Annotated in this window: 55 protein-coding genes and 1 pseudogene (2 of these 56 cut by a window edge); 9 read left to right on the plus strand and 47 right to left on the minus strand. The window is 44.6% G+C overall.

The window, feature by feature from the left end; translation table 11 throughout:
* The 26 genes from atpB to rpoE all read right to left on the minus strand — a co-directional run.
* Positions 1-337: the start of a F0F1 ATP synthase subunit A gene (gene atpB / locus G6R08_RS07605; protein WP_163527431.1), read on the minus strand. 386 nt of this gene lie to the left of the window's left edge; the window shows 337 of its 723 coding nt (coding positions 1-337); its start codon is at positions 335-337; its stop codon lies off the left edge, out of view.
* Positions 338-361: 24 nt separating this feature from the next.
* Positions 362-733, minus strand: coding sequence for an ATP synthase subunit I (locus G6R08_RS07610; protein WP_205439462.1), 372 nt, complete (start codon positions 731-733; stop codon positions 362-364).
* A gap of 517 nt (positions 734-1250) precedes the next feature.
* Positions 1251-3476 (minus strand): S8 family serine peptidase, encoded by a 2226-nt coding sequence (locus G6R08_RS07615; protein ID WP_163527432.1) that lies wholly within the window; start codon positions 3474-3476, stop codon positions 1251-1253.
* Between the two features lie 330 nt (positions 3477-3806).
* The gene (wecB, locus tag G6R08_RS07620; RefSeq protein WP_163527433.1) at positions 3807-4955 is read right to left on the minus strand and encodes a non-hydrolyzing UDP-N-acetylglucosamine 2-epimerase; all 1149 of its coding nucleotides are present in this window, start codon (positions 4953-4955) and stop codon (positions 3807-3809) included.
* A 12-nt stretch (positions 4956-4967) separates the two neighbouring features.
* Complete coding sequence (upp, locus tag G6R08_RS07625) at positions 4968-5600, minus strand: uracil phosphoribosyltransferase (RefSeq protein ID WP_163527434.1); 633 nt, start codon at positions 5598-5600, stop codon at positions 4968-4970.
* A gap of 256 nt (positions 5601-5856) precedes the next feature.
* Positions 5857-7110, minus strand: coding sequence for a serine hydroxymethyltransferase (locus G6R08_RS07630; RefSeq protein WP_163527435.1), 1254 nt, complete (start codon positions 7108-7110; stop codon positions 5857-5859).
* Between the two features lie 20 nt (positions 7111-7130).
* Positions 7131-7676: a TIGR01440 family protein gene (locus tag G6R08_RS07635; RefSeq protein ID WP_240339809.1), complete on the minus strand. Its 546-nt coding sequence runs from the start codon at positions 7674-7676 to the stop codon at positions 7131-7133.
* 188 nt (positions 7677-7864) lie between these two features.
* Positions 7865-8308, minus strand: coding sequence for a ribose 5-phosphate isomerase B (rpiB, locus tag G6R08_RS07640; RefSeq protein ID WP_079528286.1), 444 nt, complete (start codon positions 8306-8308; stop codon positions 7865-7867).
* A 99-nt stretch (positions 8309-8407) separates the two neighbouring features.
* Complete coding sequence (locus G6R08_RS07645; RefSeq protein WP_163527437.1) at positions 8408-9013, minus strand: low molecular weight protein arginine phosphatase; 606 nt, start codon at positions 9011-9013, stop codon at positions 8408-8410.
* Between the two features lie 65 nt (positions 9014-9078).
* On the minus strand, positions 9079-9618 hold the full coding sequence (locus G6R08_RS07650) for a manganese efflux pump MntP (protein ID WP_240339666.1): 540 nt from the start codon (positions 9616-9618) through the stop codon (positions 9079-9081).
* Positions 9619-9672: 54 nt separating this feature from the next.
* Entirely contained in the window at positions 9673-10710 is a 1038-nt protein-coding gene (locus tag G6R08_RS07655) for an L-threonylcarbamoyladenylate synthase (protein WP_163527438.1), read from the minus strand.
* Between the two features lie 286 nt (positions 10711-10996).
* Positions 10997-11323: a hypothetical protein gene (locus tag G6R08_RS07660; RefSeq protein ID WP_163527439.1), complete on the minus strand. Its 327-nt coding sequence runs from the start codon at positions 11321-11323 to the stop codon at positions 10997-10999.
* Positions 11324-11410: 87 nt separating this feature from the next.
* Positions 11411-12037 carry a stage II sporulation protein R gene (gene spoIIR, locus G6R08_RS07665; protein WP_163527440.1) on the minus strand — a complete coding sequence of 209 codons (627 nt, stop codon included), beginning with the start codon at positions 12035-12037 and terminating at the stop codon, positions 11411-11413.
* Between the two features lie 419 nt (positions 12038-12456).
* A complete protein-coding gene (gene prmC, locus G6R08_RS07670; RefSeq protein WP_163527441.1) occupies positions 12457-13317 on the minus strand; it encodes a peptide chain release factor N(5)-glutamine methyltransferase in 861 nt (286 codons plus the stop codon).
* Complete coding sequence (prfA, locus tag G6R08_RS07675) at positions 13310-14380, minus strand: peptide chain release factor 1 (RefSeq protein ID WP_163527442.1); 1071 nt, start codon at positions 14378-14380, stop codon at positions 13310-13312. The genes prmC and prfA overlap by 8 nt, the downstream gene beginning before the upstream one ends.
* Positions 14381-14604: 224 nt before the next feature.
* Positions 14605-15006: a hypothetical protein gene (locus G6R08_RS07680; RefSeq protein ID WP_163527443.1), complete on the minus strand. Its 402-nt coding sequence runs from the start codon at positions 15004-15006 to the stop codon at positions 14605-14607.
* Between the two features lie 143 nt (positions 15007-15149).
* Entirely contained in the window at positions 15150-15770 is a 621-nt protein-coding gene (locus tag G6R08_RS07685; RefSeq protein ID WP_163531194.1) for a thymidine kinase, read from the minus strand.
* A 209-nt stretch (positions 15771-15979) separates the two neighbouring features.
* On the minus strand, positions 15980-16225 hold the full coding sequence (locus G6R08_RS07690; RefSeq protein ID WP_079528299.1) for a type B 50S ribosomal protein L31: 246 nt from the start codon (positions 16223-16225) through the stop codon (positions 15980-15982).
* Between the two features lie 164 nt (positions 16226-16389).
* The gene (gene rho, locus G6R08_RS07695) at positions 16390-17679 is read right to left on the minus strand and encodes a transcription termination factor Rho (protein ID WP_163527444.1); all 1290 of its coding nucleotides are present in this window, start codon (positions 17677-17679) and stop codon (positions 16390-16392) included.
* 376 nt (positions 17680-18055) lie between these two features.
* Positions 18056-19021, minus strand: a complete 966-nt coding sequence (gene glpX, locus G6R08_RS07700) for a class II fructose-bisphosphatase (RefSeq protein ID WP_163527445.1) — start codon at positions 19019-19021, stop codon at positions 18056-18058.
* 292 nt (positions 19022-19313) lie between these two features.
* Positions 19314-20600, minus strand: coding sequence for a UDP-N-acetylglucosamine 1-carboxyvinyltransferase (locus G6R08_RS07705; RefSeq protein WP_163527446.1), 1287 nt, complete (start codon positions 20598-20600; stop codon positions 19314-19316).
* 69 nt (positions 20601-20669) lie between these two features.
* On the minus strand, positions 20670-21311 hold the full coding sequence (gene fsa / locus G6R08_RS07710) for a fructose-6-phosphate aldolase (protein WP_163527447.1): 642 nt from the start codon (positions 21309-21311) through the stop codon (positions 20670-20672).
* Between the two features lie 101 nt (positions 21312-21412).
* A complete protein-coding gene (fba, locus tag G6R08_RS07715) occupies positions 21413-22276 on the minus strand; it encodes a class II fructose-1,6-bisphosphate aldolase (protein ID WP_163527448.1) in 864 nt (287 codons plus the stop codon).
* A 787-nt stretch (positions 22277-23063) separates the two neighbouring features.
* On the minus strand, positions 23064-23432 hold the full coding sequence (locus G6R08_RS07720; protein ID WP_163527449.1) for a response regulator: 369 nt from the start codon (positions 23430-23432) through the stop codon (positions 23064-23066).
* Between the two features lie 260 nt (positions 23433-23692).
* Positions 23693-25303, minus strand: coding sequence for a CTP synthase (locus tag G6R08_RS07725; protein WP_163527450.1), 1611 nt, complete (start codon positions 25301-25303; stop codon positions 23693-23695).
* A gap of 155 nt (positions 25304-25458) precedes the next feature.
* Positions 25459-25998 (minus strand): DNA-directed RNA polymerase subunit delta, encoded by a 540-nt coding sequence (gene rpoE / locus G6R08_RS07730; RefSeq protein WP_163527451.1) that lies wholly within the window; start codon positions 25996-25998, stop codon positions 25459-25461.
* 286 nt (positions 25999-26284) lie between these two features.
* Between rpoE and G6R08_RS07735 the strand changes: the two genes are divergently transcribed.
* Positions 26285-26602, plus strand: a complete 318-nt coding sequence (locus G6R08_RS07735; RefSeq protein WP_163527452.1) for a hypothetical protein — start codon at positions 26285-26287, stop codon at positions 26600-26602.
* 285 nt (positions 26603-26887) lie between these two features.
* On the opposite strand, the gene icmF is transcribed toward G6R08_RS07735, so the two are convergent.
* The 8 genes and pseudogenes from icmF to G6R08_RS07775 form a co-directional block, all read right to left on the minus strand.
* Complete coding sequence (gene icmF / locus G6R08_RS07740; RefSeq protein WP_163527453.1) at positions 26888-30133, minus strand: fused isobutyryl-CoA mutase/GTPase IcmF; 3246 nt, start codon at positions 30131-30133, stop codon at positions 26888-26890.
* Between the two features lie 14 nt (positions 30134-30147).
* A complete protein-coding gene (locus G6R08_RS07745) occupies positions 30148-30777 on the minus strand; it encodes a TetR/AcrR family transcriptional regulator (protein WP_163527454.1) in 630 nt (209 codons plus the stop codon).
* 2 nt (positions 30778-30779) lie between these two features.
* The gene (meaB, locus tag G6R08_RS07750; RefSeq protein ID WP_163527455.1) at positions 30780-31712 is read right to left on the minus strand and encodes a methylmalonyl Co-A mutase-associated GTPase MeaB; all 933 of its coding nucleotides are present in this window, start codon (positions 31710-31712) and stop codon (positions 30780-30782) included.
* Positions 31713-31733: 21 nt separating this feature from the next.
* Positions 31734-32872: pseudogene (locus tag G6R08_RS07755) on the minus strand (acyl-CoA dehydrogenase).
* A 15-nt stretch (positions 32873-32887) separates the two neighbouring features.
* Positions 32888-34033, minus strand: a complete 1146-nt coding sequence (locus G6R08_RS07760) for an acyl-CoA dehydrogenase (RefSeq protein ID WP_163527456.1) — start codon at positions 34031-34033, stop codon at positions 32888-32890.
* A 21-nt stretch (positions 34034-34054) separates the two neighbouring features.
* Positions 34055-34906, minus strand: coding sequence for a 3-hydroxybutyryl-CoA dehydrogenase (locus G6R08_RS07765; RefSeq protein WP_163527457.1), 852 nt, complete (start codon positions 34904-34906; stop codon positions 34055-34057).
* Between the two features lie 12 nt (positions 34907-34918).
* Positions 34919-36106 (minus strand): acetyl-CoA C-acetyltransferase, encoded by a 1188-nt coding sequence (locus G6R08_RS07770; protein ID WP_163527458.1) that lies wholly within the window; start codon positions 36104-36106, stop codon positions 34919-34921.
* A 144-nt stretch (positions 36107-36250) separates the two neighbouring features.
* Positions 36251-38383 carry a heterodisulfide reductase-related iron-sulfur binding cluster gene (locus G6R08_RS07775; RefSeq protein WP_163527459.1) on the minus strand — a complete coding sequence of 711 codons (2133 nt, stop codon included), beginning with the start codon at positions 38381-38383 and terminating at the stop codon, positions 36251-36253.
* A gap of 203 nt (positions 38384-38586) precedes the next feature.
* Here G6R08_RS07775 and cls point away from each other — a divergent pair, with 203 nt between their 5' ends.
* Entirely contained in the window at positions 38587-39777 is a 1191-nt protein-coding gene (cls, locus tag G6R08_RS07780; protein WP_163527460.1) for a cardiolipin synthase, read from the plus strand.
* Here the strand turns inward: cls and G6R08_RS07785 are convergent, their stop codons facing one another.
* The 6 genes from G6R08_RS07785 to speE form a co-directional block, all read right to left on the minus strand.
* Entirely contained in the window at positions 39778-39957 is a 180-nt protein-coding gene (locus G6R08_RS07785; RefSeq protein ID WP_163527461.1) for a XapX domain-containing protein, read from the minus strand.
* Positions 39958-40136: 179 nt separating this feature from the next.
* The gene (gene argS, locus G6R08_RS07790; RefSeq protein WP_163527462.1) at positions 40137-41804 is read right to left on the minus strand and encodes an arginine--tRNA ligase; all 1668 of its coding nucleotides are present in this window, start codon (positions 41802-41804) and stop codon (positions 40137-40139) included.
* Positions 41801-42229, minus strand: coding sequence for a YwiB family protein (locus G6R08_RS07795; protein ID WP_163527463.1), 429 nt, complete (start codon positions 42227-42229; stop codon positions 41801-41803). Before G6R08_RS07795 ends, argS begins: the two co-directional genes overlap by 4 nt.
* 79 nt (positions 42230-42308) lie before the next feature.
* Positions 42309-42755: a hypothetical protein gene (locus G6R08_RS07800; protein WP_163527464.1), complete on the minus strand. Its 447-nt coding sequence runs from the start codon at positions 42753-42755 to the stop codon at positions 42309-42311.
* A 437-nt stretch (positions 42756-43192) separates the two neighbouring features.
* Entirely contained in the window at positions 43193-44065 is an 873-nt protein-coding gene (speB, locus tag G6R08_RS07805; RefSeq protein WP_163527465.1) for an agmatinase, read from the minus strand.
* A gap of 3 nt (positions 44066-44068) precedes the next feature.
* Entirely contained in the window at positions 44069-44902 is an 834-nt protein-coding gene (speE, locus tag G6R08_RS07810; protein WP_163527466.1) for a polyamine aminopropyltransferase, read from the minus strand.
* Between the two features lie 145 nt (positions 44903-45047).
* Here speE and G6R08_RS07815 point away from each other — a divergent pair, with 145 nt between their 5' ends.
* Positions 45048-47099, plus strand: coding sequence for a transglycosylase domain-containing protein (locus tag G6R08_RS07815; protein WP_163527467.1), 2052 nt, complete (start codon positions 45048-45050; stop codon positions 47097-47099).
* 413 nt (positions 47100-47512) lie between these two features.
* Here G6R08_RS07815 and G6R08_RS07820 read toward each other — a convergent pair whose 3' ends face one another.
* Positions 47513-48061, minus strand: coding sequence for a YwhD family protein (locus G6R08_RS07820; protein ID WP_163527468.1), 549 nt, complete (start codon positions 48059-48061; stop codon positions 47513-47515).
* Between the two features lie 173 nt (positions 48062-48234).
* Between G6R08_RS07820 and G6R08_RS07825 the strand changes: the two genes are divergently transcribed.
* Positions 48235-48417, plus strand: coding sequence for a 2-hydroxymuconate tautomerase (locus G6R08_RS07825; RefSeq protein ID WP_163527469.1), 183 nt, complete (start codon positions 48235-48237; stop codon positions 48415-48417).
* A 117-nt stretch (positions 48418-48534) separates the two neighbouring features.
* Positions 48535-48945, plus strand: coding sequence for a GlcG/HbpS family heme-binding protein (locus G6R08_RS07830; protein WP_079528353.1), 411 nt, complete (start codon positions 48535-48537; stop codon positions 48943-48945).
* Between the two features lie 239 nt (positions 48946-49184).
* Here the strand turns inward: G6R08_RS07830 and G6R08_RS07835 are convergent, their stop codons facing one another.
* The 6 genes from G6R08_RS07835 to G6R08_RS07860 form a co-directional block, all read right to left on the minus strand.
* Complete coding sequence (locus G6R08_RS07835; protein WP_163527470.1) at positions 49185-50003, minus strand: YitT family protein; 819 nt, start codon at positions 50001-50003, stop codon at positions 49185-49187.
* 237 nt (positions 50004-50240) lie between these two features.
* Positions 50241-50930 carry a SagB/ThcOx family dehydrogenase gene (locus tag G6R08_RS07840; protein ID WP_163527471.1) on the minus strand — a complete coding sequence of 230 codons (690 nt, stop codon included), beginning with the start codon at positions 50928-50930 and terminating at the stop codon, positions 50241-50243.
* Positions 50931-50980: 50 nt separating this feature from the next.
* Complete coding sequence (locus G6R08_RS07845) at positions 50981-51484, minus strand: DinB family protein (protein WP_163527472.1); 504 nt, start codon at positions 51482-51484, stop codon at positions 50981-50983.
* A gap of 146 nt (positions 51485-51630) precedes the next feature.
* On the minus strand, positions 51631-52293 hold the full coding sequence (locus G6R08_RS07850) for a hypothetical protein (RefSeq protein WP_240339667.1): 663 nt from the start codon (positions 52291-52293) through the stop codon (positions 51631-51633).
* 118 nt (positions 52294-52411) lie between these two features.
* The gene (locus G6R08_RS07855) at positions 52412-52873 is read right to left on the minus strand and encodes a hypothetical protein (RefSeq protein WP_163527473.1); all 462 of its coding nucleotides are present in this window, start codon (positions 52871-52873) and stop codon (positions 52412-52414) included.
* 28 nt (positions 52874-52901) lie between these two features.
* Entirely contained in the window at positions 52902-53696 is a 795-nt protein-coding gene (locus G6R08_RS07860) for an alpha/beta hydrolase (protein WP_163527474.1), read from the minus strand.
* Between the two features lie 104 nt (positions 53697-53800).
* Here G6R08_RS07860 and G6R08_RS07865 point away from each other — a divergent pair, with 104 nt between their 5' ends.
* From G6R08_RS07865 to G6R08_RS07880, 4 genes are all read left to right on the plus strand, one after another.
* Complete coding sequence (locus G6R08_RS07865) at positions 53801-54883, plus strand: mechanosensitive ion channel family protein (RefSeq protein ID WP_163527475.1); 1083 nt, start codon at positions 53801-53803, stop codon at positions 54881-54883.
* A gap of 503 nt (positions 54884-55386) precedes the next feature.
* Positions 55387-55929 carry a diaminobutyrate acetyltransferase gene (gene ectA, locus G6R08_RS07870; RefSeq protein ID WP_163527476.1) on the plus strand — a complete coding sequence of 181 codons (543 nt, stop codon included), beginning with the start codon at positions 55387-55389 and terminating at the stop codon, positions 55927-55929.
* 30 nt (positions 55930-55959) lie between these two features.
* Positions 55960-57240, plus strand: coding sequence for a diaminobutyrate--2-oxoglutarate transaminase (gene ectB / locus G6R08_RS07875; protein WP_163527477.1), 1281 nt, complete (start codon positions 55960-55962; stop codon positions 57238-57240).
* Between the two features lie 45 nt (positions 57241-57285).
* Positions 57286-57671: the 5' portion of an ectoine synthase gene (locus G6R08_RS07880; RefSeq protein ID WP_079528374.1), read on the plus strand. 13 nt of this gene lie beyond the right edge of the window; only the first 386 of its 399 coding nucleotides appear in the window; it begins with the start codon at positions 57286-57288; its stop codon lies off the right edge, out of view.

Here is a 57671-nt window from a genome sequence, read left to right on the forward strand (position 1 = left end):
GTGATTTCCACCACAGAGTATGATGCGGTGCCCACATGGTCACAACCCCTAACATATTGGAAACGAAGATGTATGTGAAGAGAGTTAATCCTAGTGGAAGGAACATTCTCCCTACTTGCCAATCCATGTTAGAACCTATAATGCCTTTAATAAAATCGATAAGCCACTCCATGAAGTTCTGAAACCCTTTAGGTCTGCGTTGTAAACCTCGTGTCGCTGCTACACATACAATGAACACTATTGTGGAAGCTATGACCATCATCAGAACGTTTGATAAGTTGAAGTCCAGCCATGAGATTCCAAAAGCGTCATTCCACATCGGTGCTTCGTGATTCAATCTGTTCACCTCTCTTCCATCATGCTATTCTGTTGACTTGTTAAACAGGTAATCTATAAAAATGACAAAGTAGGCTGTCATTAAGCCCAATACTACCGAAACTAAATGGAAATGTTCTTCAAATTGAAGGACGATGACTGCGGCTAAAGCGCCGGTCGCCAATCGCGTTAATGTGCCAATGCCTCTGGATGGCTTTTCACCTTTTGCAGATGTCTCACCAAGCTTGGTGATTTTCTTCTGCATCAGCCAGAGGTTGAAGAAACTTAGAATGCTTCCTAATAGAAGCCCGAGGAAAATTGGTTGCCAAGGTGTAAATCCCCACCCTAGAACAAGTAAAGCTAGAAGGTAGAACATCCATTTTCGCTGACGGGTTATCATGTGTTGAAATTCCAAAATGCATCGTCTCCCGTGTACCCTTGTACTAAAATGAATCGTTCGTATGTACCTGTACTCTAGCCATTGGCAGTGCGAACTAGATATAGTGGTACAATGGAAGATTGTTCCCTACCCTTTCCACGAACCACCAGCGATCTGATCCCAGCTAGCCAGAGAAAGCAGTAACATGGTCACCCCATGAATCTGCCCTATGTGAAAGGATTCATTGCGACAATTTTCGCCGTAAACACATAGCAAAAAATTCAATGATCCCATGGATGAAAACCTTATCATTCCACACTATGTAAGAATACAATAGGGGTTATATGATGTCAATGAGTTTGGGGGCAAAAGAACAATTATGTGACACGATTTGATCACATTCTTGTCACAATTTAAACAACACTATACCCTACACAAAAAAAACACCCTTTTCACAGGTGTTTTTTTGTGTCATGGGAAAATATCCTTTTATTTCCACCTCAGGTCATCCATTTTTTGGATGACCTGAGGTGGAATATAATGGGAACGCTAGTTGTTATTCTTTGTTTTCCAGGTAGACTGGGAAGGGGTAGCTGTAGGTTTGTTTGTCTTTTGTAACTGTGACGACTGCGATATATGGGCCGGACAGGGCTTCTTTCAAACCGCGATCGATCTCTCCTTCGATCATACCAGCTTCCGTTTCCTCTCGTGTAAATAATGTACCTCGGTGCAGCATCGTGCCCGCCCGGTACAAATCAACACTGATTTGATCGACAGTTTCCGTCAAGTAGAAACGATAGGACAAATCTCCCTGCGTCTGCCAGTCTTTGTACAACTCAAAACCTGACACTTTTTCATAATCCGCCCTCTCCATCATGAATAAATAAGGCAATTGATACGTGTGACTATCACTTTTCATCGTAATGTATCCCTGATGTACGCCTTTCCCTACGAAAGCCTTCGATACACTGAGCTCGATAGGGATTTCTGCCTTCTCACCAGGCGCCAATTCAATCGTCTCAGGCATCGACCAAGTTACCCCTGTGGGACTGTCGGGCAGTGGAACAGAAATCGTTTGAGTCTTCTCCCCTTTATTGTGCACCGTAATCTTCACTTTTTCCCGAAAGAACGAATCTTCTATCCGGCCAAAGTAAAGTCCCCCTGGTTCAATCCACAAGTCGGGCTGGATAGCCGCTTCGGTATCAATGACCCCCGTACCCTGTGCAGTGGGCGGGTACGGCTGACCGGGCTGCTCCGTCAACAAGTCAGCCGTCGTCATCATCGATCGCTTGATCTGTGCAGGACTCCAATCCGGATGAGCTTCAATCATAAGCGCTGCAACTCCCGCGACGTGTGGAGCGGCCATGCTCGTCCCTTGCAGCGGTTGATAGCCTCCTGGTACTGTACTGATAATATTGACACCAGGAGCAAGAATGTCTGGTTTGACAATCCAGTTCGTCGTCACCGGCCCTCGTGAGCTGAATGGAGCTATTCCATAGTCGACCTTCACCTTGGTGGTCTCAAGCCACTGATCTCCTTTTACACCGTGCTCCATCAGCCACTTTCCATCTTTTCCTGACACAGCTGCCACCGGAATCGGAACCTCACCAGTTAGCGCCCCTTGAAACATCCCCGGCTGATTGTTGTAAATGATCAAACCAACAGCACCCTGCTCATACGCCATTTGTGCCATTTCCGTAAACGGCACTACCCCACGCTCCATCACGACAATTTTTCCAGTAGCCTGGGGTACAGCCGTTTCTCCAGAACCTCCATCGATTAACGGATATTTTTTAGAAAAATTCCAGGGTACAGACCCCTGCATCAATTGGACATTAATCTTTCGATCGAGTCCCGGCAAAGTGAGGACAGGCCGGGTTGTCGGAAGCGAGGACGCTCCAACTGTAATCGCCTTTGAGGACGTACCCGGCGATCCTACCGTCCACGTATCAGGGCCAGCATTACCCGCCGCAACCACAACGGTCGTCCCCAGTTCCACCGCTTTATTGACCGCTTTCGTCGTCGGCCAGTCCGGTCCATTTACCGTGTTCCCGAGCGAGAGGTTAATTACATCCATCCCATCCTCTACCGCTTGTTCAATGGCAGCAATCACCTGCACCGATGACCCTGTCCCTCCAGGACCAAGCGCTCGATACGCATAAAGCTCTGCTTCTGGCGCAACACCTTTCATATCCCCATTAGCTGCAATGATGCCAGCCACGTGGGTTCCGTGCATCGTCGCCCCAAAACCTCCCATCGTTTCCATTGGGTCCTGATCAAAATCGACAACGTCAAATCCACCGCGGTAGCTTGCCGTTAAATCCGGGTGAGTATAATCGATTCCTGTATCAATGACGCCAACTTTCACCCCTTCTCCGGTGTAGGAAGTCTCCTCTCTGACCACTTCCGTTGTTAAAAGCGGCTGATCCTTCTTCGCCAATGATTCAATCTTTCCATTATTTACTGCGCTGTATGTCCGTACAGGATACTGATTGACAATAGAATCAAGGCGGGCAAGCTTCTCAAGTTCTTCTGCCTCTCCCTTGATAGCTACCCCTTGAAAAATAGTGTCATACGTTGCGACTACTTCAAGAAGCGGGAGCCTCGACTGTATCTGACTCGCAAATGCTTTCGGTGATTCTTCTAGTTCAACTATAATTGTGGTTTCCTCTGACGGTTCAGGCTGATCAAACAGGGCAGGCTGTGTAGGACGCTGACCTGGCTGACTGAATCCAGCCGTCACAAGTGCTGTGAGGAGTACGAGTGCAGAAATCTTACGCATGCAGAAGCTCCTTTTTCCATAGTTTGTGATGAATGGAAGCGGCTATGCATGCAGTTATTTTTTACAATTAGGTTTTTACCTGATTGGAAGCATCGTTCAAAAGGATTCTCCCCGAATGACCCGGAATTCTACCCTAACTCTTCCTTGTTCGGCCCAGTGAAGGAAAGGTTCGGCCCAAAACCCAACCGATTCGGCCTTTGACAGCCGGGGTTCTCCCCTTGAAAGCTGAAGTTCGCCCTTTAACAGCTCGGATTCTGACCTAACGCCATCCAACCAACCCACCTATAATAAAAGGGATCAAGTCCAGTGAACAGACTTGATCCCTCTAGTTTATTGTGTTTCAAATCGAGCAGGTTTATCTTCACGCTGCTTGAAAAAGTAGCGGATCGCTTCAGCAATGCGGGCGGACGCTTGCCCATCCCCATACGGATTTGAAGCTTGCGCCATCGCTTCATGCTTATTCGTATCTGACAGAAGTTCGTTGGCCAAATTAAAAATGTAATCCTCATCTGTACCTGCGAGCTTCAGTGTCCCCGCTTCAATGCCTTCCGGGCGCTCTGTTGTGTCGCGCAAAACGAGCACAGGCACACCAAGAGATGGTGCTTCCTCCTGCACCCCGCCGGAATCGGTCAAAATCAGATGAGCTCTTGAAGCAAAATTGTGAAAATCAATCACATCCAGCGGCTTGATCAGCTTAATGCGCTCATCATTGCCTAAAATGTGATCAGCGGTTTCCTGCACCACCGGATTGAGGTGCACAGGATAAACTACCTGTACATCGTCGTGGGTTTCCACTAATCTCTTAATCGCGCGGAACATTTGCTCCATGTTGCTACCAAGGTTTTCACGGCGATGGGCCGTCATCAGAACGAGTCGTTTGTCACCTAACTGATCGAGCACTTCGTGAGTATACTCATGATCCACTGTCGTATTCAATGCATCAATAGCCGTATTCCCCGTCACAAAAATATGATCTTCCGGCTTGTTCTCAGCCAGCAAATTGTCCCGGGATTTATCCGTCGGAGCAAAATGAAGATCTGCCATGACTCCGGTCAGCTGGCGGTTCATCTCTTCCGGAAATGGCGAATATTTATTCCACGTCCTCAAGCCTGCTTCCACATGCCCGACCGGAATTTGATTGTAATAAGCGGCAAGCGAGGCAGCAAACGTTGTCGTCGTATCGCCATGAACAAGCACAACATCCGGCTCCGTTTTCTTCATGACGTCGTCAAGCCCCTCAAGCGCTCGTGCTGTGACAGCTGTCAGCGTTTGACGATCCTTCATAATGTTTAAATCGTAATCGGGTTCAATGCTGAAAATATTCAACACTTGGTCAAGCATCTGTCTGTGCTGAGCTGTTACCGTGACGATAGGCTCAAATTGCTCTGACCTTTTTTTTAATTCTAAAACGAGCGGCGCCATTTTGATCGCTTCAGGGCGCGTCCCGAAAATCGTCATCACTTTAATGCGGTTAGACATCGAGGGGCCTCCTTACTTCGTGCCGAACAGGCGGTCGCCGGCGTCACCTAAGCCTGGTTCGATGTAGCCTTTTTCATTTAACCGTTCGTCCATCGCTGCCAGATAAATATCAACGTCAGGATGTGCTTCTTGCACCGCTTCTACGCCTTCAGGAGCGGCTACAAGACACATGAGGCGGATTTGACGGGCACCGCGTTTCTTCAGTGACTGGATCGCTTCATTGGCTGACCCGCCTGTAGCAAGCATCGGATCGATGACGATCAATTCACGTTCTTCGATATCACTTGGAAGTTTGACATAGTATTCCACGGGCTGCAGTGTTTCCGGATCGCGGTAAAGACCGACGTGTCCCACTTTCGCAGCTGGAATCAGTTTAATAATTCCATCAACCATGCCGAGACCGGCGCGCAGGATCGGTACTAGACCAATTTTTTTGCCTGTCAGCACTTGAGCTTTAGCGTTATTGACTACCGGGGTATCAATTTTTACATCCTCAAGCGGTAAATCACGAGTGATTTCAAATGCCATCAGCGCGGCGACTTCGTCCACTAATTGGCGAAAATCCTTCGTTCCTGTTTCATTTTTTCTTATGTACGTCAACTTGTGTTGAATTAATGGATGGTCCAATACGTATACATTTCCCATTGCCAGTCACTCCTTCTCATAGTTTGCATCTGTTAAATTGTACTGAAAATATATCGAACAAGCAAGCAGCGAAAAGCGGAGGTGCCCTGAATCACTAAATGAAGTTCGGTTAAGAACGGCCATCAGGGAAGTTCGGCTAAAACCGGGTAAAGCGGAAGTTCGGCTAAAACCGAAACGTCTTGTTTCAACGCCGAACTACCCCACGTCCTGTGGGGCAAAAAAAACCACCAGCCCCTCGGACTAGTGGTTTTCTCATTTAAGAAGTCGTAAGCAATGAAGGATAAAGCGGGAAGCGAGACGTCAGCTTCTGAACACTTTCAGCAACTTCCTTCAATTTCGCTTCATCCTCATGATGTTTCAGCGTTGTGGCAATCTGCTCAGCCACTTCTTCCATTTCTTTCTCTTTAAAGCCACGGCTTGTTACAGCGGCAGTACCGATACGGATTCCGCTCGTAACAAATGGGCTTTCCGGATCAAATGGAATGGTATTTTTATTAGTCGTAATGCCGACTTCATCAAGCGCCTTCTCGGCTACTTTTCCTGTCAATTCAAGGTTCTGCAAGTCAAGCAGCAATAGGTGATTATCTGTTCCGTCAGATACGAGACGAATACCATGCTTCTTAAGCGATTCGCCCAGCTGTTTAGCATTGGCGATAATTTGGCGGGAATATTGTTTGAATTCCGGTTGCAACGCTTCCTTAAAGGAGACAGCTTTGGATGCAATCACATGCATAAGCGGGCCGCCTTGCATACCCGGGAATACGGATTTATCAATTTTCTTTGCAAATTCTTCTTCACAAAAGATCATGCCGCCACGTGGACCGCGCAATGTCTTGTGAGTCGTTGTCGTAACAAATTGAGCGTGTGGAATTGGATTTGGATGCAATCCTGATGCAACTAATCCTGCGATGTGAGCCATATCAACGAGCAGATACGCCCCTACTTCATCAGCAATCTCACGGAATTTGGCAAAATCAATTTCACGCGGATAGGCACTTGCCCCGGCAACAATCAGCTTTGGCTTTACCTCTTTCGCTTTGGCCAAAACAGCATCGTAATCAATTTGTTCGTTATCCTGATCGACGCCATATTCTTCAAAATCATACAGTGTACCACTAAAGTTCACAGGGCTGCCGTGAGTCAAGTGACCGCCATGGTTCAAGTTCATGCCAAGCACTTTATCTCCAGGCTTAAGAACCGTAAAGTAAACGGCCATGTTCGCTTGAGCACCAGAATGCGGCTGAACATTCACATGATCCGCTCCAAATAGTTCTTTAGCGCGGTCTCTGGCTAGATTCTCGACCACGTCTACGTGCTCACAGCCGCCATAATAACGACGGCCTGGATAACCTTCTGCGTACTTGTTTGTTAACACCGAGCCCATGGCCTCCATAACGGCTTCTGAGACGAAGTTTTCTGAGGCAATCAGCTCAATATTGTTTTCCTGACGATCTTTTTCATCTTTAATTGCTGCGAATAGTTCTGCATCAGTTGATTTAACATGTTCCATGATCGAATTCCCCTCTCGAATTACTTTTCAAGTTCGTAAACCGCTCTGCAGCCGCCGATGAGTGGCGGACGTGTGCAGGCAACCGTGACATGTGCGTGTCCAATTGAATTCTGGTCAAGGCGAAGCGGTACAGCGACTCGCTTCAAATGCATGCCTATTAACGTGTCTCCGATGTCAACACCTGCATCGGCTTCAACCGCTTCTACTAAAACAGGATCGTTCATATGTTTGAAAGCATAGGACGCCATTGAACCGCCCGCTTCCGCAACAGGTACAGCGGAAACTTCCTGGCAGCGACGATCCTTCTGCACGGAACGTTCGATAACAAGTGAACGATTTAAATGTTCACAACATTGAAACGCTAGATCGATCCCTTTCTGTTCTGTGAGCTTATGCCATTCATTATACACCACTTCGGCAATGGCTTCACTACCGGAAGTCCCAATTCTTTCGCCAGCTATTTCACTTGTTGAGCAGCCAACGACGAGAAGACTACCTTTTTTTATGTGTCCGCTCTCGAGTAGTTGTCGGACAACGGTAGATACCTCTTGTTGAATCGTTTGAATTTCAGTCATAGGCTCATCTCCTTTAGTTAAGAAGCAATGGTTCATGTTATGAAAAAGAAAGATTGCCTCTTTTTCTGTACAGCCATTCTATCATACTTTTCAAAAATCTTCGGTGGGTATGTAGGCCTAAAAGGAGGGAGAAGCCTCTGAAAGAGCTCCCATGCGTTCAATTAGCCGAAAGGACGTTATTACGCTTTTCCTTCATATTCGGTAATTTTTCCTACACGATTATCGTGACGGCCGCCTTCATAATCCGTCTCAAGCCATGTGCGGGCAATTTCTTTCGCTAAACCCGGTCCAATGACACGCTCGCCCATGCAAAGCATGTTCGAATTATTATGTTCACGCGTAGCTTTTGCCGTAAACAGATCATGTACAAGGGCAGCACGTATTCCCTTCACTTTATTTGCAGAGATGGACATGCCGATGCCTGTCCCGCAAATCAAAATGCCTTTATCGAATTCACCGCTCGCTACTCGCTCTGCGGCTGGAATCGCATAATCGGGATAGTCTACGGATGTTTCACAATCGCAGCCCATATCCTCGAATTCAATATGTAATTCATCAAGTACGTCTGCTACTTCGCGGCGTAAGTTTACCCCGCCATGGTCGGATGCTAGAATCACTTTCATTTTGCTGCCACTCTCCTCATTACTTGTTTTGTTTCGTATAACCTTTAGGTTGCTCACAAGCTGCCAAACCCTCTCCAGTCAGGTTAAACAAACGTTTGATTAATGCTCTTTCAGCTTCTCCACCAGCAGATCAATGTGCCTGTTTAGCTCATCTCTGGTTTCTCTGTACACTTTGACATTTTTTCCAAAAGGATCGGTTATATTCAAGTTCGGAATATCACTTTCAAGCTGCTGAATCCTTTCGATTTCATCGGCCAGTTCTTCCCTCAGCTGGGTCTCTATTTCAGCTTCTGTCAAGTTGTCCTGCAGATTGCTTAGAATCCATGATCGTTTTTCCTCAAAAGTGGTGTAAAGTTCCTTCAGATCCTGCCATTGTGCCTCATCGATCAGGACATATTCCTTTAATGTGAAGAACTTCGTATGGTCTTCTGGATACTGAAGAGCTAAGGTCTGCTTATGTTTGTCTGTCATCGTTAACACAAGGTCAGACCAATCAATGATCTCCTGGGTGATTGGTGTTGAGGAATGGTTGAAGGATAATCCAACTTCACTGAGCACATGCTCTGACCCTTCCGACAACGGCTGCCCTGAACCTGCAAAAATACCAGCCGAGCGAACTTCCACATCATTGTATTTAAACCTTAAAAGAGCCTCAGCCATTGGACTGCGGCATGTGTTCCCTGTACATACAAATAATAGATTCATCGTGGTACACTCCTCACTTGAGGCTTTTTATCTATCATACCATATCTATTTCGCAAAAAAATAGTTTAGAAAATTGCATAAAGGCCAAGCGCGCACAATATGCTTCCCCCTAATAGTTCACTGTAGGTGCCAAGCAGACCGCTTGCCCTTCTTCCCAGCACAAAACCAGCCCATGTCATGACAGCGCTGACCACCCCAAAGGAAAGCACAGAAACGATGATCGCTGTCTGGTGAAGACCAAGGCTAAACCCGACAGGAAAGCTGTCTATGCTAACACTAATTGCAAAAATCCATAATCCGGCGCCAACGAGGGAATGGGCAGCAGAACGTTTTTCTGCAAATGATGCAAAAATAGTATAACAGCCAAGTCCGAATAACAAGAATCCTCCTGCCACAGCAGCCCACGTACTGGCATTGGATGATAACCAGGCACCCAAAATGATTCCAAGACCTGGCATAAACATATGAAATAACCCGACAACAATTCCAGCAAAAAAAGCATGCTTAAGCCTTACCGCCTGCATCCCCATTCCGAGAGATACAGAGAAAGCATCCATACCAAGCGCAAATGACAGCAATACTAATGAAGCAGCTTGTTCGATCATTTGAGAAAGCCCCCCTCCGGACATGCTATGCAGGGCTTTCAGCTTGTATGTCAGTTACTGGATAACTTTTTGGACAGCCGCTTTTGACAAACGATTCATGACAGCAGCGCCTACTCCATGGTCTGGAAAAACTTCACATAAGATAACATCAACGTCCGCTTTTTTAAATTGCCGCAGTGCACCATAAAGATTCCCGGCCACTTCGTCCAAGTTTTCTCTTGAGCCACAGCGTAGAATTTGTGAATGGTCCAGCTCGTCCGCCAATTCATGACTTGCCATCACACCAACGCGTTTATCCACAGCCTGCAGCTGGTTAATTTGATCTTGAAAAAATGAACCATCCCCTTCAACAAGCCAAAGCGGTGCCTCTGGAGCATAGTGGGTATATTTCATGCCGGGTGATTTCGGCTTAGACCCTTGAGCAGCTAAAGCCGGATCCACAATCACATCAGGGATCAATGGCTGCAAATCTTCTTTTGTTACCCCACCTGGCCGAAGAATCATCGGGATCTCAGCTGTGCAATCGAGCACTGTGGATTCAAGCCCGACTCCCGTTGGTCCCCCATCAACAATACCGGCGATTCGCCCGTCGAGGTCCTGTGCCACATGAACCGCTTCGGTTGGGCTCGGTCTTCCTGAACGATTGGCACTAGGGGCCGCTAAAGGAGTGCCGGCAGCTTTTAAAATACTTAACGCCACAGGGTGGTCAGGCATGCGGATGCCAACCGTCGGCAGTCCAGCCGTGACATTTTCAGCAGCTGCATCATTGCTCGGCAGGATCAATGTTAATGGACCCGGCCAAAACTGTTCGATCAACTGACGGGCAATAGGCGGAATTTCAGTAACAAGTTTTTCTACCTGTGATTGGTCGGCCACATGAACGATTAACGGATTATCGGCCGGGCGTCCTTTTGCATCAAAAATCCGTTGAACAGCGGTGGCATTCGTAGCATCTCCTCCGAGACCATACACCGTTTCGGTCGGGAAAGCCACAACCTGTTGCTGCTTGAGCAGCTCAGCAGCCTCTATAATGGCCTCATCATCTTCTGATACATGTGTGGATAGCTTCCAATGTTGTGTTGATTTATTCATGTCTGGTGCTCCTTTTATCCCTCTGGAAAAGTATAAGTTGTGTATAAATAGTTCGTGTTCAGCGTTTGCAGCCTGTTTCAGCTGGGTAATTATATACTAACATTATGAATAATTCAGTAGTTATTCGCAAATCCAGACACTACTAACAGGTTATCCTCAACTTATCAACAAACTTATCCACATATTCACCGCTTTCACGTGATATTTCTTCATATGTCCATAAAATTATTCACAACATATCCACAGTAATTAATTAAATTGTGAATAAATTGTGCACTTATTCACATTAATTGTTGATAACATCATATGTCCACAAGCTTTGCTGCTCATCTTTACATACAAATTGTTGATGAGTGAGTAATCTGTTCAAGTCGTCAGAATGACTTTCCACCTGAAGTTCTCGAATGCCTTCCTCTTTCGCGTAGCTCTGAATCAACTCAAACACGTATAATACCCCTGCTTTGGAGACGTCCCCCGAAACCTGAAGCTGGCGCAGCTTTTTCACACCCTGCTTTTGTTCCGCCAAAATAAACGACCCCATCTCTTCATTATCCCTCTTAATCAGATATCCACATTCTCCATTATGCTTGAGTGCTAATTTTTCAATATACACAACAAATCCCCCTTTTCTAGTACGTGTACAAAAGACGGCCGTAATGGACACCTTTCTAGTACTCTATGAGAAAAAGTGGAAAATATGCTAGGAGACGATTTTATTCCAAAGTTTTACGAGAAAGAATTCCACTTCCTGCTTCTCAGGCTCAGCTGTTTCTTTTGATGTTTCTTCCTGTTTCTGATCCGCTTCTTTCTCTTCAGCGTGAGCTACGGTTGCTCCATTGGAGAAATCCAGAAAACAAAGTGGCGGGAACAACACACACCACCAGTTGTCGCCCTCTCCTTCACCAAGCGTGATCAGAATTGCTTCATATTCACCTGCCGGATAAATGTAGGAGCCGTAAAGCTTTGTCGGAAACTCCACCTGCTTGCCATATTCCACTTGATAGCGCTGTGTCATCTCTGACTGTTCAATCGTTTCTTTTACAATCGTATCTATTTCCTGAAGTCGGGATTGAATCAAGGCTCGCGCCGCATCAATCGAAGTCAGATCCTCTACCCAGGTCGTAATTTCCGCGTTGACTGCATCACGAACGTCACGCTTTAACTCCTGGGCTTTTTCTTCATTACTATCTGCCAGAATCCGAAGCCGAATCGCTTCGTCAGGAATCACTTTATATGAAGAGCTTGAGGAAGCACTACTCATGTCTCCCCAAGGTAGAATTGATAGACTCAGTAAAACGGCTGTTGCAGCCAGAATTATTTTTCTCATAAAAAATCCCTCCCTGTTACTGGCTAGTATGGGCAGGGAGGAAATCTTTTAAACCTCGAAATCTATTAAAAAAGTTTAAGCATAATAGGTTCTGAATTTCCGATCCTCGATTTAGAGGAACCCTTCAAAAGGGAGGAAGGAAATCGTTCCCTAAAAAAGGCCATTGTCCTCTAATGCGGAGGGATTGTTCCATAATAGCAAAGATCGTTCCTGTTCTCCTCAGGATTGTTCCTTAACACCAAGTATCGTTCCTGTTCTCCTCAGGATTGTTCCTTAACGCCAAGTATCGTTCCTGTTCTCCTCAGGATTGTTCCTTAACGCCAAGTATCGTTCCTGTTCTCCTCAGGATTGTTCCTTAACGCCAATCGGGCTAAATATTCGATGCTTTTGACAGCAGCTTTTCTCGAAATCGAACTGCGTTAGACTAATTCTGCAAAAATCATCCGATCTTTTTGATTGATATCCTGCTTGATTCCAACACGATAATCTGGGAGCCTGCTTTCGATGATCGTTTTAACCGCTTCGCCTTGTTCGTGGCCAATTTCAAAAGCAATCAACCTTGGGGATAACTTAAAACGGACGATCTGATCCACGATCGTTTGATAAGCGGCTAACCCATCATCATCAGCAAAAAGCGCCAATTCAGGGTCAAAATTTTTCACCGTATCCTGAAGTTTCTCTGCACGTGAAATATAGGGCGGATTCGATATTAGAACATCAATAGGCTGCTGTTTGATCGGCTCTAGAAAATCTCCCTGAAAAAAAGCAACATCAGCCTCAAGCGCTTCCGCATTCTTTCTGGCTGTCTCAAGTGCATCTGCTGAAAGGTCTGTCGCTACTAGTTGACTTGCAGGCTCCTCAAGCTTCATCGTAACCGCAATAATCCCGCTGCCCGTCCCGAGGTCTGCCACGAGAGGAGACTTCAGTTGAGTCTTCGATTGCATCCTTTCCAGCGTACCTAACACAAGTTCCTCTGTTTCCGGCCTCGGTATGAGGACAGACTCGTTAACTATGAACTCTCTTCCATAAAACGGGGCTTTACCAATCAGGTGCTGTACGGGGACGCCCGTTTCCGCATGGTCCTTGATCGCTCGGATAAAGGAGGGTTTCACAGCTTCAGGAAAAGGATCTCGTTCATAAGCCAGCAGTTGGGAGAAACTCAGATTCAGCATATCTTCAAGCAGCAAGTCAGCGACTCTCACTTCCCGACCATTTTCCTGTAAAAAAAGAGAAGCCCAGCGTCGGACTTCTCCAATGGTCGTAAACGATACCTTACTCACCGATAGACTCCAGCTTCTTCGTCTGCTCTTCAATTAACAAGGCTTCGATGATTTCTTCCATATTACCTTGCAGCACTTGATCAAGTTTCTGCAGCGTTAAGCCGATACGGTGGTCCGTCACACGTGTTTGCGGGAAGTTATACGTACGAATTCGCTCTGAACGGTCACCCGTTCCAACTGCTGATTTACGGCTCTCATCGTACTCAGCCTGTTGCTCACGCTGAACTTTATCATAAATACGAGCCCGTAGCACTTTCATCGCTTTTTCCTTGTTTTTAATCTGCGACTTTTCATCCTGACAGGAAACGACAATCCCTGTCGGTTCGTGCGTCAAACGGACAGCAGACATCGTCGTATTTACACTTTGCCCGCCTGGTCCACTAGAAGCAAACGTGTCGACCCGAATATCCTTATCGTGCACTTCTACCTCAACTTCTTCAGCTTCAGGCATAACCACAACAGTCGCAGTGGACGTATGAATCCGTCCGCCCGATTCCGTCTCCGGGACACGCTGCACACGATGGGCGCCATTTTCAAACTTCATTTTTGAAAAGGCACGATCCCCATTAATCATGAAAATGATCTCTTTATAGCCGCCCACATCATTGGCATTCGCCTCAATAACTTCTGTTTTCCAGCCCTGAGATTCCGCATATCTTGCATACATGCGGTAAAGATCAGCCGCAAATAGAGCGGCTTCATCTCCCCCAGCTGCTCCGCGTACTTCCATAATGACGTTTTTATCATCGTTCGGATCTTTCGGAAGCATAAGGACTTTCAAACGCTCTTCCAGTTCCTGTTTTCGATCTGAAAGCTCGCTGATTTCCTCTTTGACCATCTCTTCCATGTCATCATCAAGGCTGTCCTCAAGCATAACCTTCGCATCGTCAAGCTGTCCGGTCACTTCCTTGTATTCACGATAGGCGGTCACCGTTCCCGCAAGCCCGGACTGTTCTTTAGAGTATTCACGCAGTTTATCCGTATCCGAAATCACTTCCGGATCACTAAGTAATTCATTTAATTTTTCATAACGATCTTCAAGTGTTTGCAAACGTTCGATCAATGGTATGCACCTCTTTCTCCATAACAGTCTAATTATATTATAGAGAAGGTGGGGTTACAACCACGTCCCCTGAAAAACAACCCCTCCGCAAGAGCTGGGATTACATAATGGAAGGATTATTGGATGGTATTTTAGCTAATTGCCTATTTACTGAACTTATTTGTACATAAAAGCCATTAATTGCACGAATGACGTTCAATTGCATATTTCCATCATCATCAAGCTTATCTTATTTTCACATTAATATTATAGCGAGGCACAGCCTTATACACAGCTTCTTTAATCTGCTTAGTCCAGTCCATCTTCTCATCACTGCTTAGTTTTCGATCGACATCAACGGTCACCCATGCCTGCCCAGCTTCGATAATCACCCGCTTAACAGTGACTCCGGGAACTTGATTAGCGGCTTCTTTCATTAACTCGCGATCTTGCTTTAATCCCCACGTATTGCCTACATTGTCCATAGATCGGGGATTTTCGATTTCTGCTTCAGATGTATGCTCATCCTTCACGCTTAAATTCTCAATATCATCACGTGTGGTACTGCCTTGAAAATTTTCATATCCCTGCCCGCAAGCCGTCATGAATAATGTCATAAGAATTCCTGCCATTATGATCCTTTTCATCTTTCACACCTCTTCTCTTTTTCCATAGTGTGTACGGATGAGAAAAGGATTATGCGCCATGCAATTGACACTTCCTTTCATCATGCAGAACTTCCTATAACATAAAAAAACCACCGACCATTAAGTCAGCGGTTATTAACAATTTATGCGTGTTTTTCGGCGTGAGCCTTCACTTGCGCTTGCCTGGGTTTATTTGGGACCTCATGATGGTGGCGGCATCTGGGCTCGTACGATTCAGAAGCTCCAACTAAAATAATGGGGTCATCATAGGAAGCAGGTTCGCCATCGATCAAGCGCTGCGTTCGACTAGCCGGAGAACCGCACACAGGGCAAATTGCATTCAACTTCGTAACACTTTCACTCAATGCCATCAATTCAGGGACCTTGCCAAACGGTTCACCACGGAAATCCGTATCCAGCCCTGCAACGATAACACGAATGCCGCGATCAGCCAGGCATTCTACAACTTCCACAATGTTATCATCAAAAAACTGCACTTCATCGATACCTACAATATCGACCTCATTACTGACTTCTTTGAGGATTTCCAACGATTCTGCAACTGGTCTTGCAAGTACAGAAGTTCCATTGTGAGAAACGATGGAATCCTCTTTATATCGATTATCAATGACGGGTTTAAATACACGAACAGACAAGTTGCCATATGTAGCTCGGCGTACGCGGCGAATCAATTCTTCTGATTTCCCGCTGAACATACTTCCACAGATCACTTCAACCCATCCGCTCTGTTTCATTACATACACGTCCACTGTCGCTCCCTTCAAACATCTTCCATCCATCTATTTTTGACAAAAAAAGCTCCCTTCATGAGACGGCTGAACTCACATAGGGATGGCTCTTCTATCCTGCTCTCCTTCGGTTTCCTTTTAACAAAAAAACAGGCAAAAGGTAAGACAATTTGCCTGTTTTTGTTCAAAATTATGCTGGGATCATCATAAATGACCGCACATTATTATGAAAGGTTATATTTTTTCTTGAAGCGATCCACACGGCCGCCAGCTTTGTCAGCTTTTTGTTTGCCTGTGTAGAACGGATGAGACGCAGAACTAATTTCAACACGGATAAGCGGGTAAGTGTTCCCATCTTCCCATTCGATTGTTTCGTCAGATCCTTGTGTAGATCCAGCGATAAATTTGAAATCAGAACTTGTATCAAGGAATACAACTTTACGGTATTCTGGATGAATTCCTGCTTTCATGTTCTTCCACTCCTTTTTGCCCTGAATCCTCTGGAAACAGAGTTATTGTAAGAGCCGTCGAAGGTTAGTCGATACACCTTTTACTGAAACTCACATAGAAAGATTATATCAGTCTGTGCTGTCCAATGCAACAGCGCGAAGTATCCTTTTTTCTGGAAAAGTAATCAACTGCGACGGGATGAGGTTGTTTTCCCTTTCATATCCTTATCCATCAGATCGAAAAATTCCTCATTTGTTTTCGATGACCGCAGCCTTCGTAGAAAACGGTCGATGAAATCGTGAGAATCCGACATCGTTTTTCGAATCGCCCACACTTTATCTAGTTCAGATTTCGGCAGCAGCAGTTCTTCTTTACGAGTTCCAGAACGAGCAATGTCAATCGCAGGGAAGATACGTCGTTCAGCCAGACTGCGGTCTAGGTGAAGCTCCATGTTTCCGGTTCCTTTAAATTCTTCATAAATAACATCGTCCATACGGGAGCCTGTATCCACTAATGCTGTGGCTAAGATGGTAAAACTACCGCCTTCTTCGATATTTCTCGCCGCACCGAAGAAACGCTTCGGACGGTGGAAAGCTGCCGGGTCAATCCCTCCAGATAGAGTTCGTCCGCTTGGCGGGATTACTAGGTTATAAGCACGCGCAAGACGTGTAATGCTGTCCATTAAAATAATCACGTCACGCTTATGTTCAACGAGTCGCATTGCCCGCTCCAGGACGAGTTCAGCCACTTTGATATGGTTCTCCGGTACCTCGTCAAAGGTTGAACTCACCACATCAACATCCGGAGCCACGTAACGCTCGATGTCGGTTACTTCTTCCGGACGTTCATCGACAAGCAAAATAATTAATTTTGACTCAGGATGATTGGTAGAAATGCTGTTCGCCATTTGCTTCAACAGCATCGTCTTACCCGCTTTAGGCGGGGCAACAATCAGCCCGCGCTGACCATATCCGACCGGTGCCATCAAGTCCATAATCCGCGTGGAAAGTTTTTTACTTTCTGTTTCAAGCTTCATGTGACGATCCGGATAGAGCGGCGTTAAAGCAGGAAAATGGACACGTTCTTTCGCCGTCTCTGGGTCCTCTCCGTTTACTGCATCTACGTGAAGCAATCCGTAATACCGCTCATTTTCCTTAGGCGGCCTGACTTTCCCTGAAACTTTGTCACCATTACGCAAATCAAATCTGCGAATTTGTGATGCGGAGATGTAAATGTCCTCAGCACTCGGAGAATAGTTGATTGGACGAAGGAAACCAAACCCTTCAGAAGGGATTATTTCTAAGATGCCATCCATAAATAGAAAGCCATCTTTCTCAGCTTGTGCTTTCAAAATTGCGAAAATCAACTCTCGCTTCGTCAGCTTGGCATAATAGGATACCTTGTACTGCTTCGCTAAAGAATAGAGTTTCTTTAACGTCATGCCTTCTAGGTTGGATATTGATAGTTCTGCCACAAAATCACCACTTTAATTATTTTTAGCTTAAGCATCCTCGTTGACCGTCGTTTCCTGAACGAGAAAATTAAACGGAGATCGTGCTTGAGCTTTTTTTATAGATTGTGTGTATACCAGAGTAAGCTCTCTACTAATCTATGCTGATCTTAGTATGAGCGTTGATTGCCCTTTTCGGAAATAAAAAGAAGAAACAAGAGGGATGTGAAGCTTACAGAGGTTTACAATTAAATTATTTCTTTGATTCTTTATTGTTAGAAACCTACCTTATTGTACATCTAGTAATCACATTGGTTCAAGAGGTTTTTTTGGCAAGTCGTTCAGAGGGCAAAAAGTAGGGTAGGGAAACTGAATATCTTCAGCTTCCCCATTTATCCTGCTATTTAATCACTAAGTTCGGTTTCTTCTTCAAACTATGGTCTCCATCGATAAAACGAACCGTTCCGGATTTAGCTCGCATGACAACCGTTTGGGTGGTTGCCTTCTGTCCCTTAAATTGGACACCTTGAAGAAGTTCTCCGTCAGTTACTCCTGTGGCTGCGAAGATGGCATCGTCCCCGCCGCAGAAGTCTTCCATGTATAATACTTTGTTGATATCTTCTATTCCCATGTCCTTACATCTGTTGCGTTCTTCCTCATTGGAAGGAATGAGTTTTCCCTGGATTTCTCCGCCAAGACATTTAAGCGCAACAGCAGCGAGTACCCCTTCAGGTGCTCCGCCGGAACCGAATAAAATATCGACACCTGTATCGTCAAAAGCCGTATTAATCGCAGCAGCCACGTCTCCATCAGAAATCAGCTTAATACGAGCACCTGCTGCTCGAATTTCCTCAATAATACCTTCATGTCGTTTCCGATTCAAGACGATCGCTACTACATCTTCCACATCTTTATTTTTCGCTTCAGCCACGGCAGCAAGGTTTTCAGCTACCGATGAGTTTATATCAACTTTTCCGACAGCTTCTGGTCCAACAGCAATCTTTTCCATGTACATATCCGGGGCATGTAATAGCTGGTTGTGGTCAGCAATCGCAATGACAGCCAGCGCATTCCACGTTCCCTGCGCGACAATGTTTGTTCCTTCAAGTGGATCTACAGCTACATCCACTCTTGGACCGAAGCCATTTCCTAGCTTCTCCCCAATATAAAGCATCGGCGCTTCGTCCATTTCGCCTTCCCCGATTACAACGGTTCCTTTCATCGGGATGGTGTCAAAAACGTCACGCATGGCAGAGGTGGCCGCATCATCAGCCTCGTCTTTCTTGCCTCTTCCCATCCAGCGAGCTGATGATAAAGCTGCTGCCTCGGTTACTCTGACTAATTCCATTGATAAACTTCTTTCCATGGTTCATTCTCCCCATTCTCTATTTAGAATTTTTCCTCATCTCCCCATGGCCCCACAAGACGCGGGGGGCTTTCAACATTAGCAAATGCTCCATAAGACGCGTGGTATCCGCTTTTCTACTGTCTAGCTGCAGCGCCCAGACACTCGAGACATAAGCAGTTCGCCTCCGCGAGGGAAGACCACCTCGCTGCGCCGCTCTGCTTGGGCCCGCAGGACGCGGGTCAGTTCGACGTTGGCACAGGACGTGCCGAACTTAGTCGAACTTCCTCTATCTCGGGCGCTTCCGCTTTTCTTATGAATTCTGAAACTGCTCGACTTCTTCTTCTGACATCTCTTCATACCAGATATTGGCGCCAAGCTCTACCAGCTTGTTCGTAATGTTTTCATAACCACGTTCTATGTGATCTACGCCAGTGATTTCAGTTACACCGCCGGCCATTAACCCTGCGATAACTAAAGCAGCTCCTGCCCGCAAATCAGAGGCTTTCACTTTGGCTCCTTCAAGTTTTGACGGACCAGCTACAATCGCAGCTCCTCCCTCAACTTTGATCGAAGCATTCATGCGGCGCAGTTCATCGACATGCTTGAACCTGGCTTGATAGATCGTATCGGTAACGACACCAGTTCCCTCCGCTTTCGTAAGCAAAGTAGTAAAGGGCTGCTGTAAATCAGTCGGAAATCCGGGGTAAACGAGTGTCTTAATGTCGACACTCTTCATTTTTTCACCAGGTCTGATATAAAGCTGTTCGTCGTTTTCCTCAATCGTTACACCCATTTCACGAAGCTTGGCCAGCAGTGATTCAAGGTGCTGCGGGATGACGTTATCAATAATCATCTCTTCTCCTTGAGCTGCAGCCATGATCGTATAAGTGCCCGCTTCAATCCGATCCGGAATAATCGTATGCAGGCAGCCGTTTAATTCATCGACTCCTTCAATCCGAATCACATCCGTCCCGGCACCTTTAATTTTCGCACCCATGCTCGTTAACAAGGTGGCTACATCAATGATCTCTGGCTCCTTGGCCGCATTTTCAATGGTTGTCTTCCCTTTGGCCTTCACGGCTGCCAGCATAATATTGATGGTGGCGCCTACGCTGACCACATCTAAATAAATTCTAGCTCCGCGCAATTCTTTGGCACGCAAATAAATCGCACCTTGTTCGTTAGACACCTCAGCCCCAAGAGCTTCAAATCCTTTAATATGCTGGTCAATTGGACGCGGTCCAAGGTGACATCCGCCCGGCAGTCCAATCACCGCTTTATTGAAACGGCCTAGCATCGCTCCCATAAAATAATAAGAGGCTCGCAGCTTTTTCACGCGGCCGTTTGGAAGCGGCATTGAGATCATTTTAGAAGGGTCGATTTCGATCGTCTGCCCATCTCGATGAACGGTCCCTCCTATTTCCTCAAGCAAATCAGACAACGTTCCTACATCTGAAATGTTTGGAAGTCCTTCAATTGTTACTTTGGAATTCGCTAAAATCGCAGCAGGTAATAGAGCTACGGCGCTGTTCTTCGCACCACTTACACGTACTTGTCCGCGTAAGCGGGTGCCGCCTTCTACTAGTAGTTTTCTCATGGGAAACTCCTCACTTTAAAGGTAAAGATTATATCTTTATCATGTGCAATTTTTGCCAAATGACTCGTATTATTTTTGATTATTCCAGTCATTAAGGAATTTTTCAATACCTTGGTCAGTCAGAGGATGCTTGACAAGTTGATCAAAGAGTTTAAATGGAACTGTTGCGATGTGCGCTCCATTCAGGGCTGCGTCCGTTATATGAACAGGATGACGCACGGAAGCTGCGATAATTTCCGTATCAATCGCATGACGATCGAAAATTTCAGCAATTTGAGCTACGAGCTCCATTCCGTTTTGACCAATGTCATCAAGACGTCCTAGAAATGGTGAAACGTAAGAGGCACCAGCTCGTGCAGCAAGTAAAGCCTGGTTAGCTGAGAAAATGAGTGTAACGTTCGTCTTGATATTCAGGTCACTTAAAGCTTTGACAGCCTTCAGCCCTTCTAAAGTCATAGGAACCTTCACCGTAATGTTAGGGGCAATCGCGGCCAGCTCCTTGGCTTCCTTAAGCATTCCTTCTGAATCGAGCGAAATAACTTCTGCACTGACTGACCCATCCACTTCTTCGGTAATTTCTTTCAGGCGTTCGTGAAAAGAAACCCCTTCTTTTGCGACTAAACTTGGGTTAGTGGTGACCCCTGCAACTACTCCTAACGCATTCGCTTCTTTAATCTCATTAATATTAGCCGTATCGATAAAAAACTTCATAGTAATAAGTTCCTCCTTGTCGAAAATTGTAGAATGGTGGCGTTTTCATACATGTTGAAAAGGAAACCGTTACGGTGTAACGGCTTCCTTGAACACTATCTTTATGCTTTTTGAGAAGAACCAAATTCGCGCATTTTGCCAATAACGGTGTCTTTGATGGCGTCACGGCCAGGTCCCAAGTATTTACGAGGATCGTATTGTTCCGGCTGTTCAGCAAGAACTTTACGTACCGCTTTACCTTGAGAAATTTGGTTTTCTGTATTTACGTTAATTTTTGCTGTACCGAAAGAGATTGCCTTTTTAACATCATCAGTTGGGATGCCTGTTCCACCATGAAGTACAAGTGGTTTGTCAACAAGGCCCATAATTTCTTCCATGCGGTCGAAGCCAAGGTTCGGTTCACCTTTGTAAGGTCCATGAACGGATCCAAGAGCAGGTGCAAATACATCCACATCCGTCTCATCAACAAGTTGTTTACACTCCGCAGGAATCGCGTAAGCTGCTTCAGCATCTTCTACGATAAGGTCGTCCTCTTGACCGCCTACACGGCCAAGTTCTGCCTCAACAGATACACCGTGGATATGAGCAAGCTCAACCACTTTTTTCGTAAGAGCGATGTTTTCTTCCAGCGGATCATGAGACGCGTCGATCATAACAGAAGTGAATCCAGCGTGAATCGCTTCTGCACACTTTTCAAAACTTGAACCGTGATCTAAGTGAATTGCAACAGGTACAGTTGTCCCATAAGATTCCATAAGTGATTTAACCATAGCCACCACTACGTTAAATCCGCCCATGTAACGTCCAGCACCCTCAGATACTCCAAGGATAACAGGGGATTGCTCTTCTTCAGCAGCCTGAAGAATCGCTTGAGCATATTCCAGATTATTAAGGTTGAACTGTCCTACTCCGTAACGTTCTTCCTTAGCTTTTTCTAGCATTTCTTTCATAGAAACTAACGGCATGAAAGATCCTCCTTTAATGAAAATACGTCTAGTATTTACTCCCATATCTTCAATTTATCTTTTTGAAAAATATGTCGTATAAGTAAGCCACATTAATAAGAATACCAATACCCTTTCTAAGGTGCAACACTCCAAGGATGAGATAGCGCTTTCAACTAAAAAAAGATTTTGGGAAGTAATTATTCGTATTCCATCTAAAGAAGAAATTAACAATTTAATGGTTTAGAAGAGGTATATTTTATAAGATTAAAGAATTCAACCGTTCTATTATGTCGATGAGGCGAAGGTGGGAGGGGAAATAACTCGCTTTCCGTGGGCGTACGGTGAGCTTCCTCAGGCTGCGCCTTCCGGGACCTCACCTTGTACGATCCTCCCACAGGAGTCTCGCCATTTCCCTCCCACCTTTCTAAAAAGAAGAAGGGAACGGATCTCTACCATTGCAGGCACAATCCAAGACCATTCATGGACGAGTATATTCGTTGAAGCTACTATTCCCTAGTATAACCACGAATTTTTATTAAGATGGTTCCGTTGCTCAACGAAATAGGGGAGGGGACTGCGAGACCCCAGAGGTCTTAGACCGAAGAGACTTGCCGGTTTTCTAAGAAGTTCGGCTAAAACCGCGATAGCAGAAGTTCGACTATGAACGGCCATCAGGGAAATTCGACTAAAACCGGCACGTCCTGTGGGGCTCGTGGAAAGCGAGTGGTCTCCCCATCTCCCCATCCCCCCTTCTCTTATTAAAATACGGAACCTTACTCAAATCAACAAACGGAGCGGCCCTCGTTTAGTATTCGCTTACAAGACAGTCCGCAATCATTTGACGAATTTGATGAATATCAAATGGTTTAGAAATAACATGCTTAACAAAGGAATAGTTTGTATCCCCTTCAATAGAGCTTTCTGAAAGGCCTGTCATGATAAAAACCGGCTTATCAACTTGTTGATGCTCTAGATATTTAAGCACTTCTCCTCCACTCATTACAGGCAAATTGTAATCCATTAGAATCAAGTCTGGGTGATGCTCCATTACCTGTTCACAAGCCTGTTTTCCTGTCTTGGCACTAATGGTTTCATATCCTTCACTTTTAAGAAATTCCTCTAGCAGCATTCGGATTCCAGGTTGATCGTCAATAATGAGGATCTTACTTGTCATAGGTATTCACAGCCCTTCTTTTACTGAGCAAGCTTCCGAGACACGAACTTTAAACGGCTCTTCATTCAGAAAAAGGCGAAAAAGCCGTTTAAAGTTCATGTCTGCGGAATGCCCCGCTATACTATTACTCCCTCTTACCCCATACTAATTCTTTCTCTAATCTTAATAATTCTATATTCGACATATAAACTCCTGCAATTATTGGTAATTTATAAATCGTATGTAAAAGGGCAAGCTTCACTAGCTTGCCCCTCTAGGGTTTATAATTTTTCGTTAATCACTGCACCGATAAAACCGTGGAAGAGCTGCTGCGGACGAGTAGGGCGCGATTTAAATTCTGGATGAAATTGACTAGCGACAAACCAAGGGTGGTCTTCCACTTCGATAATTTCCACTAGACGGCCATCTGGACTCGTACCAGAGAATATGAAACCACGCTCTTCCATCTGTTCCCGGTAATGGTTATTAAACTCAAACCGGTGGCGGTGACGCTCATAAATTACTTCTTCTCCATAAGCTTCCATAGCTTTAGTATTTTCCTTAAGGCGGGAAGGATAAATTCCAAGGCGGAGCGTACCGCCAAGGTCCGTTAATTCCTTCTGCTCTGGCAAAAGATCAATAATTGGATGCGGTGTAGCTGGATCAATTTCAGCTGAATGTGCACCTGTCAGCCCCAGCTCATGGCGAGCAAATTCCACCGTAGCCAGCTGCATGCCTAAGCAAATACCAAGGAACGGGACACGTTCTTTACGGGCATAGTGGATCGCAGTGATTTTCCCTTCAATAGCACGGTCTCCAAACCCGCCAGGCACTAGAATTCCATCTACATCTCCCAGTACCTCATGGACGTTTTGATCCGTAACTTGTTCAGAATTGACCCATTTTACCTCAACATCTGTATCATAGCTATAGCCGGCATGTTTCAAGGCTTCCACTACAGAAATGTACGCATCAGGGAGTTCAACATATTTTCCAACTAGACCAATAGTAGCCTTTCCTGTTAAATTCTTCACTTTATCGATGAGCTTGTTCCACTCTGTCATGTCCGGCTCTTCTGTTTCCCAGCCAAAATGCTTACAAGTCAGTTCGTCCAGATTTTGCGCCTGCAATTCAATCGGGACGTTATAAAGCGTATCTGCGTCGCCTGCTTCGATGACGGCTTGTTTATCGATATCACAGAACAAAGCAATTTTCTCTTTCATTTCTTCTGAGATTTTCATTTCAGTACGCAGCACTACAACATCAGGCTGGATACCGAGTGAGCGAAGTTCCTTCACACTGTGCTGTGTCGGCTTTGTCTTCATTTCTCCCGCTGCCTTCAAATAAGGGACGAGTGTGCAGTGCAAATACATCACATGTTCGCGGCCAATGTCACTCTTAATTTGACGAATTGCCTCCAAGAAAGGAAGGGATTCAATATCACCGACTGTACCGCCAATTTCCGTGATCACAACATCGGCATTTGTCTCGTGTCCTGCACGAAAAACACGTTCTTTAATTTCATTTGTAATATGAGGGATTACTTGTACCGTTCCGCCAAGATAATCTCCTCGACGTTCTTTCTTGATAACGTTTGAGTACACTTTCCCTGTCGTTGTATTACTGAATTTATTGAGATTTATATCAATAAAACGCTCATAATGACCAAGGTCAAGATCTGTTTCCGCTCCGTCATCGGTCACAAATACTTCACCGTGCTGGTAAGGGCTCATCGTCCCCGGGTCAACGTTAATGTATGGATCAAATTTTTGAATCGTTACCTTTAATCCTCTGTTTTTTAATAAACGGCCAAGCGAAGCTGCTGTAATCCCTTTTCCAAGAGAAGACACTACACCGCCTGTGACAAAAATATATTTCGTAGCCACAATCATCCCTCTTTCTTTTATAAACTGATCATCTTAGTAGTATTTACAGGGGGAGAAAAAAATAAAAAAACGCTCCCCTATCCAGGGGAGCGTTTGAACGTTCAAACTAAATTTAAAGAGCCCAAGTAAAATATTACTGATTTGTACTTTGAAAGTCAACCTTAGGATTCATCTTCCTTATCTTCATCACCAACAAAGCTGACATCCTCATCCACGATCTCTTTTTCTTCTTCATCTAAATCGTCTTCTTCGTAGTCACCTTCGTAATCATCGTCATCATCAAGGTCCAGGTCTTCATCCGTCAGTTCGATGTCATCCTCGAGATCGTCATCGTTGTCATCGTATCCTTCCGCTCCTAATTCATCTTCAAGCAGCTTGGAAGGTTTCTTTTTCTTCTTCTTCTTTTTACGCTTTTGCGGAAGGCTGGCAATTTCCTCTTCTAACTGTTCTACAGGGTACCAGCTTTTCAGCCCCCATCTGTTCGTTCCAATAGTCATGAATTGACCGTCGACATTTAAGTCAGTATAAAACTGAGCTATATATTCTTCTTTCTGAGCTTCAGTGAATCCTTTCAACGAAGAAATGCGATCAAAAATATCATTAAAATCCATTGCTTCTCTCTTCTCTTTCAAAATCAATGTTGCAAAGTCAATCATTGAAATTTCTTCAATCTGGTCTTTACTAAGTTCTTTTACACTCATAATCCAGCACTCCTTTACTCATCAAATAATCTATACATTACATCATAGACATACGGATAACATTTAATCATACCAACCATTATATGTTCAGCCACAACAAAAATCAAATCACACCTGCACCCAACTGGATTATCCTTCCACCTCAGGTCATCCAGATTCTGGATGACCTGAGGTGGAAGGATATGTATATCACCAAGAGGCAGTTTGCTTGCGCTTCAATCTCTTGGAGTTCCTTCATATTTATCGTAAAATAGAGAAAGATAGGATACAAAGGAGAAATGACGGTATGGAAAAGCACCCTTTTGACTGGGTATTATTTTCAATCATTGCTGTAGTCCTTGGCATATGGGTTTTTACGAACTACGGTATGATTCACGAAAAACACCTGGCTGAAGCAACTTTGACAGAGAAAACTCATGAGGACAATGGTTATTTCATAACAGTAGATGACCAGAAACTAAAAGTTAAGAACCCCAGTACATGGATGATCTTAAAACCCGGCGAAAACTATGAAGTTTCATATGAATGGTATGGAATCTCACATCCATACATAGTAGAAATCAATCAAGCTCATGATGACGACGGTGTCGGAGGCAGTCATTAATGCCCCACATGCCCCACAGGACGCGGGGTAGTTCGACGCCGTTCTTAACCGATCTTCCTCTATCTTAACTTCGAGAGGGTTTGCGCCTTATTTATGCGCTTAATCTATTATGCATAAAATCAGATGTCGAATGCCCTCATAATCTGCTCCGCTTCAAAACTTATCAAGCAAAAGCGAGAAAAGTACAGTAAGTTCAACCAATAAGAGTCCAGCCGCAATAAAACGGCTGGACTCTTAATTTATCCGGCCCGCACCCGCCTACCATAAAGCAGTGCAGGACCGCATTTACATATTACGACGGTACTGGCCGCCTACTTCATAGAGAGCATTTGTAATCTGCCCAAGGCTCGCAACTTTTACCGTTTCCATCAATTCAGCAAAAACGTTGCCTCCGCCGCTTGCCGTTGCTTTCAAACGATTCAATGCCTCTGAAGCCACATCTTCATGAGACTTCTGGAAGTTGCGCAATTCTGTGATCTGGTGCTCTTTTTCTTCCTTATCAGCACGCGCAATATCCATAGAATTAATATCATCTTCTGTCAGCGGATTCGGATTCAAGTACGTATTCACCCCGATAATCGGCAGCTCCCCGGAATGCTTCTTCCCTTCATAGTGCAGAGATTCTTCCTGAATTTTACCACGCTGGTACTGACGCTCCATGGCACCGAGCACACCGCCGCGCTCATTCATTCGTTCAAACTCCTGCAGAACCGCTTCCTCAACAAGGTCAGTCAGTTCACGAATGATATAAGCACCCTGTAAGGAGTTTTCATTTTTCGTTAAGCCAAACTCTTTGCTGATGATCATCTGAATCGCCATCGCACGTCTTACCGATTCCTCTGTCGGCGTAGTAATGGCCTCATCATAGGAATTCGTGTGCAGTGAATTACAATTATCCTGGATGGCAATTAAGGCCTGCAATGTTGTACGAATATCATTAAAGTCAATTTCCTGTGCATGCAGCGAACGGCCGGATGTTTGAATATGATACTTCAACTTCTGACTGCGTTCGTTGGCACCGTATTTATTTTTCATAACAATCGCCCAGATTCTTCGGGCTACACGGCCAAGGACGGTATATTCCGGATCCAGACCATTTGAGAAAAAGAAGGACAAGTTTGGCGCGAATTTATTAATATCCATGCCGCGGCTTAAATAGTATTCCACATACGTGAACCCATTTGCCAGCGTAAACGCAAGCTGGGTGATCGGATTCGCACCAGCTTCGGCAATGTGGTAGCCGGAAATCGACACAGAGTAATAGTTGCGTACCTCATGATCGATAAAGTACTGCTGAATATCGCCCATCATTCTTAAAGCAAACTCTGTCGAGAAGATACAAGTATTCTGACCTTGGTCTTCTTTTAGAATGTCCGCCTGCACTGTACCACGCACCACATGAATCGTTTCCTCTTTGATTTGCTTTGCTTCTTCCTGATTTGGCTCGCGTCCATTTTCTTCGGTAAACTTATTCAACTGCTGATCAATCGCTGTGTTGAAAAACATCGCCAGAATGATCGGAGCCGGACCATTGATCGTCATCGATACAGAGGTTGTCGGGTCAACAAGGTCAAAGCCGTCATACAGCTTTTTCATATCCTCGAGTGTACAAATGTTCACACCACTTTCGCCGACTTTTCCGTAAATATCCGGACGTTCATCAGGATCTTCTCCGTATAAGGTTACCGAGTCAAACGCTGTACTTAACCGTTTCGCATCATCGCCTTCTGACAAGTAGTGGAAACGGCGGTTCGTACGTTCTGGAGTCCCTTCACCTGCAAACTGACGCTTCGGATCCTCCCCTTTTCGTTTAAACGGAAAAACGCCGGCCGTAAACGGGAAGGCGCCTGGAACGTTTTCACGCAACAGCCACGTTAAACGGTCACCCCAGTCATTGTAGGCAGGCAGGGCCACTTTAGGCACCTTCGTTCCTGATAGACTTTCCGTTGTCAGGTCCATGGTAATTTCTTTATCACGCACTTTAAAGGTGTAGGTTTCGCCACTATAACGCTCGTGGAGATCATCCCAATCTGCAAGTTTTTCACTCGACTCACGGTCCAGTTTGCGTTCATAATCTTCCACTAACCGCTCGATACTGGCTTTATGTTCACCATCTTCCAGCAAGTCAATTGTGCCTTTAAGCTGGTAAAGCTTGCGTGCCTGATCGGCTTGCTGCTCTGTATGTTTATGATAATCGCGCACCGCCAGTGCAATATCACGTAGATACTGCTTCTGCTCATTTGGAATTATTACGTTTTGCTTTTCTACTTTATCGACACGTTCAAAGGACGTATCATCCTGCCACTCATATGTTTCGTTCAACTTATCGATGATTGCAGCAAAAAGTGTGTTCGTTCCTGGATCATTAAACTGGCTGGCAATCGTGCCGTACACAGGGAATTTTGTTACGTCCTGATGGAACAGCATATGACTGCGTTCGTACTGTTTACGCACCTGGCTGAGTGCATCCTCTGATCCCTTTTGTTCAAATTTGTTAATGACAATAAAATCGGCAAAGTCGATCATATCAATTTTCTCAAGCTGTGAAGGCGCACCAAATTCAGCTGTCATCACATACATGGACAGGTCAGTAATGTCAGTGATCGCGGCATCACCTTGCCCGATTCCGCTCGTTTCAACAATGACAAAATCAACACCAGCCGCTTTCACAACCTGTATTGCTTCTTCAATCGATTGGGATAACTCAGAGCGCGCATCACGAGTAGCGAGTGAGCGCATATAAACGCGTGGGTTAAAAATCGCATTCATACGAATTCGGTCCCCAAGCAGGGCGCCGCCTGTTTTCTTTTTCGTCGGGTCAACAGACAGAATTGCAATTTTCTTATCCGGAACTTCGTTAATGAAACGACGGATCAATTCATCCGTCAGAGAACTCTTTCCCGCTCCGCCTGTTCCGGTAATTCCGAGCACAGGAATGGTCTTCTCGGTCGTCTCTTCAACAGCGGTTTCAAACGCTGCCACAGCTTCCCGTTCTTGCTTTGGTGTATTTTCGACATAGGTAATAAAGCGTGCCATTGCCTGATGACTTCCGTTTCTCAAATCGTTCACTGCTTCTTTGACGTCAAGCGGCGGCAGAAAATCACATTCTTCGATCATCGTGTTGATCATGCCTTGCAATCCAAGTTCCCGACCATCCTCTGGTGAGAACACACGAGCAACGCCGTAATCATGAAGTTCCTTGATTTCCCGCGGAAGAATGACACCTCCTCCGCCGCCGTACACACGAATATGGCCGGCTCCTTTTTCTCTTAAAAGATCGACCATATATTTGAAGTATTCGACGTGGCCGCCCTGGTATGACGAAATGGCGATCCCCTGGGCATCTTCCTGAATCGCCGCGTTGACGACTTCCTCTACGGAGCGGTTATGTCCAAGGTGTATGACCTCAGCCCCTGTTGCTTGTAAAATTCTGCGCATAATATTAATCGATGCATCGTGTCCGTCAAACAAACTCGATGACGTTACAAAGCGCACCGGATTTTTCGCTTGATAAACGTGCGGTTGTTCCATTATGCTTCTCCTCCTTAGGATAAATTCTTTTCCTGGACGTTCAGCCCTTGAAGCAGTAAATGTATTTGTCTGTCTGTATAGGATTCCAGTGTAAAGGTCCGCTGCAGCATCCAGCGTCTGAATCCCCACATCTGCCCTTGCACAAAGATATTATTAGCCACAAGTGCTGTATCCCCTTCCGGCAATGGAACAGGAAGACTGTTCATGATCACTTTCTCAAGCATCGCTACCATGTCACGTTCTTTACGCAGGACATAATCCTGAGCATCTTTTGATAACGATTTAACCTCCTGATACATTACTACAACTTCATCCTGCATATCGTCCATCAGGGAAAAATAAGAACGAATAGCACAGACGAGATTGTCGACACTCGTTTCGTTTTGATCAATGGAGCTTTCCATCCGCTCTTTCACTCGTTCATAAATCGAGTCACAAACGAGAAACAGAACATCTTCCTTTTTGCGAATGTACTCATACAAGGTCCCAATGCTGAATCCTGAAGCTTTAGCAATTTCGCGGGTCGTCGTTTTGTGAAAACCTTTTTCAGTAAAAAGCGTTACCGCCCCTTTGACCATTTGCTTACGCCGTTTTTCAACGAGAGCTTCGTCCTTTATTGAAGAGGGTACTTGTTTCTTTGTCATATTCAGCCACCCTTCCATTGTTGATACCAGGAGCGTGCGAGCTTATATGGATCAGCTTCAGGATCACTGACTGCGTGCAATTTCTCCTGATCCCCCTCCACATGCTCCTTCACTTCACGCCAAATCTCTTCACGGATCAACTCATAGACTTCAAGTTGAAGCTGCTGTTGGCGCCTTTTTTCCCCTTGAGCGGTTTCATATAAATACGAGCGGTGGCGGGATACACCGTCCCAAAGCTCTTCCATCCCTTTGTTTTCCGTGGAAACCGTTCGGACGATGAGCGGCCGCCAACCCTTAGGATCCGCGATCATCATATATTCTTCTAAACTAGCTTTCAGCTTAACGACCCCGGGCAGATCGGCTTTATTGATAATAAACAGGTCCGCGATTTCCATAATTCCTGCTTTGAAAATTTGCAGCACATCCCCGCTGTTCGGGGTGAGTACAAGTCCTGTAGTATCCACGACCTTCATAATATCAAGCTCCGACTGACCGACCCCGACCGTTTCCACTAAAATGACATCGAACCCATAGGCATCACATACACGGATTGCATCTTTCGTCGCCCGCGCCAGACCCCCTAAACTTCCGCGCGTTGCCATGCTGCGTATGAAAATGCCCGGATCGAGAAAATGTTGATTCATGCGTGTTCGATCCCCAAGCAAAGACCCGCCGCTAAACGGACTCGTCGGGTCAACAGCAATAACCGCGACGGTAAGCTCTTGTTTTCTCAAATGCGTGAGCAGCCGATTGATGAGTGAGCTTTTCCCTGCCCCTGGAGAACCAGTGATCCCGATGTAATGGGCACTTTTTTTTATGGAAAAAATGTCACTCATTAAAGCTAGTTTGTCAGGATGATCACTTTCCACCATCGAAATCGCCCGCGCCAGAGCTCGCATATCTTTTTGTTTAATCCGTTCAGCTAATGGGTGCATGACAAGTGGCCTTCCTTTCTCTTACTGTGTCACCATACGTCCGATCACGAGACGCTGAATTTCATTGGTACCTTCATAGATTTGGGTAATCTTCGCATCACGCATGTAGCGTTCCACCGGATAATCCTTCGTATAGCCATAACCTCCGTGAACTTGTACGGCCTCTACCGTAATGCGCATTGCTGCATCACCAGCATACAATTTCGCCATGGCGGACGCCTTCGCATAAGGCTCACCTTCAGATCCAAATAAGCAGCTTGATAAGTTAATAGACGCGCTGCTTCGATTTCTGTCGCCATATCCGCCAGCTTGAAGGAAATTCCTTGCAGCTTAGCGATCGGCTTGCCAAACTGTTCACGCTCTTTCGCATAGTTGACAGATTCATCAAGCGCGCCTTGCGCAATGCCGAGCGCCTGGGCTGCAATGCCGTTACGTCCGCCATCAAGCGTCATCATCGCAATCTTAAAGCCTTCTCCTTCTTGCCCGAGTAAATTCTCTTTAGGAATTCGGCAATTTTCGAAAATCAGCTCTGTTGTCGGAGAAGAACGAATTCCGAGCTTTTTCTCTTTCTTCCCAAACGTGAACCCATCAGTACCTTTCTCCACAATAAAAGCACTGACCCCTTTACTGCCCGCGTCTGGATCTGTTTTAGCAAACACGATATAAATATCACCGACTCCGCCATTTGTGATCCACACTTTATTACCATTTAGCACGTAATGGTCGCCATCAACCTTAGCTTGCGTGCGCATTGAGGAGACGTCGCTTCCTGCACCCGGTTCTGATAACGCGTAAGCACCCAATTTCTCCCCTGAAGCAAGCTGAGCCAAATACGTTTTCTTCTGTTCTTCGTTTCCGAATTTATAAATTGGCCAGCTGCATAGGGAAATATGGGCGGATAACGTTACCCCCGTTGACGCACATACACGGGACAGTTCCTCAACAGCAATCACATAGCTGATAAAGTCCGAGCCAATCCCGCCATATTCTTCTGGCCATGGGATGCCGGTTAATCCAAGTTCTGCCATTTTGTCAAAAATCTCGCGGTCAAAGCGTTCTTCTTCGTCACGTTCAGCCGCTGTCGGCTCGACTTCATTCTTGGCAAAATCACGCACCATTTTCCTAAGCATTTCTTGTTCTTCTGTCAGCTTGAAATTCATTGTTGTTCCTCCTGTTCAATCCTTTAATAAATGATTGCCGATTACAATTCGCTGGATCTCGCTCGTTCCTTCATAGATTTCACAAACCTTCGCATCCCGGAAAAAGCGCTCCACCGCATAATCTTCTGTATAACCATAGCCTCCGTGTACCTGAACAGCTTCTATTGCTGTGTTAACAGCCGCTTTTGAGGCAAATAGTTTGGCCATCGATGCTTGTTTGCCGCATTTCTCACCAGCAGCTTCCAGCGTGGCGGCCTGATAGACTAATAGTTTGGCAGCTTCTACATCTGTCGCCATATCCGCAAGTTTAAACGAGATCCCCTGATGCTTCGCAATCGACTTCCCGAATTGTTCTCTTTCCTTCGCATAGGCCACGGCATGCTCAAGCGCAGCTTCAGCAATTCCAAGCGACTGGGCTGCAATTCCGATTCGGCCGACATTCAAGTTGGCAAGTGCAATCTTAAATCCTGCCCCTTCTTCACCCAGCAACTGAGAGGCAGGAACTTTACATTGATCAAAGTTGAGCGAAACCGTACTCGATCCATGCAGCCCCATCTTCTTCTCCGCTTTCCCGATAGAAAATCCCGGGGTGTCACGTTCAACAATAAACGCACTAACACCATTGCCTCGCTGCTCATCACGGTTGGTACGAGCGAATACGATAAAGGTATCTGCCTCGCCGCCATTGGTTATGAACACTTTTGACCCGTTTAACAGGTAATGATCTCCTTGTTTTTCAGCACGCGTCTTTAAACTGCCGGCATCAGAACCGGCACTTGGTTCGGTTAAAGCGAATGCCCCTAAATATTCTCCTGAAGCTAATTTAGGAATATACTTTTGCTTCTGTTCTTCTGTTCCAAAGTAAAGGATCGGATTGGTGCCAACAGAGGTATGAACCGATAAGATCACGCCAAGTGTTGCACTTACTTTCGCAATTTCATGAATCGCAATAATGTAGGACGTATAGTCCATTTCAGCTCCGCCGTACTGTTCGGGGATGGGGATGCCCATTAAACCGAGCTCTCCCATCCTCTGAATCAATTCAATGGGAAAACGGTCTTCCTCTTCCATCCGTTCAACAGCTGGAGCCACTTCCTTTTCAGCAAAATCACGAACCATTTTCCGCATCATTTGCTGTTCATCTGTAAACTGCAGGTTCATACTCGTTCTCTCCCTCGCCTGTTATTCGTAGCTGTAAAATCCTCGACCTGACTTCTTACCGAGCCAGCCAGCTTTCACATATTGTCGAAGCAATGGACATGGACGGTATTTGCTATCGCCAAATCCATCGTGAAGAACCTCCATAATATACAGGCAAGTATCAAGCCCAATGAAGTCAGCTAATGTAAGTGGTCCCATTGGATGGTTCATGCCGAGCTTCATTACTTTGTCGATATCTTGAACAGAAGCCACTCCTTCATGTAAAGCGAAAATAGCCTCATTGATCATCGGCATTAATATCCGATTGGCGGCAAATCCCGGAAAATCACTAACTTCAACAGGCGTTTTATCAAGCTTCTCTGTCATTTCTTCAATCGTTTGATAGGTTTCATCACTTGTTTGTATCGCACGGATAATCTCGACAAGCTTCATAACTGGCACCGGATTCATGAAATGCATTCCGATCACCTGAGATGGACGGCTGGTCGCTGCTGCGATTTCAGTAATCGGTAAAGATGATGTATTCGTTGCCAAAATGGCATGAGCAGGAGTGATGGTATCAAGACTTTGAAACACCTTGGTCTTCACGTCCATGTTTTCAACGACAGCTTCAATCACGAGGTCACAATCAGATGCATCGTTTAGATCAGTCGAACCTGTAAGCCGTTCATTGGCATTCGCTTGCTGATCGGCCGTTAGCTTTCCCTTATCCACGGCACGCTGCAGACGTTTTTCGATCCCTGCAATTCCTTTCTGCAGTGCTTCTTCGTTCATATCGTTTAATTTAACGTTCAGGCCAGACTGTGCGAACACTTGAGCAATACCTGCCCCCATTTGTCCGGCACCGATGACCATTACTTGATTAATTGACATGTAGACTCCCCCTTACTGTTTCGGTACTTCAATTAATACGGCATCTCCTTGGCCGCCTCCAGAGCAGATCGCTGCAATGCCGAGACCGCCGCCGCGGCGCTTCAATTCATGTGCTAATGTAAGTATGATACGGGCCCCGCTTGCTCCAATTGGGTGTCCTAGTGCCACAGCCCCACCGTTAACATTTACTTTTTCCGGATCCAGCCCGGCGATTTTTCCGCTTGCCAGAGAGACTGTTGAGAATGCTTCATTGACTTCGAACAAGTCAATCTCTTCAAGCGATTTACCCGCTTTTTTCAGCAATTTATTAATGACGAGCCCTGGTGTTTCCGGGAAATCATGAGCCTCAACAGCCACCTCATCATGGGCTAGAATAGTGGCAAGTGTTTCTGCTCCAACCTGCTGTGCCTTTTCATCAGACATAAGCACCATCGCGCACGCTCCATCATTAACACCCGGTGCGTTCCCTGCTGTAATCGTTCCATCTTTGTCAAAAGCAGGACGCAGCCTTGCTAACTTTTCAGCCGTTGTTCCTTTTCTCGGCGCTTCATCCGTATCGACAACAACCGGATCACCCTTACGCTGCGGTACCTCAACAGCAACGATTTCTTCAGCCAGCTTGCCATCTTCAGTTGCTTCAAGGGCACGCGAATGACTGCGAGCAGCCCACTCATCCTGCGCCTCCCGTGTTAACTCAAATTTATTGGCCGTGCGATTTCCGTAACTGCCCATATGAACGTTTTCAAAGGAACAAGTCAGACCGTCATGCACCATCATGTCTTTAACAGCCGCGTCTCCCATACGCAAGCCCCAGCGTGCTTTTGGCATAAAGTATGGTGCATTGCTCATGCTCTCCATTCCGCCGGCTACAATGACGTCTTCTTCCCCTAAGCGAATGAACTGATCAGCCATCGTCACACTGCGCATTCCTGAGGCACACACTTTATTGACTGTTTCCGTTTTAACATCCCAGGGAATGCCGGCTTCGCGGGAAGCCTGGCGTGAAGGCAGCTGCCCCTGTCCGCCCTGCAGTACTGTCCCCATAATGACTTCCTTTACATCTTCCGGTAAAACGTCAGCTTTTTTTAAAGCAGCCTTGATAGCAATTCCGCCTAGTTGTGCGGCAGTTAGTGGAGCTAATCCTCCTCCAAACTTTCCAAACGGTGTACGTGCACCTGCTACAATTAAGGTCTTTGTCATTATTAATTTCCTCCTTTAGCTTGTTAACGCTTTCAACGGTGATTGAACGCTCGCTCAATCTCTTTTCATAAGGAAAGTGTACATGATTATTTGTACACTTTCCTCGATTACATGCGATTTACCGCGTAGAAATAGAACATTCGGTTACGCTGACTTCTCTACCTTCTCTGGAAAAATAGATTTCGCTAAAATTTCTGCAATATCCATTGTGCTGACTTGCTCCTCGACTTCCTTCGCTTTCGTCCCATCAGAAAGCATCGTCAAGCAGAATGGACAGCCACTTGATATCATCGTCGGCTCTACAGCCAATGCCTGTTCTGTCCGAGCTACGTTCATGCGGTTTCCGGATTTCTCTTCCATCCACATCATCCCGCCGCCAGCTCCACAGCACATCCCGTTTGAGCGGTTTCGGTTCATCTCCACCACTTTCACGCCTGGAATCATTTCAAGAACTTCGCGCGGCGGCTGGTACACTTCGTTGTAACGGCCAAGATAGCAGCTATCGTGATACGTAATCGTTTCATTGACCTCTGCTTCAGGTTTCAACTTGCCTTCTTTCAGCCACTCTGAAAGCATTTCTGTATGGTGGTACACCTCAGCTTCAAAGCCGAAATCTGGATATTCGTTTTTAAAAATATTGTAAGCATGCGGATCAATGGTAATAATCTTCTTCACATCATGCTTTTCAAACTCTTTAATATTCTTCTCAGCCAGTTCCTGGAATAAAAATTCATTCCCCATGCGGCGTGCTGTATCGCCTGAGTTCTGCTCTTTATTGCCGAGAATAGCGAACTTGATGCCTGCTTGATTCATCAGCTTTGCAAAAGCCATGGCGATCTTCTGGCTGCGGTTGTCATATGAGCCCATAGAACTTACCCAGAACAAATAGTCAAACTCTTCGCCTGACTTCTTCAGTTCTTTAACGGTTGGGATCGTTACTTCCTCATCCGCTTCACGCCAGTTGGCACGTTCTTTCTTAGAAAGTCCCCAAGGATTCCCCTGGCGTTCAATGTTCATCATTGCACGCTGGCCATCCTGATCCATTTTTCCTTCGGTTAAAACAAGATAGCGGCGCAGATCGATGATTTTATCAACATGTTCATTCATCACCGGACAAGCGTCTTCACAGTTACGGCATGTTGTACAAGCCCACAGTTCTTCTTCGGTAATCACATCACCGATTAAACTCTTGCTTGATGCCGCTTCTGTAGTTGCAGCCGCTTCATCTCCGCCTTGTGAGCCGGCCATTTTGGCCAATGTATTGCCTTCAGTTGAGGCAAAAGCGTAAGAAGGTACCCATGGAGCCTTGCCTGTAACGGCTGCCCCTGTTTCTGTTAAGTGGTCACGAATTTTCACAAGTAAATCCATTGGCGAAAGCATTTTTCCAGACCCCGCCGCTGGACAAACATTAGTACAACGTCCGCATTCGACACACGCATAGAAGTCGATCATTTGCAGCTGGTTGAAATCTTCTACTTTTCCAACCCCAAAGGAAACATCTTCTTCATCCGTGTCCTCATCGATTTCAAAATCAATCTTTGAAAGCTTTGCAGGAGGACCCTCACGGCTTAAGAATACATTGACCGGTGCAGCGAGTAAGTGTGCGTGCTTCGATTGAGGCACATAAACAAGGAATGTAAGGAGAACTAATAAGTGAATCCACCACATGACGAAAAACACGCTGGCGGCGGCTGCTGGCGGCATCCATGCGAAAGCGTTTGCAACAATGGTCGCAACAGGTTCCGTCCATGCGCCTTCATGCCCGTGCCAAATTAACGCCATACCATTTCCGATAAGTACTGAAACCATTAGAAGTCCGATAAATAAAAGAACAAGTCCTGCTTTGAAACCGCGTTTCAAACGAACAAGCTTCTCAATATAACGACGGTAAAACGCCCATATCACCGCAACAAGAATCGTTAAGGTCACCAGTTCCTGAAAAAAGGTAAAGCCTGGATAAAGCGGACCCAGCGGTAAGTGGGAATCTGGAGCCAGTCCCTTCCAAATGAAATCGATCGCCCCAAATTGGACGAGGATAAAGCCATAAAACATCATGACATGAATGGCTCCCGATTTCTTATCCTTTAACAGCTTCTTCTGTCCAAACACGTAAATCCATATTTTTTGAAGGCGTCGTTTAATCTGCCCATCAAATTCGACTTTCTTCCCCATCTGGATATAGGCAATCCGTGTACGAACCACACGAACAAATAGATATAATCCGTATATCGTAACCCCCAGGAATAAAATCCAATTTGCGAGTAACAAAGGATTCATCTGTTCTCCCCCTCTAAGTTAGTCTGCAAGATTCCGAACCGCCTCCCCATTATCAATTCGGAACCCTGTCAATTTTCTGAATCTTATATACTAACTATAATTATGAATGAGCATTCAGTCAACACATTTTACACGATTTCCTTTTCAAACTTCGATGTTTGGGGGAAACTAATAGAGGAAACTGTAAAGGAGGCGCCATTAAAATGTTATTCATAATAACCCTTTTACTTATTATCATCGTGATCTATCTGCTAATCGTGTTAGATTTTAAATTAGGCCGGAGAAACCATCAGAACCATGCCCAGATTCTCCCCTTTAAAGAAACAACAGCAGATTATCACCTATATAAAAACGGCTCCCCATTATTTGAGGATCTTTTTCAAGAAATCGCGGAAGCACAACAGCATGTCGACATTTATTTTTATTTAATTAGCAGCGATCAGCCAGGTCGCGATTTTCTTGAAATATTGAAAAATAAAGCCCGTGAAGGAGTGCCAGTTCGCCTGATGACAGATCGTCTGGGAGGCTATCAGCTGTCCAAGTCGATTCGCAGCGATTTAGCAGAAGCTGGTGTGCAATTTCACTTTTCAGCAATCCCGGGATTTCCTTATTTCTTTTATAAATTAAACCGTCGTAACCATCGGAAGATTACAGTCATTGATGGAAAAATTGCTTATGTAGGCGGTTTTAACGTCGGCGACAATTATCTTGGGAAAAACCCTAAATTTGGAGATTGGCGTGATTATCATTTACGCCTAACTGGACCGGTCGTCGGTGAACTTCATCAGATTTTTCTAGATGATTGGTATCGAGCAACTGGTGAGAAACATTCGCCTGCCGTCTCCAATGAAGAAGCGAAACACTCCGTCAAAATCGTTGCCACGGATGGAATGAAGCTTGAGGATGAATTTTTGCATATGATTCAGCGTGCAGACAAGGAAATCTTAATCGGGACACCGTATTTTATTCCGAGTGAGAAGTTGATGAAGTCTTTGGGACAAGCCTTACAACGCGGAGTATCCCTGCAAATCATGGTGCCGCTTAAATCAGATCACCCTTTCGTGAAGGAAGCGGCCATTCCATATTTAGAACAACTTTTCCATGCAGGAGCGAAAATCTGCCTGTATGACGACGGTTTCTATCATTCCAAGGTAATGATTGTCGACCAAAGTATAGCCGACATCGGTACCGCCAACTTTGACAGACGCAGCTTCTTTTTAAATAAAGAAGTCAATACGTTCGTCTATGACAAAGTATTTATTAGTGATTTGCGAAAAGCGTATATGAAGGACGCGCAAAATGCGATTGCTTTTAACGAAGAGTGGTTGTCCCAGCGTTCATTTGCTACTAAAATAAACATCCAAATCGCCAAAGTGCTGCGCCCGATTTTATAGTTATTTAAATAAAGTACTCACCATTGGTCCGACCCACGAAAATACCTTAAAGCCTAGATAAATGCCAATGATCCCAACGACTCCTGCCGCTGCAGGGGGAGCGGGGATCGGCAATTTAAAGGCTGCAAATATAATTCCTACAATAAATCCAGTTAATAAAGCGAATAAAACTTCCTTCATCTATACGCCCCCTTTTAAGCAAGTATTCATATATTATTCCATTCATGGTCAGGCTATCCTCTCTCATCTATCACGATTATTTTACCTTATGTTGGGAAAACATTCTAACTCAGAGTTTGGACAAAAAAAGAATGCCCCCGCCTGATTCAGCAAGGACACTCTTTGATTAGTATATGCAGCTACATTTGTTCTGGTGCAGAAACACCGATTAAGCGCAGCGCATTCTGTAAGGTTGTGCGCACGGCTTTCATGAGCGCGATTCTCGCCGTAGTACGCTCCTGATGAGCTTCATCGAGCACTTTCTCAGCATTGTAGAAGCTGTGCAGATTTGATGCTAAGTCAAAAGCATATTGCGTAACACGGTGCGGTGTACGCTTTTCAGCAGCATCGGCTACCACTTGCGTGAATTCGCCAAGACGCTTCAACAAATCTTCTTCTTTTTCCGAAGTTAAGAATTTGCCATTGAATTCTCCGCCTGTAAGACCTTTTTCCTCGGCCTGGCGAAGCATCGTACAAATGCGAGCATGCGCATACTGTACATAATAAACTGGGTTCTCATTGGATTCGGAACGAGCGAGGTCCATATCGAAATCAAGATGAGAGTCACTGGAACGCATTGAGAAGAAATAACGCATCGCGTCAATTCCAACTTCCTCCATCAGCTCACGAAGCGTAACCGCCTTTCCTGTACGCTTGCTCATTTTCACCTTTTCCCCGTCCTGAAACAAGTTGACCATTTGGATGATTTCCACTTCCAGCGTATCTTTATCATAGCCAAGCGCCTGAATCGCCGCTTTCATTCGTGGAATATAACCATGGTGATCAGCACCCCAAATGTTAATAAGTGTATCAAAGCCGCGGTCGAGTTTATTTTTATGATAGGCGATATCTGGTGTTAAATAGGTATACGTACCATCATTCTTAATGAGTACACGGTCTTTATCATCGTCAAAAGCAGTCGTCCGAAACCAAGTCGCATCGTCTTGCTCGTACACATAATTCTTCTCTTGCAAGACATTTAACGCTTGTTCGATTTGGTCGCCTTCATAAAGAGACGTTTCTGAAAACCACTCGTCAAAGGGAACACGGAACTCTTCTAGGTCTGTTCTAATTTTATTCAATTCGTAAGTCAGCCCATATTTACGGAAAAAGGTCAGACGCTCTTCTTCAGAAACATCCACCCATCTCGTGCCATCTTCTTCAACCAACTGTTCGCCAAGCTCAATGATGTCCTTGCCATGGTAGCCATCTTCAGGCATCTCCCAATCTTTGTCGAGCGCCTGCATGTAGCGGGCCTCAACAGACCGAGCCAAGTTAGCAATTTGGTTTCCGGCATCATTAATATAATATTCACGAGACACATCATATCCTGCAGCATCAAGCACATTGCTTAACGAGTCGCCGACTGCAGCCCCGCGGGCATGTCCTAAATGCAAAGTCCCAGTTGGGTTCGCTGAAACGAACTCGATTTGAACGCGGCGACCTTGTCCAATCTCTGTGCGTCCGTAATTTTCCCCTGCAGTCAGGATCGCTGGGACAAGATCAGCCAGGTACTGATTGTTCATGTGAAAGTTAATAAATCCCGGTCCGGCAATATCAATTTTTTCAATAGATGCTTTGGAACGATCAAATTGCTCCACCAGCTCTGTGGCGATTTGACGAGGATTCTTCTTCGCGATACGCGCCAGCTGCATCGCCATATTTGTTGCATAATCTCCGTGCGACTTATCTTTCGGCTGCTCCAGCACCACTATCGGCATTTGCTCATCTGTTGCCAGGCCTGCCTGCTTTACGGCTCGAACAATTTCATCCTTCAGCTTCTGTTCCGTCTGTTCGACAATGTTCATGATTCCCTTTCCTCCTCAAAAAGTAGTGTTAACCGATGGCGCTGTTCAACCTCATGATTCAGCGTCATTTGATAACTAATAAACAGACGGCCTTGAGAAGCTTCAGAAAGCGAGCGGTACTCAATTTGGTCTGTCCATGTTCTCATATGAAAATCACCATATGTATGATGATAAATATTCTCTGTCTCGAGCTTCCTCTGAAAAACCTGGCGCATTTCAACAGGCCCCGTTCGTTTAATACTAATATGGTCCGGCTTAATTGTCACCATCGTTTTCACGGGCTCCCCCTCTTCAGGGTGTTCCGTAAACTTGAGGACTTCCGTTTCGTTACGCGTATATAATTGCCCCTGTTCAGATAACGTCATCTCTTCTTTGCGACCCGCATCTCTGATTTCCGTTATGAGCTTAATACGTACATCCTTCATTTGACCACTCCTCCATCCACCAGATTTCGAGTCTGTTTCTAACTAATCTATTATAAGAATACCGCAGCAAAAACTCAAGTTATTGCGAAATTTTTTGCACGTACGTTTCGACCTCCTGAATCTGAGAAAAGTATGAAGGGATAGTAGCTGCCGCATAGATAACGACGATCGCCACCACAATGCCGAGAAACCATTTGTAGGGGAGAACCTTTTTAAATGGCCGTTTGTCTTTAAAAATCGCGAATAAAATGAGTGGAAAGATGAGGGCCAGCAGCACGATATCTGTATGCCAGTGCGTTTTCACATCACTAACAGCTGCCTGGAACAGCAGCACATCGGCCATATTATCAGCGATTTCGACTTCTGCCACCACTTCATTGCCAAGGCCTTTCTGGACCGAAAGAGTAGAATTTTCTATTGCATAGCTGTATCCAGATGGATTCCAGGCAAACGAAAAGGTGAGGATGAGTAATGCAGCCATAACGAGGGCATATCCTGCCGTTACGCCAATCAGTTTTTTGTCCATTTTTGTAAAAACTCCTTATGTGTGCGCAGTATTTTATCAATTGCATGAAAATAGACAAGGCTCTTTTCTTAAAAATTTTGCTGCTCTATCCCCCTCACCGTTGATATAAATCATCGTCACAACAGAGAGGTTGGTTTCCACTTCGCGCAGTCGCTTTCCGCGGGCAACGCTTCAGCTTCCTCGGAAGCAAAAACCGCTTCCTGCGGGATTTTTCCCGCAGGAGTCGACTGCCCTACGCTTCAATCAACCGCCATACCAGCGAAGGAAACGCACGAATCTCCTGCGGGAAAGCGTAATGCATTTCCGAAGCCGTATGTTATGCAGTCTATACAAAAACAACAGTCTTTTATAGTGCAGCCTTGCTTATAACTTTAAATAATTGCATATTTGCTAAAAATAAAGATCCGCTGCATCTTGCAACGGACCTATTCTATCATTTATTCGACAAACCCTAAAAGCATTTCGCGTACAAACTTGCTGGCAGCGATCGCTGTTTGCTCGGTTTGATCGTAAGCAGGAGCTACTTCGACTAAATCAGCTCCTACTACTTGAACGTCAGAACCCGCGATCGCGTGAATCGCAGCGAGAAGCTCTTTGGAAGAAATTCCGCCAGCTTCAGCAGTCCCTGTCCCTGGGGCAAAGGCTGGATCGAGAACGTCAATATCGATCGTTACATAAACCGGACGGCCGGCAAGCTCAGGCAGTACCTTCCTCAACGGCTCGAGCACTTCGAACTTTGACATGTGCATGCCGCTTTCCCTAGCATATTGGAATTCTTCACGCATGCCGGAACGTATTCCAAATGAATAGACGTTCTCAGGCCCGATCAATTCGCACGCTTTTCGGATCGGGGTTGAATGTGAGAGAACTTCTCCCTCGTACTCCTCCCTAAGGTCGGCATGGGCATCAATATGGATAATCGCCATGTTCGGCTGCGTTTTATGAAACGCTTTGAAGACCGGCCAGCTGACGAGATGCTCTCCGCCGAGTCCGAGCGGAAACTTCCCTTTTTCCAAAAGTTCATCAATATAGCCTTCAATGATATCAATGCTGCGCTCAGCATTACCGAACGGAAGCAGCATGTCTCCAGCATCGTAATAGCTGACTTCTTCAAGATGGCGATCTAAATAAGGGCTGTATTCTTCAAGACCGATGGAGGCTTCGCGAATCCGGTTCGGGCCGAATCGCGAGCCTGGACGAAAGCTGACTGTCCAGTCCATCGGCATGCCGTAGATAACCACTCTAGCCTCTTCTTCTGTCGGGCGGCTCATAATAAACACTTTTCCTGAGTAGGCCGGGTCGAATCGCATCGATTATTCCCCCTCCGTCATATCTTTGACGAATTTAGGCAGCGCAAAGCAGGCCTTATGAAGTTCTTTTGTGTAATACTTTGTATCAAATGCCGTGAAACGTTCGTCCGTAACTTTCAGTGGATCGTAAATTTTGCTTCCCATCGTAAATGTCCACAGACCGCTAGGATAAGTAGGGATATTCGCTGTATAGACGCGCGTAATCGGGAAAGTTTCTTTAACATCACCGTACACTTGCCGAATTAAATCTGCTTTAAACCAAGGATTATCTGTTTGCGCTACGAGAATGCCATCCTCTTTTAAGGCGTTCGCTATTCCTTCATAAAATCCCTTTGTAAAAAGGCTCACAGCTGGACCAACGGGCTCGGTCGAATCAACCATAATGACGTCATACTCCCGCTCACTTTTTGCAATATGCATGAAACCGTCTGACACTTGGACGTCTACACGGGCATCATTGAGTGTACCAGCGATGCTTGGTAAGTATTTTTTTGAGTACTCGATCACTTTTCCATCGATTTCAGCAAGGGTTGCCTGTTCGACACTGTCATGCTTTAGGACTTCACGGATCACTCCGCCGTCGCCGCCGCCTACAACGAGCACTTTTTTCGGACTTGGATGGGTAAACAGCGGAACGTGTGCCATCATTTCGTGATAGACGAATTCGTCCTTTTCGGTTGTCATCACCATATCATCGAGCAGCAGCATATTCCCCCATTCTTCTGTTTCAACCATTTCCAGTTCTTGAAAATCTGTTGTTTCTTTATGCAAAGTCCGATTCACTTTTGCCGTAATGCCAAAGTTTTCGGTTTGTTTTTCAGTAAACCAAGTAGCCATTCAAAAGATCTCCTTTCAACACTCTTCTAACCAATCAAATTATAGATTAAACGTTAGAAAAAGCAAGCAAATGTTTAATTTACCAGCGTTTTTCCCATAATAATAGTAATCATTATTATATCTTAACAGGTAGGAGTAGGGAAGAATGCTATTATTTATTCGTTTTAGATGGAAATGGATACGGAGGTCAATGAAAGCAGCTTTCACTTGCTGCATCCTTGGCCTCATTGCGCTCGCAGCTGTGTTCATTTATGCAGTCAGCCTCGGCCCTCCTTCCCTTCATACCGAGCAGAATACGATCTACTATGGGTCTGATGGGAAAGTGATTGACGAGGATCACGGGGCGCAGGAACGTTACTGGATCAGTAAAGAGGAAATGCCTGAATCCATTGTTCAGGCCACGCTTGCGATCGAGGATCACCGTTTTTATGACCATTGGGGTTTTGACCTCAGACGTATTGCCTCTGCTGCACTGACTGATTTAAAAGCTATGAAAATGGTAGAAGGAGCCAGTACGATTACCCAGCAGTACGCCCGGAACCTTTATTTGTCTCATGAGAAAACATGGACGCGGAAACTTAAAGAAGCCTTCTATGCGATGCGTCTTGAAATTTTTTACGAAAAGGATGAGATCATTGAGGGGTATTTAAACACGATTTACTATGGGCACGGAGCGTACGGAATTGAAGCGGCCAGCCGCTACTATTTTAATAAGCATGCAGAAGAACTTACCTTAGCTGAGGCTTCAATGCTTGCGGGAATTCCTAAGGGCCCAAGCTACTATTCTCCTTTAAATAATTCTGAGAATGCAGAAGAGCGCCAGAGTGTTATTCTCTCCCGTATGGAAGACCTTGGCTACATCTCCGCTGAGAAAGAGCAAAATGCTGTTGCTGTGTCACTCGATTATTATGATCATTCAGGGGAAGCCACGAAAACTGTGGCTCCATACTTTCAGGACAAAGTGACAGAGGAGGCCGCGAGAGTTCTCGATATAGATGTGGATGCTGTCAAAACGGGCGGATATCACATTTACACGACGTTAAACAAATCACATCAGAAAGAACTCGAACAATCCATCGATGAGACGATTGCGAATGGCTCTGAGATTCAAACAGCAAGTGTTATTATGGACAGCCAAACAGGTGCTGTCACAGCTTTGGCAGGAGGTAAAGATTACTCAAAGAGTGCCTATAATCGAGTAACCGATGCCCAGAGAATGGTCGGTTCCACAATTAAGCCATTTCTCTACTATGCTGCTTTGATGCGTGATTACACTCCGCTGACAATGATTGCAAGTAAGCCAACATCTTTTGAATTGAAGAATGGCAATGTCTACTCACCTAGCAATTACAATAATTACTATGCCAACCGTAAAATCACGATGGCACAAGCTTTAGCGTTATCGGACAACATCTATGCCGTGACAACGAACGTTGATATCGGACCTGAGAACCTTGTGGAGACATTGCGTACGTTTGGCATTTCAGGCAAGTTACCCGCGGTGCCTTCTTTGGCGCTCGGTAGTGCATCGATCTCACTTTACGAAATGGTCGATGGCTACATGCGGATGGTCAGTGGATCTGCAGCTGTTCGAGCTCACACGATAACTAAGATTACCGACCGTCATGGTAACGTCGTGTATAAGTACAAACTGAACACAGACACCGAGAAATCAATTGATCCTAACACCGCCTTTACGGTGACGCATATGATGACAGGGATGTTTGATACAGCTCTCAATGGCTATATGAGTGTGACAGGAGCAAGTATTGCCGATCAACTGACACGTATGTATGGCGGTAAATCAGGAACAACAGATGCAGACAGCTGGATGATTGGATTCAGCCCGCAATATATCATGGGAGTGTGGACAGGATATGATGACAACCGTGATATTACCAAAACAGCTGAACACCAATACTCGAAGCAGTTATGGGCCAGTACAATGGAAACAATTCACCAGCCGCTTCCTGTCGCAGCCTTTACTCCAACCCCAGGCGTGAAAGGAGTATATATTAACCCTAAAACTGGTAAACTCTCCGGTCCAGGCTGTCCGGAAGAAAGACTCGTCTACATGGCTGAAGAAAACATTCCAACCGAAACCTGTGAACCAAACCAAAAAAGCGATGAAGAACAAATTAACGAAGAACTCCAAGACGACTCCTGGCTAGACGGCATCGTCGACTGGTTCTCCTAATATACCCATTTCCTTCCACCTCAGGTCATCCAGTTTCTGGATGACCTGAGGTGGAAGTTTTAACCATTCGTGCGATTAATCTGAATATTCACATAATAATAAACAAAGAAAACGACCGGTGACTAGCCGATCGTCTTCTTTGTCCTAGTAATACATGTAAAACCCATGTTGTACTTAATATATTATTCGAACAGCTTGTTCGTCAAGATTCGTTGCCCGAAAAGCTGCTTATTTCATGTGAACATTTTGTGAACTTTTTTCAAATCTTTCGTGAATGGGCTCCCCTCGCTATTTCGCCAATCCAGCCCTTTTTCACATGCTCTGCGGAGAATTGCATTTAACGAGCCAGTCTGGCAATTTTTAAAAACACAAAAAAGACGCTTCCCCTTTCTAAACAGGAAGCGTCTCCTTCATTATTTGAACCCAAGTTGATCTTTCAACTCTTGATTTGAATTCTCCCAGAGCTCAGGTTTGAAATCACGCAAATATTCCCCTAAAATACGCTTCGATTTCTCATCCATATGTTCCAAAACAAAGCGCCCTTTTAGTGATTTATCCATTTGATTCACGTGCTCAGGCATTGATTTGTAGCCGCGGCGAATTTCACGATCAACAACAAGTTCACTACCTGACACGCCATAATAGCAAGGTTTCCCGCCACGATGGTCGACCGTCACCCATGCAATCCAATACAGTTTGCCATTTGGAACTTCTGATCGCTCAGGTTGAAAGCGAACGCGCTTTTCGACCTTGCTTCGGGCGTGAAGAGCGCCCATGTCCACAAACGCCTCTTCTTCATTAGGATCAACAATTACAGGCGTCATGTTCTCCAGGCTGATAGACCCCACGCCGTATCCTCCGTGACCATCAGTGGAGTCATCTTTTATTATCGTAAATTGATTTTTCTTCTTATCATTACTTTCGCCTTCATCTTTATTTTTAAATTGATCAAATTCTTTCATTCTAAATGACATCCTCCTTCTAGACTGCTGTTGCTTCTACTTTAACATACACATGTCCTACTTTTCACTCAACAAAAACTCCAATAATTCTCAACCGGACAGGCAGGAATTTAGCACTTTTTGCAGAAGAAAGTACAGTGATCCAATTAACGCTTTAAAGGGAGAGAAACAATATGCCTATTATTACCGTACAAATGCTCGAAGGCCGAACCGATGATCAGAAGAAAGCTTTAGTTGAAAGGGTAACCGATGCCGTGACAGATACAACAGGGGCCCGTAAAGAAGCGGTCACTGTCGTAATTGAAGAAATGGCGAAGCAACATTATGGTGTCGCAGGGAAACGATTGGTTGATTAAATCACAGGAATTTTTTCGATATAAGATGATAAGAGGAATGCCTTCAATGTTTCAAAATTCTCACAAGTGGAAGGCAGTCTTATAGAATGACAAACATATGAGAGGAAGGGATACAAAATGAACAAATTATCCTTAGAAACTGCGAAAAAATTAATTGATAGTGCTGAGAAAGAAGCCAGCAATCTAGATGTGGCTATGGTAATTTCGATCCTTGATGATGGCGGAAACTTAATCGCCGTCCATCGCATGGATGATGCATGGCTTGCCAGTGTTGACATCGCCCAGAATAAAGCTTGGACTTCTGTAGCCCTTAAGATGCCTACCTCTGACTTAGCAGATGCAACAGTGCCAAAGGCCGAGCTTTACGGACTGAATACGACCAATAACGGACGTATTGTTGTGTTTGGCGGCGGCATCCCGCTCGTTAAGGAAGGAAAAGTTGTTGGAGCAGTAGGCGTCAGCGGCAGCAAAGTAGAACATGATGTGCAAGTGGCTGAGGCGGCCGTTAAAGCTTTCGAAACTTTGTAAATTAAAAAGGTTACTTAGAAGCGAATGAGGTCTATTCACCTGTTCGCTATCCCCTTTAATAACGTGTCTAAACTCAAAACAAAACCCGTATTGCCTTAAAGGTAATACGGGTTTGTTTTAAGCAATTTTATCACGAAAAAATTAGTCATCTACTATTCCCTTGAGTTCTTTCTACTATTAAAATTGATAGAGCAGGATCTTCTTAATGATCAAAACTGCTTTTAATTAGGTGCAGAACATTATGATCTCCTGAAGTTCCCTACTACTTCAACCGTTTCACTTACGCTGACAAAGGCTCTCGGATCGACACTAGATATAAGAGACTTCACTATAGCTAATTCATAACGAGAAATAACCGTGTATAGCACTTTACGCTCAGTATTAGAATAGCCGCCCTGCCCATCCATGACAGTAACACCACGAATTAAATTTCCAAGCAGCTCATCTTTTACTTCCTGCCCACGATCCGTAACCACCATCAAATTCAATTTAATATGACGGGTGTGAACACGGTCTATAACAATTCCGGTAATATAAATCGATGCCATTGTATATAGCGCAAGATCCCAAGCAAAGATAAACCCGGATATAAACACAACGATACTATTCAGGCCAAAAATTAATCCACCTAGAGGAATATCACGCTTTTGAGTGAGCACAAGTCCAATAACATCAAATCCTCCAGTTGATCCGTAAAATCTTATAATAAAACCGATAGATATACCGGCAATGACCCCTCCAAACACCGCGGATAATAAAGCATCATCGGTAACCTTCATTACCGGGATATACTGCATAGCTATAGAAGTGGTAAGAACAGAAAATATACTGTTCCATATAAATTCCTTACCTACCTTCATCCATCCAATAATTAAAATAGGGATATTTAAAATAACAAGCCAAATACCAGCGTTTATGGGAGAAAGCAGCCCAAAAACCATGGCAAGACCTGTTACGCCACCTGTTAATACCTCATGAGGGAGTAAGAACATATTAAAAGCAAAACCTAAAGCAATAGAAAATACAAATAGTACAGCATATTTATATAAATGGTTCATTGATTTTAACCTCCGATCCGGATATAGCTGGAACACTTAATGAATTCTAGTGGCCATACTATTAAAAGTCAATATCATTTTAATAGGGCCAAAGTCTCTTTTATCACTAGTGCGACGCCCTTTTCCGGAGAGGTCATTTGGTTCCTTAAACTATCTATCACTTAACATATGTACAATGAATCTTAAGAGGGAGTTACTTAATCAATTCATACAAATAACGCCAAACTAACTTAGTGTTTAAACGTCATCCATCTTCCTTCCCACTGGGACAAGATATAAGGTTGAAAGATCAGCTTCTCCCGGCAGCACACTGCTGTTTAAATACTCATCAACAAATCCTCCAATGGGTACTATTGCTTTATTTAGACTAACAGCGACCAGCTGCATATTTTGCACCATATGTCCCGCTTCCATTAAGCAAAAACGATAGCCTCGCTCCCCATATTGATCTACTGCATAGGTTAAGTCGGCTGCAACAATGACGCAGAAATTATATTCAATGCTCTCTTGCACCAACGCATCGGTTACGTCGTTATTTCCGTTAACAAATGTTAATGCATGTTCATTGGCGTGATACTTGTAAAGACCTGGCTGCAAATGGGCAACCTCTTTAACGGCTATAAATAGTTCATTGCTATAAAGCTGTCCGGCAGACGGATAAGCCCTCCTGCCCGTTTCATCCTCGAGAGCCCCAACAGACCACTTTAAAAAAGTCCCAAGAATGTCTTTATCTAATCCTTTATCGCGACCGATGGATTTCGAAGATTCTCTAGATTGAATGCCCCCAGCCAACTCCCCAGGCACCCTGCTGTAGCGTAGCGGAATAAAATCTTCAAGTTTTACATCCTTCTCTACCTGTTTAGAGGAAGGATTACATACAGGTGGCCAGCCTGACTCTTTATGATACCTTTTGAAATAACTGTCCATAACCTGATCACTCCTATCTGGATTTAACTTTTAACAGGCTGCTACCTTTCTTAAAGCATTTTCCTAATTATGCGCATTTGACCTCTATGATTAATTTCATCCTCAAACACGTGAAACCAGATAAAGTAATGATTCGAGTTGTGATTGTCCCATAACCTTTCTTCATACAGCCATTCATCGTCCAGTTTTTGAAATTCTTTTAATGTACGGTTTCGAACTTCATCTAATTTCTCTATATAAAACTCAAGAGAGTTCCCTTTAATTTCCTGCCTGCCTTGTTCACCAAGCTCATATGCCGCCCCCCATTCAACAGCTTCTTCCTTATTTGGGCGTCTGTTTTCAAAAATCTCAATCTGAAAACCCACTTCAACAGCAGCAATATGTAGTAATAAGGCGCTTATAGAGTTCCCATCTTCACTCGGTAAAAAATCAAGTTCCTTGGTGCTTAACCCCTCCACAGCCTGTAAGGTTGTGTATCTTGCATAATTCATCATAGATACAAGATGTCCTATTTGCGGGGTATAACTATTACTCTTTTCTATCTTAAATTCCATTGCCATCCCCTTACTTTTTTCAAAACTATATATTCAACTAAACCACAGCCTCCTAGCCTCTTCATCCGACAACTCCAAACGCTTAATAAAAAACAAATGAAGCGGTTCTTCTTTTTCCCATTCCTGATAAAAGCCGATTAAATTCTCTAAGTTTCCCTCACAATACTCCTCGACAGAGTTTTTACCGTTTCAGCACTACGCCAATAATCGTAAAAATCACCGGCATAATCGAGACTCTCTCCCTGCCTATATCCTGACTTCCCAAATTGGTCCAGCGTATATTCTCCGTAATCTTCTTTGTAAGCTTCGATCAGAAGATTTTCCACTTCTGTAATCTCCTTAAATTTTTCCCCAGACAACATCAGTTTTCGCGGAATATATTCACACATTCCTTCCTCGAACCACATATTCTCTTCGTCACCTTCAAAGTCATCATGGAAGAAGTCGGCATGATGTGTAAGCTCATGTGCTGCAATCATGGCAACATCAACTTCCTCAAGCGAGGAGTAATACTCTACCGCCTTTGCAACTTCTTTCCCGACGGTTGATGATAAAAAGATCTCCCTCCAAGCATCTGTTAGCGGATTCAAGTGGATCAAATCCCTCGAAGTATAAGCAGGCAATGGAATTTCTGAATAAAGTTCGGTTGCTGATTTGAGATCGTGGAAGACAATTCCTCTTGGATAGTCAAAAGTCGTCAGTTTTTCTAAATCGTCAGCAAAATCGTGTAATGATTCGATTATTTTTCTGCCACTTTCCTCAATTTCTTTAACATATGACGTATCTGTGACCGATACAGCGTATTTCATAACACTTCCTCCAAACCATTAATAGCATTCCAAATTAAAATTCTATAAAATTCCTGAAAATTCCTTCTATTTCTTCATAAATCGCCCGCCCCACCGGAGAACGTTTTCAACGATATCTTTAACTATTTTCCTCTAAGGTATCGTGACTGCCCGCTTGTTCAGATTTCCTTCCAATCGATTCAAACAGTACATAGCCCAAAACTACTCCAACAATTGTAAGTAAAACAGTGCCGCCTGAACCAGATAACATAATGGTTCTGGATAACGGCAAATGCCCGCCAATTTTTGTGAAGTAATACAATATAGGAATGACAAAGATATAGAGAGCAGGAAGGCCAATGGCAGCGAATTTGATTACATCAAAATGTAATACTCCCCCTCTCTTAAGCCGGCTAATCATCTGTGGAAGTCCAAACAACATTCCCATAATAAGCGGATAAATGAGCGAGAAAATCATTAATGGGATCATGTTATAAGAGGTTTCGGCTTTTTCTATTAAATGATTCATATAAAATAACCCGCCCAATAACACAGCTACCATCACCGCTGAATATAAAAGGCAGCACAGAAATTTCTTCATAATACTCTCTCCTCTCTTTTCACCTTTGCTAAAATCCCCCGCTTATGTTCCGAAAGTCCGGGAACAAAAAAGTCATCATATCCGGAACTCTTTTCCTGAAAAATGAATAATGATGTTCAGCACCTTCTACTACTTCAAACCTTGTATTCTCTATTTTCCTGCCAAGCAATTCATAGATCGATTGATTTGATTCGAAAAACTTTCGATTAATCCATTCATCATTGGTTTCGCTAGTTCCGCAATCAAGATAAAACTGTTCAATCCCTGATAAGCTAGATTTCTTAATTAACTGTTCCATTTCCTCTTGATTCCGCCAAAAAGCTGAAGATAAAACAGCAACTTTGGAAAAGGTTTCAGGGTAACGACAGGCAGCATAAGTGGAAATCAGCCCGCCTAACGATACACCTGCCATCGCAGTATTATATTCAATCGTCCGGTAGCTGCGATCTATCAAAGGTTTGAGCTCGCTGACAATAAACTCTATGTATGCTCCCCCTTTACCTCCAAACTCACTATTCTGCCCGGTGATCATTTGGCTGAATTCACCGCCCGTCCACGGACAATATTCATTCACTCTATCTTCTTTAATCGGATTGCCATCAATAGCTACGACAATCACATCAAGCTCACATTTATCTAGAAAATCTCTCAGGCCAAGGGAGGCTCCCCCAACAGCGTCGTGATCCTCAAAGACATTTTGGCCATCGTGCATATACAAAACAGGATACTGCCTTTTCGCCTCATGATACCCCATTGGTAAATAGACTCTAACGACTCGTTCTTGACTAAAAGGAGGAATATATACAGTGAATTTTTCTAACATTTGATCACCCTTTGCTCTTCTTTTTCATCCAAACTTTGAGTTTTTTTATGATTATGCGATAATATACGGAAAATATTTTGCACGATCTGTAAAGGAGTTTCGTTATGACATCCAATTGGGCCCATTTGAAGACATGGGGTTTCTGGCAGGATGCTCTGCTAGTCGCCGTAGTCATCTTTGCCATTTTCGCCTTGAAGGGGATCCTGAATAATATACTCATTCGCACCATCAAACATAACACCCGAATTCAGCACGCCTTCACTTCTTTTATCAATTGGGCAGCCTACAATGGCATCTTTCTTTTTCTATTGATCTATTTTTCAAAAACAAAGTGGCTGTTTCAAGCTTTTTTCACTATAGGCGAGGTTAAGATTTCGGTATTTTTGATCGTAATTGCCTACCTGATTATTTCATTGGCTAACCGCCTTTCAAAGACATTAAATCATTTCTTACTGCCGACGGTTTATGAGCGCTACCATCTTGATCGTGGAGTTCGATTTACGTTGGAGCGAATCTTCCACTACATCATTATGGTTATTGCTGTCATTATCAGTTTGACAACCGTAGGAATCGACTTGAGCGCCCTGACGGTTTTCGCCGGGGTCGTCGGTGTTGGAATTGGCTTTGGAATGCAAAATATTGCCTCTAATTTCATTTCTGGTTTGATTATTCTGTTCGAAAGGCCGATTAAGGTCGGAGATCGCATTATTGTCAATGATGTTATAGGTGATGTGGAGAAAATTAACATGCGGGCGACAATTATTCGAACGATCGAAAATGAACACATTATCATGCCGAACTCATATTTTCTAGAAGAGCAAGTTGTGAACCGATCTTATAGCGACCCACGCCTTCGTCTTACCATTCCTGTCGGTGTCGCCTACGGAACAGATGTTCATCAAGTCAAACAACTACTTGAAAGTGTAGCTGAAGATATTCAACAAACAACTGAAAGTGTGTTAAAAGAACCGAAAGCGTTTGTTAACTTTACAGGATTTGGCGAGTCCTCCCTAGATTTCGAACTATTTATCTGGATTTCTAATCCTGAAGAAGTGATTCGTATAAGAAGTGATATCAACTTTCGAATTCACGATAAACTGCAAAAGCATGAAATTGAAATTCCATTTCCTCAACGAGATCTGCACCTTAGAAGCGTCGCCAAAGATGCTGTGGATTGGAAAAAATAATAATTCACCTAAAGGAACTCCAATAGCTATTTTTCTATTGGAGGTTTTTTTAAAAACCCCCTTTTTCCCTTTAATTGGGAATAACCCTTTCATGGCAAGCATTTTCCCCACCTATTTACAAAAATTTTATACTTCTTATATCTCCTTTTTTCTCTTTATATCTCCTTATATCTAAACCCTTGATCTGTATAGGGGTTTGGGATGATTTTGCCCTCTAACCAAATTTCAGATTTTCTCAAATCGTCTGTATTTTTAACTATACCCTAGCAATTTGTAATGACACCCCTACTTAGTGTGTGCCATCCCCATTCATAAGAAATAATGCCGTTTTTTACCTATAAAACTGGTTTGATTATCTGCGTGCAGACCACTATTATAAAAACATTGACAACGACAGAGTAGCGCTTACGCAAACGGTTACAATGTCGTCTGCCTTATTTGTTCAAAAAATCAAAGGAGGACATGGTCATAATCACATTCCAGTATGAAACAGGTGAGCTCGTATGACTAATGAAACCGCAACAGTTACACGGACTGATCAACAATTAACCTTTGAGAAACCAACCGTTGAAGACGGTTCCGCTATGTGGGAACTCGTCAACAACTCAACCCTCGATCAAAATTCACCCTACAAGTACATTATGATGTGTGAATACTTTGCAGAAACCTGCGTCGTTGCAAAAGAAAACGACAAATTAGTCGGATTTGTCACTGCTTTTATCCCGCCTGAACAAAGTGATGTTGTATTTGTCTGGCAAATTGGGATTGATTCTTCCCAGCGTGGTAAAGGCGTAGCTTCCAAAATTTTAAATGAACTGGTTGATCGCGAAGTTTGCAATGAGGTTCGTTACCTTGAAGCTACTGTTACACCATCAAATGAAGCTTCACAATCCCTTTTTAAAAAATTAGCACGTGACCACAAAACGACATGTACGATTACTGAGTGCTTCCCTGAAGATTTATTTCCAGGAGAAGGGCATGAAGAAGAGTTAACATTTCGAATTGGACCATTTTCAAAACCGAACATTTCCGATAACGATAAATAATTGAGATTCTATTAAGGAGGATTGCAATTTATGAAAAACGATCTAACTGTATTTGAAGAACTAGAATCAGAGGTAAGATCTTATTGCCGCAGCTTCCCTACCATTTTTACAAAAGCTAAAGGGTACAAGATGTGGGACGTTGACAACAAGGAATATTTAGACTTCTTCAGTGGTGCCGGAGCTTTGAACTACGGCCATAACGACCCGAATATGAAAGAAAAGCTTATTGAGTACATCACCCATGACGGAATCACTCATAGCTTGGATATGGCTTCTGATGCAAAGGCGGATTTCTTAAACAAGCTGAATGACGTCATCCTGAAGCCGCGCGACCTCGATTATAAGGTCATGTTCCCTGGACCAACGGGTACGAACACTGTAGAAAGTGCTCTTAAATTAGCACGTAAAGTGACAAAACGTACAGAAGTTGTCAGCTTTACGAATGGTTTCCACGGCATGACGATTGGCGCACTTTCTGTAACGGGAAATTCATTCAAGCGTAAAGGGGCAGGCATTCCGCTTCACAATGCCATCACGATGCCTTATGACAACTATATTGATGAAAACCTTGATACACTGGACTACTTTGAGCGCTATCTAGAAGATGGCGGCAGCGGTGTAGAAATTCCAGCTGCTGTTATCCTTGAAACAGTACAGGGCGAAGGTGGTCTGAATACAGCGCGCTTTGAATGGTTGAAGAAACTCGATGCGATTTGTAAACGATTCGACATCTTCCTAATTATCGATGACGTGCAAGCAGGTGTCGGACGTACAGGTACTTTCTTCAGCTTTGAACCAGCTGGTATCAAACCTGATGTCGTGTGCTTATCGAAATCTATTGGCGGCTATGGCTTGCCATTTGCGATTACATTGATCAAGCCTGAGCACGATATCTGGGGACCAGGTGAGCACAACGGAACATTCCGTGGTAACAACATGGCTTTCGTAACAGCTACTGAAGCCCTTCGCTACTGGGAAGATCCAAGCTTTGAAGAAGGCATTAAAGAAAGAGGCGAGAAAATCACTGCATTCCTGGACGGCTTAATTGAGAAATATCCAGAGATGAAAGGATATCGCAAAGGCCGCGGCATCATGCAGGGAATTTCTTCTGGCGTAGAAGGATTCTCTGAAAAAGTTGCCGAGCTTGCATTCCAACAAGGCTTAATCATGGAAACAGCTGGCGCAGATGATGAAGTATTCAAGCTCTTCCCGCCAATCAACATTGACATTGATGCCCTTGAACAAGGCTTTGAGAAGGTTGAAGCAGCCGTTGAAGCTGTTGCAAAAGAAAAAGAATTAGTTACTTCTTAATTAACTATTCACTATACTATACAACACTTATTGGAGGCCAAAATTATGAAAGTCGTAAAACTAGAAGATGTTCTCGGAACAGAAAAAGAAATCAAAGGTGAAAACTGGACGTCCCGCCGTTTGTTATTTAAAAAAGATGGCATGGGGTACTCCGTGAATGATACAGTGATCAAAGCCGGTACGGAAACACATATCTGGTACCAGAATCACCTGGAAGCCGTTTATTGCATCGAAGGTGAAGGAGAAGTGGAAACACTTAAAGACGGAAAGGTCTGGCCTATTAAAAAGAACGAAATCTATGCACTAGATGAAAATGATGAGCACCTGCTGCGTGCCTATGAAGGATCAGATATGCGTATGGTTTGCGTATTCAACCCACCACTTACCGGCCGTGAAATTCATGATGAAAATGGAGTTTACCCAGTCGATGA

It is taken from the genome of Halobacillus ihumii, assembly GCF_902726645.1.
Taxonomy (GTDB): Bacteria; Bacillota; Bacilli; order Bacillales; family Halobacillaceae; genus Halobacillus_A; species Halobacillus_A ihumii.

Bases quoted from the DNA above. Each gene is read 5' to 3' on its own strand.
- G6R08_RS07615 (WP_163527432.1), bottom strand. From the start codon at position 3,476: ATGCGTAAGATTTCTGCACTCGTACTCCTCACAGCACTTGTGACGGCT.
- wecB (WP_163527433.1), bottom strand. From the start codon at position 4,955: ATGTCTAACCGCATTAAAGTGATGACGATTTTCGGGACGCGCCCTGAA.
- upp (WP_163527434.1), bottom strand. From the start codon at position 5,600: ATGGGAAATGTATACGTATTGGACCATCCATTAATTCAACACAAGTTG.
- G6R08_RS07630 (WP_163527435.1), bottom strand. From the start codon at position 7,110: ATGGAACATGTTAAATCAACTGATGCAGAACTATTCGCAGCAATTAAA.
- rpiB (WP_079528286.1), bottom strand. From the start codon at position 8,308: ATGAAAGTGATTCTAGCATCCGACCATGGCGGGGTAAACTTACGCCGC.
- G6R08_RS07645 (WP_163527437.1), bottom strand. From the start codon at position 9,013: ATGAATCTATTATTTGTATGTACAGGGAACACATGCCGCAGTCCAATG.
- G6R08_RS07650 (WP_240339666.1), bottom strand. From the start codon at position 9,618: ATGATCGAACAAGCTGCTTCATTAGTATTGCTGTCATTTGCGCTTGGT.
- G6R08_RS07655 (WP_163527438.1), bottom strand. From the start codon at position 10,710: ATGAATAAATCAACACAACATTGGAAGCTATCCACACATGTATCAGAA.
- spoIIR (WP_163527440.1), bottom strand. From the start codon at position 12,037: ATGAGAAAAATAATTCTGGCTGCAACAGCCGTTTTACTGAGTCTATCA.
- G6R08_RS07680 (WP_163527443.1), bottom strand. From the start codon at position 15,006: ATGAAAAGGATCATAATGGCAGGAATTCTTATGACATTATTCATGACG.
- G6R08_RS07690 (WP_079528299.1), bottom strand. From the start codon at position 16,225: ATGAAAGCAGGAATTCATCCAGAATACCGTAAAGTTGTATTCCTTGAT.
- glpX (WP_163527445.1), bottom strand. From the start codon at position 19,021: ATGGAAAGAAGTTTATCAATGGAATTAGTCAGAGTAACCGAGGCAGCA.
- G6R08_RS07705 (WP_163527446.1), bottom strand. From the start codon at position 20,600: ATGAGAAAACTACTAGTAGAAGGCGGCACCCGCTTACGCGGACAAGTA.
- fsa (WP_163527447.1), bottom strand. From the start codon at position 21,311: ATGAAGTTTTTTATCGATACGGCTAATATTAATGAGATTAAAGAAGCG.
- fba (WP_163527448.1), bottom strand. From the start codon at position 22,276: ATGCCGTTAGTTTCTATGAAAGAAATGCTAGAAAAAGCTAAGGAAGAA.
- G6R08_RS07720 (WP_163527449.1), bottom strand. From the start codon at position 23,432: ATGACAAGTAAGATCCTCATTATTGACGATCAACCTGGAATCCGAATG.
- G6R08_RS07725 (WP_163527450.1), bottom strand. From the start codon at position 25,303: ATGATTGTGGCTACGAAATATATTTTTGTCACAGGCGGTGTAGTGTCT.
- rpoE (WP_163527451.1), bottom strand. From the start codon at position 25,998: ATGAGTGTAAAAGAACTTAGTAAAGACCAGATTGAAGAAATTTCAATG.
- G6R08_RS07735 (WP_163527452.1), top strand. From the start codon at position 26,285: ATGGAAAAGCACCCTTTTGACTGGGTATTATTTTCAATCATTGCTGTA.
- icmF (WP_163527453.1), bottom strand. From the start codon at position 30,133: ATGGAACAACCGCACGTTTATCAAGCGAAAAATCCGGTGCGCTTTGTA.
- G6R08_RS07745 (WP_163527454.1), bottom strand. From the start codon at position 30,777: ATGACAAAGAAACAAGTACCCTCTTCAATAAAGGACGAAGCTCTCGTT.
- meaB (WP_163527455.1), bottom strand. From the start codon at position 31,712: ATGCACCCATTAGCTGAACGGATTAAACAAAAAGATATGCGAGCTCTG.
- G6R08_RS07760 (WP_163527456.1), bottom strand. From the start codon at position 34,033: ATGAACCTGCAGTTTACAGATGAACAGCAAATGATGCGGAAAATGGTT.
- G6R08_RS07765 (WP_163527457.1), bottom strand. From the start codon at position 34,906: ATGTCAATTAATCAAGTAATGGTCATCGGTGCCGGACAAATGGGGGCA.
- G6R08_RS07770 (WP_163527458.1), bottom strand. From the start codon at position 36,106: ATGACAAAGACCTTAATTGTAGCAGGTGCACGTACACCGTTTGGAAAG.
- G6R08_RS07775 (WP_163527459.1), bottom strand. From the start codon at position 38,383: ATGAATCCTTTGTTACTCGCAAATTGGATTTTATTCCTGGGGGTTACG.
- cls (WP_163527460.1), top strand. From the start codon at position 38,587: ATGTTATTCATAATAACCCTTTTACTTATTATCATCGTGATCTATCTG.
- G6R08_RS07785 (WP_163527461.1), bottom strand. From the start codon at position 39,957: ATGAAGGAAGTTTTATTCGCTTTATTAACTGGATTTATTGTAGGAATT.
- argS (WP_163527462.1), bottom strand. From the start codon at position 41,804: ATGAACATTGTCGAACAGACGGAACAGAAGCTGAAGGATGAAATTGTT.
- G6R08_RS07795 (WP_163527463.1), bottom strand. From the start codon at position 42,229: ATGAAGGATGTACGTATTAAGCTCATAACGGAAATCAGAGATGCGGGT.
- G6R08_RS07800 (WP_163527464.1), bottom strand. From the start codon at position 42,755: ATGGACAAAAAACTGATTGGCGTAACGGCAGGATATGCCCTCGTTATG.
- speB (WP_163527465.1), bottom strand. From the start codon at position 44,065: ATGCGATTCGACCCGGCCTACTCAGGAAAAGTGTTTATTATGAGCCGC.
- speE (WP_163527466.1), bottom strand. From the start codon at position 44,902: ATGGCTACTTGGTTTACTGAAAAACAAACCGAAAACTTTGGCATTACG.
- G6R08_RS07815 (WP_163527467.1), top strand. From the start codon at position 45,048: ATGCTATTATTTATTCGTTTTAGATGGAAATGGATACGGAGGTCAATG.
- G6R08_RS07820 (WP_163527468.1), bottom strand. From the start codon at position 48,061: ATGAAAGAATTTGATCAATTTAAAAATAAAGATGAAGGCGAAAGTAAT.
- G6R08_RS07825 (WP_163527469.1), top strand. From the start codon at position 48,235: ATGCCTATTATTACCGTACAAATGCTCGAAGGCCGAACCGATGATCAG.
- G6R08_RS07830 (WP_079528353.1), top strand. From the start codon at position 48,535: ATGAACAAATTATCCTTAGAAACTGCGAAAAAATTAATTGATAGTGCT.
- G6R08_RS07835 (WP_163527470.1), bottom strand. From the start codon at position 50,003: ATGAACCATTTATATAAATATGCTGTACTATTTGTATTTTCTATTGCT.
- G6R08_RS07840 (WP_163527471.1), bottom strand. From the start codon at position 50,930: ATGGACAGTTATTTCAAAAGGTATCATAAAGAGTCAGGCTGGCCACCT.
- G6R08_RS07845 (WP_163527472.1), bottom strand. From the start codon at position 51,484: ATGGAATTTAAGATAGAAAAGAGTAATAGTTATACCCCGCAAATAGGA.
- G6R08_RS07850 (WP_240339667.1), bottom strand. From the start codon at position 52,293: ATGAAATACGCTGTATCGGTCACAGATACGTCATATGTTAAAGAAATT.
- G6R08_RS07855 (WP_163527473.1), bottom strand. From the start codon at position 52,873: ATGAAGAAATTTCTGTGCTGCCTTTTATATTCAGCGGTGATGGTAGCT.
- G6R08_RS07860 (WP_163527474.1), bottom strand. From the start codon at position 53,696: ATGTTAGAAAAATTCACTGTATATATTCCTCCTTTTAGTCAAGAACGA.
- G6R08_RS07865 (WP_163527475.1), top strand. From the start codon at position 53,801: ATGACATCCAATTGGGCCCATTTGAAGACATGGGGTTTCTGGCAGGAT.
- ectA (WP_163527476.1), top strand. From the start codon at position 55,387: ATGACTAATGAAACCGCAACAGTTACACGGACTGATCAACAATTAACC.
- ectB (WP_163527477.1), top strand. From the start codon at position 55,960: ATGAAAAACGATCTAACTGTATTTGAAGAACTAGAATCAGAGGTAAGA.